Consider the following 55,943-nt stretch of genomic DNA (forward strand, 5'->3'; position numbering starts at 1 on the left):
CCACGGGGACGCCCAGCCCGCGCAGCAGGCGGACGAGCAGCGCCGCCGAGGTCGCGCCGTCGACGTCATAATCGCCGAAGATCGTCACCGCCTCCTTCGCCTCGACCGCATCGGCGAGCCGCGCCGCGGCGGCGTCCATGTCGCGAAAGATCGACGGATCGGGCATGAAGCCGCGCAGGGTCGGCGCGCGGTGGCGGTCGAGGTCGGCGCGCTCGACCCCGCGCGCGAGCAGCAGCTGGGTGACGAGATCGTCGGGGGCGAGCGTGTCGCCGCCCATCGCCGCGCTCGTCGCGCGCCAGCGCCACGGCTGGCCGGCGATCGAGCAGGTGATGCCGAGCGCGGCGTCGCTCATGCCCGGCCCCCCGCAGCGAGGATGCGCGCGCGCAGCGCCTGCGCGGTTTCGGCGGGGATCGCGGGAATTTCGTGCGCCGACAGCGCACTGCCGCCGGGGACGCCGAACGCGAGGCTCGCGAGGCCGAGTGGGCGCTGGACGAAATCGGTGCGCAGGTCGACGCTCTGGATCGACGCGAACGGGAGCAAGGTCACGCGCGGTTTCCAGATGCCGCGGCGGATCGCAAGCTGGTCGCCAAGGTCGGTCCAGCGGTGTGTGCGCGCGCCGACGATCGCGCCCGCGGCGATCAACGGGACGGCTGCGAATGCCAGCCATCCGAGCGGTTGGCCGAGCGCGAGCGCGATGATGCCGCCGACTGCCGCAAAGACCGCGCCCGCAAGCCCGCCCAATGCGATGATTCCGTGGCTGCGCTGCCATTCGGCCTGTTCGCCGGGTCGGCGGATCGCGATTTCGGCAAGCACCGGGTCGATTTCGTCATATTGTCCAAATGGCACAACCTGATGATCGGCTTCCTTTCCGCCATCGCTCGCAAGGCTTTGCAGACGCAGCTCGTGCCAGCCGAAGCGGCGGCGGAACCAGCCGGTCATGACTATCGCTGCCTGCACGCGGCGCACCGGGATGGCGACGTCGGTTCGCGTCGTCAGCCCGCGCGTGCGGCGCAGCGCGCGCGGCTCGCGCGTCAGACGGAAACCCCAATTGGCAAAGACCATCGTCACGACGCCGCTCGCAAAGCCGATGAAGATCAGCGACAGCGCCGCGCCCATGCCCGCAACCCAGCGGTGCGCGGCGACCCACGCGTCGAGGCCATAATCCTCGGCAATATCGATCCAGTCGCGCGGGTCAAAGATGTTGAAGTCGAAGGGCAGAAGATCGTCGAAAAACTGCATCGCCGCGCCGAAGACCGCGAGCGCGGCGAGCGAGAAGTTGAACAGCCCCGCGACGAAAAGCCGGCGCGGCCCCATCGCGAAGAGCAGCCGGTCTTCGGTCGCCTCCACGGGGGCGTCTGGCGCGCTGCCGGATACGGTCGGAACAGCGGGCACACTGCGATGCGTGCGGATCGTCGTGCGCAGCGCCTGCGCGGCGTCGAGCGCGATCGAATCGAGGCTGGCGTCATTCTCCTTGCCGCCCGCGCCCGTCTCGAACCCGACCTTGGCGATGCCGAGCGCGCGCGCGACGAGGCCCTGTTCGATGCTGACGTCCTGGATGCGGTCGAAGGGGATGGTGCGGTGTTGGCGCGCAAACACACCGCTTTCGATCACCACCTCGTCGGTGCCGACGTGGAAGCGAAAGCGCAGCCACGCCGCCCAGGCAAAGACGAGCGAGACGAGGAGGAAGACCAGCAACGCCGGAACGACATAGGCCCAGCGCCCCGCGATACCGATGGCGGCGAGTGCGGGAAGGAAGTTGAGCGAGCGCGGCCCGAGCTTGACCACCGCGAGCGCGAGCGTCGCGGCGTGCAGCCGCTGCCACGCCGGCTCGTCGGCGCCCGCATCGACGACGGGCAGCGGAACCGCGCCGTCGGTCATGCGAAATCGGTCTGGATATGCCGCCGAATCGTCTCGCGCATCGCGGCGGCGAGGTCGGCGGGAAGGCCGGGCAAGGTCACCGTGCTGTTGTGCGTCCCCGACGTGTGGACGATCAGGTGCGACAGGCCGAACCAGCGCTCGATCGGCCCCTGCCCGACATCGATGTGCTGGACGCGCACAAAGGGGACGATCGTATCGGTGCGAAACAGCCAGCCGCGCGCGACGCGGAGCTGCCCCTCGCCGATCTTGAACCCCCAGCGCTGCGCGCGCCGCGACGGAAAGACGAGCACTACCGCTGCGGCGACGAGCCAGGCGAGTGTCGTCACCAGCCCATAAGGACCGTCGATGGCGGGCATCAGCAGCCGGTCGGCGACGCTGAGTCCGATAGCAAGCGGCACCATGTTGAGAAGCGCGGTGACGCGCAGGACATGGGTGAAAGCGGGATCGACCGGATCGAGCCCTTCTGCCGCATTGATGGCGGCAGGGTCGAACGGGTCGGTCGGGTGCGCTGCGGCGATGTCGGTCATGGATCTCCGATTACGGGACAGCCTCCTAGGGCACAACAATATTGAAGGCGGGATCGGCGGTCGGGTGGAGTGCGAACCACGTCAGAAAGGCCATGCGGTCGCCGTCGATCCGTATCTTGCCCGCCTGCATCAGCGCAGGGAATTGCGCCGCGCCGAGCATGATGTCGTCGAGCGTCGCGCGGTCGATCGTCACCGTGGCGGTCGGCGCGGCGTCGGTGACGCCAAAGCGCGGAAACTCGACCCCGCCGCCGACGACCACCGCGACTGCCTCCTTGCTGTCGGGCAGGATGAACTGGAAGGTGCCGGTCAGCGCTGCGCCCTTTTCGGCGTCGAAGCGCGTCGCGAGCGCGTCGAAGAAGACCTCGGTCGGGATCGCGCGGACGAAGCTTCGGCTGCGGCCATTGTCGGTGCCTGCGGCGACCGCATTGCCGCGCAGCGTCGCGGCGGCGGCGAGATAATAGTTGCGCCACGCCCCCGATTCGGCCTGATAGCCGATCTGGTCATAGGCCGAGGCGAGCGCGTCGCGTGCCGCCGTGTTATCCGGCTCGGCGAACACCAGCTTGCCCAGAAGTTCGGCGGCCCAGCGATAGTCGCCTGCGGCAATCGCCGCCCTGCCCGCCGCGAGCAGCTTGTCGGCCCCGCCCGCGAGCGCGACATATTTGGGCGCGCTTTTTTCGGGCGGAATGGGATTGAAAGTGGCGGGGTTGCCGTCCCACCAGCCGAAATAGCGCTGATACACCGCCTTCAGATCGTGATTGAGCGTCCCATAATAGCCGCGCGTCGAAAAATCGCGGCTTTGCACCGGCGCTTCGGCTGTCGCCTCGGCGATCTCGTGCAAGGTCGCGCCGCGATTGGCGTGGAACAGTGCGCGGTCGTGGACATAGCGATAGGCGTCGCGCTGGTTCGCGAGCAGTTCGGACACCTCGTCCGCGCCCCAGGTCGGCCAATGGTGCGACGCGAGCGCGACTTCGGCCTTGCCGCCCCATTTGAGCAGCGCGGCGTCGATGACCTTCGACCAGCGCAGCGCGTCGCGGACCTGCGCGCCGCGCAAGGTGAGGACATTGTGGAGGTTGCGCGTCACGACCTCGGTCGTGTGGAGCGCCTTGAAGGCGGGCACGTAAAAGACGAATTCCGACGGCGCTTCGGTCCCGCCCGCGTCGAGAAATTCGAACGCCAGCCCGTCGATGCTCAACGTCGCGTCGGTGGCGGGCACGGTCTCGGTCGGCTCCATATAGCCGATCGTGCCCGCCGACAGCCGCGGCCCCAGCCCCGTATCGACCTGCCCCTGCGGCCCCGGCGGCAGGATCGACCCGAACATATAAAGCGCGCGGCGGCTCATCGCATTGCCCGCGAGGATATTCTCCGACGTTGCTTCCTCCGAAAAGCCGTGCGGCGCGATGATGCGGATCTTTTCGCGCGCAACCTGTTCGGGGGTGACGATGCCGCCCACGCCGCCGAAATGATCGCTGTGACTGTGCGAAAAGAGGATCGCCTTGATCGGGCGTTTGCCATCCTTCACCTCGACGGTGTCGCTGAACAGCTTCCAGCTTGCCGCCGCGGCCTCTTCGGACAGCAGGGGGTCGACGATGATCCAGCCCGACCTGCCGCGGATCACCGTCATCACCGACAGGTCATAGCCGCGCAGCTGCCAGATATGCCCCGGCACCACCTCGAACAGCCCGTGGACGGCGTTGAGCCGCGCCTGCCGCCAGAGCGACGGGTTGACGGTATCGGGCGCCGTTGCGGAATTCAGGAAGGCATAGGGGCGCCGGTCCCAAATGACGCGCCCGTCCCTTGCGACGATGACCCCGTCCGCGATCTCGGCAATCTTGCCGCGCGTCGCGTTCGCCATGTCGCGCGGGTCGTCGAGCGCGAGCCGCGCGGCAATGTCGGCTTGCGCGGCGCGCGTCGCCTCACTGGCGGCGTCCTGCGCGGCGGCGGTGCTGGCAATGCTGGCTGCGAGCAGCAGCGCGGTCAGTCGGTGCATGTCATCCTCCCCGTTTTGCGCGCAGCTTGCGCCGCGCACCCGCGCTTGGCAAGCAGGGGTGATGGAGGACGCGCCGCACCTGTTGATCGTCTGGCACAGCCGCACCGGCGGCAGCCGCGCGCTCGCCGAAGCCGCGGCGGAAGGCGCGGGCGACGCGGGGGGGCTGGTGCCCGCCGACGATGTGACGCCCGGTCTGATGTGCGCAGCGGGTGGCTATCTGTTCGTCGGCCCCGAAAATCTCGCCGCGCTTTCGGGCGCGATGAAGGAGATGTTCGACCGCTGCTATTATCCCTGCCTCGGCCGGATCGAGGGGCGCGCCTATGCGACGATCATCTGCGCGGGCTCCGACGGCGAAAATGCCCAGCGCCAGCTCGACCGCATCGCGACCGGCTGGCGGCTGCGGCGCGTCGCCGATCCGGTGATCGTCAATGTCGCGGCGCAAACGCCCGAGGCGATCCTCGCGCCCAAGACGATTGCGGCGGACCGTCTGGCCGAGGCGCGCGACCTGGGGGCGGCGCTGGCCGAAGGGCTCTCGGCGGGGATTTTCTAGGGGGCTGGGTTCGGACTGGTTGGAAACGATTCCATCTGGCCGCGACCGACTCCGAATTGCCCTTCATTCGGTGGCGGTAGGGCAGCCCTGCCAATGCTCGGCCAGCCGCGCATGCCAGCTCGCCGCGCCGCGCGTGGTGCGGACGAGCGTCAGGTGGAAATCGCGATACTCGCTGTGGTTGGGCAGCGGCAGCTTCGCCTCGACCAGCACCCCCGACCGCGCATCGAACCACATATAGCCCTTGGCATCGCCAAAGGCGGGGCCGGCCGCGCGATAGCGCAGCGCGCGGCGACCCGCGCGCACGACCTCGACCGGCCGGCTGAGCTCAAGCCGCCCGCGATTGGAGAGCGTCGGCTTGCCGTCCGCCATCAGGATCAGCGGCAGGTCGAACGAAAAGGGCGCGCGCTTCGCGATCTCGGCGAGCGGGTGCGCGATCAGGTCGGCGAAGTCGAAATCATAGATATGCCAGGGGCTGTCCACCGCCACCGCGGCCGAGGGCGGCGCGTCGGCCGTGCCCTCGTGAATCGCGATCCGGCCGCCGCCCTCGACGGGGCGCAGCCACAGAAAGGGCGCCTGTTCGGCCTGCGGGGTCAGCCGCCCGCCGACGAGCTCGATCGGCGCGCCGGTATCGGGGTCGAGCCGGCCGGTGACATAGGCGGCGGGCGTGCAGCGGTCGCGCGCCTTCATCACCGACAGCCGCCCTTCGCCCTCGACAAAGACGACGACATCCTCGCCCATCGTGCCGTCGCTGTTGGTGCGCTCATAATGATAGACGGGGCGCGCGTCGGGGGGCGGCGCGGCCGCGATCGCGGCGGCGAGAATCAGGCTGAGCATGGCATCCTCTTGCTGTATTGCCGATATAATACGACAATACAGCAAGACGTCAAGTCGCGCGCGTCAGCCGATGCGGTGCTCGCCCTTCACCCAGCGCACCGTGCCCGACGAGGCGCGCATCACAACGCTTTCGGTGGTCAGCACGCCGCCGCGGCGATGCTTGACGCCGCGCAGCAGCGAGCCGTCGGTGACCCCGGTCGCGGCGAAGATCACGTCGCCCTTGGCCAGGTCCTGAAGGTCATAGATGCGGTCGAGATCGTCGATCCCCCACTTCTTCGCGCGCAGCCGTTCGTCGTCGTTGCGGAAGAGCAGCCGTCCCTTGAACTGCCCGCCGACGCAGCGCAGCGCCGCGGCGGCGAGCACACCCTCGGGTGCGCCGCCCGAACCCATATAGATGTCGATATTGGTTTCGGGGTTGGTCGTTGCGATGACGCCGGCGACGTCGCCGTCGGGGATCAGCGCGACGCCGCAGCCGATCGCGCGCAGTTCGGCAATCTTGGCTTCGTGTCGCGGCCGGTCGAGGACGCAGACGATGATGTCGGAGGGCGCACACCCCTTTTCGCGCGCTACCGCTTCGACATTCTCGCGCACGCTCTTGTCGAATCCGATGACGTCGGGCGAATATCCAGGGCCGACAGCTAGCTTGTCCATATAGACGTCGGGGGCGTTGAGGAGGCAGCCTTCCTCGGCGATCGCCAACACGGCGAGCGCGTTGGGCCCCGCTTTCGCCGTGATCGTCGTTCCTTCGAGGGGATCGACCGCAATGTCGATCTTCGGGCCCTTGCCGGGCGCATTGCCGACCTTTTCGCCGATATAGAGCATCGGCGCCTCGTCGCGCTCGCCCTCGCCGATCACGATGGTGCCGTCCATATATAGGGTGTTGAAGGCGTTGCGCATCGCCTCGACCGCGGCGGCGTCGGCGGCCTTTTCGTCGCCGCGCCCGATCAGCTTGGCTGCGGCAATCGCTGCCGCTTCGGTCACGCGCACCATTTCGAGCACGAGGACCCGGTCGAGGTTGCTGCCGCTCGTCATCATTCCCTTATCCTTCCGCCCTTTACTTATATCGCCTTCCCGGCATGGTGGGCGCCATATGGCGCGCCGCACCGCTTGTCGAGGATACATCGCCCGATTCGCGGGCGCTTTCGGCGCTGGCTGTGTCATGGCGATGACCGCGGCGACCGCGCAGGTTCAGGGGCCGCCCGCGCCCGACGCCGACAGCGCGATAGAGACCGCGAAGGAACTCGTCGATCCGGTCCGCCGCTGCCGCCCCGCCGACGACGGGTCGATCACCGTCTGCGGCAGCGACACCGACCGCCACCGCCTGTCGCCCGAACTGCGGGCGATAGCCAATGAGGATCGCGTGGCACCCCCCAAGTTGCCGCGCGCCGAGGCAAAGGCGATGAGCCTCGACCGCTTGCCCTATAATTGGGTGTCGATGGGCGGACGCTATCCGCCCGGCCCCGAATATAATCCGCTCTATGAAATGGCGAAGCGCGCGACCGATCCCGATACGGGCGTACCGCCGCCGCCCGAGCCCGAGGATTAAAGTGCGAGAATCGGCATCAGCATCGGCTTTCCGACCAGATGGTCGGATGCCGAAAGCGCATCGAGCGCGGCGCCGATTGCGCGCGCCGGGCATTCGTGGGTGACGAGCGCGATAACGACATCGTCGCCCTCGTCATTGCCGCGCTGGATGAAACTTTCGATCGACACCGAGGCATCGCGCATCGCGGTCGCGATTTCGGCGAGCACGCCGACGCGGTCTTCGACGACGAGCCGCACATAATATTTGCCGATGCGCGCGCCCGCGTCGGCCGCGGGGGCGGCGTCGAGCGAATCGACCGGCATGGCAAAGGCCGGGCCATATTCGTCGCGGGCGATGTCGATGATGTCGGCGACGATCGCCGACGCGGTCGGCCCCGCGCCCGCGCCCGCGCCCTCAAAGAACAGGCGTCCGACGAAATTGCCCTCGGCAACGACGGCGTTGAGCGCGCCCGGAACATAAGCGAGCGGATGGTCGGCGGGGACGAGGCAGGGCTGCACATGCTGGTACAGCGCCTCTCCGCTACGCTCGGCCATGCCGATCAGACGGACGCGGTGGCCCAGCGCCTCGGCCTCGCGAATGTCGGCAGCGATAAGGTCGCGGATGCCGCTCGCCGTCACTGCGCCGATGTCGAGCCGCGTGCCGAAACAGAGTGCCGCGAGAATTGCCAGCTTGTGCGCCGCGTCGACGCCGTCGACGTCGAAACTCGGGTCGGCCTCGGCATAGCCTTCGGCCTGCGCCGAGGCGAGCGCGGCGGCGAAGCTCGCGCCTTCGCGCTCCATCAGCGTCAGGATATAATTGCAGGTGCCGTTGAGGATGCCATAGACGCGCGCGATCTCGTTCGCCGATGCGCCCTCGCGAATTGCCTTGATGACGGGAATCCCACCGGCGACTGCCGCTTCATATTTCAGCGGCGTGTCCTTCTCCTCGGCAATGCGCGCAAGGTCGAGGCCGTGGTGCGCGATCATCGCCTTGTTGGCGGTGACCAGCGCCTTCCCCGCGCTGAGCGCCTGGCGCGCGAGGGTCAGCGCGGGACCGTCGGCGCCGCCGACCATCTCGACGACGACATCGATGTCGTCGGCCGCGACCAGTGCGCCCATATCGTCTTCCCAGCGATAGGCGCCGAGGTCCACGCCGCGGTCCTTGTGCCGGTCGCGCGCTGACACCGCGACGATTTCGATCGCGCGGCCCGCACGGCGCGCGATCAGATCGCGGTTCGCCTCGAGCAGCCGGACAACACCGCCGCCGACAACGCCAATACCCGCGAGCGCAACGCGAAGCGGTGGGCGGGGAGTGGACGGCGAAGGATGGGGCGACATGCGGCTACTTTCGTCATGGACGCGGGCAGGCGCCCGCCGATGGCGGTGCCCCTATCGCCTTTTTGTCCGGAAACAAAGCCGCCGCGGCGATATTGCCGACCTATTCAGCGCCAGGTGGCGGCGTCCGCGTCCGCGCGCATTCGCCGATCGCGCCGAGCACGACGGCATAGTCAGACGCTGCCTTGCGCCGGTCGGCGGCCGTCGTGCCCTTGAGCCGATCAAGCGGCAGGGTGCGTGGCAGTCCGCACGCCAGCCGGTACCAAGCGAGCGTGTTTCGCGCCGGAATGGCGGCCGATTCGTCGACGATCTCGCCAAAGGCGGCCGCCCAGCGGCGCGTGCCGTCGGCGGCAGTCAGGATTGTGAGCGAAACGGGCTCGCCGGTCGCGGTATCGAAGAACAATTGCGTCTCGCCCTCGCCGGGCAAGGTGCCGGGTACATGGAATCCATTTGCGATCCCGGTGATCGCGGGCGGCGCGCCTGGTTTGACGAGTTCGGTCAATATCGCCCGGATGCGCGATTCGGTCTGCGGATCCCAGTCGATCTGCGCGTCGGGTGCGACGAGTCGGACGCTGCCGGTGTCGGTCGTTCCGGCAGCCGCGCCGGACACCGGACGCGCGAAGAGCAGCACCGGCTGCTTCTTCTTGAGCTTCGGCGCCTTGCCATTTGCGTTGAGCGGCAGGTCGACCAGATAGCTTATCCGCGACGCGAGGGGCCCGCCGCCGCGAATCAGGCTGACGACATCGGCCTCGACATAGAATCGGGCATGACCCGCCGCGAGTCCCGGTGCGCGTTCGGGCTTGAGCACCGCCGACGAAGATATTCGTGCATGGATCGTCATCGGCGCCGTCGTCGCCAGATCGGCAAGGTCGGCATAGCTAAAGCGATCGGCCATTGCCACCGGTGTCGCGGGCTGCATTGCGAAAACGCCGCTATTCCCGATAGTTGCTATCGCCATTGCGGCACAAAGGGCGGGGAAGAGCACGCGCATGTTTGTTCCTCATCATGTTATCAAAGCGCCATACAGGCTGCCAAAGTCCCATCATGGCGCGGGGCACATTAACCGCTGATAAAGGGTTTGCGAACTTGCCGCCACCGCGATAGACGGGCGTGCAAGCGTCCGGCAAAAACAGAACAGGCCGGCTGCAAGGCCGCCGGGTCTCCTCGTCGCATCGGAAAACATCCGGGCACAAGGCAACCAACCTGTCGGTTCGGAATTGGTGTCAGGATGATCTAGCAAGGAGCGTCGTCCCTGAATGGCTTATGGTGATAATGTCGACCCTAAAAACAGGGTAGTGGCAATTGTCTTGGTTGGTCTGTTTACAGCGGTTCTGGGTTACGGCCTGGTCAACGGCTTGAACATCAGCATCGTCAAGAAGATTGCCGAAAAACTGGACGTCGTGGACGTCGAAGAACCGCCGCCGCCCGAGGAGCCGCCGCCGCCGCCGCCGCCGGACAATGTCCTGCCGCCGCCGCCGCCGGTCGTGACGCCGCCGTCGCCGATCCCGCCGCCGGTGACGACGAACACGGTGCAGTCGGTGCCGAAGGCGCCGCCGACGCCGCCGCCGCCGGTCTATATCCCGCCTGCGCCGCCGGCCCCGCCGCCGACGCCTGACCTCAGCGAGGAAGGTTCGCCGCGCGGCAACCCTGGGCGTTGGGCGACGAACGACGATTATCCGGCACGCGCCATGCGCGAGGATCGTGAAGGTACGACCGGTTTCCGCGTCACCTATGGTGCCGATGGCAGGGTCACGTCGTGCGACATCACGTCGTCGAGCGGTCACGCCGACCTTGATGCCGAAACGTGCAAGCTCATTTCGCGCCGTGCACGCTTCAACCCGGGCAAGGACCGGGCGGGCAATCCAAAGGGCGGAAGCTACAGCAATCGTATCCGCTGGCAGATCCCGCGCTGATCGGCGCGACGATTTCCATGCGGCCCAATGATCTGAATTTTTGATTTCGATTATTTTGAGAGGGAATAACCAACATGTTTAATCTGATCGCAACTGCCGCTGCCGGCGGCGCCAACTCTTGGCATGGCATGATGCCCCCGGGCATGTGCGTGATGGAAGAAGGGACGAACCCCTATGGTCTCGTTCCCGCGCTGTGCGAAGGCGGCATTGTGTCGCAGATGACCTTCCTGGTCCTGCTGATCATGTTCGTCGGCACGCTCTACATCCTTTTCACCAAATTGTTCGAGCAGAACAAGGTCATCAATCAAGGCAAGGCCGTCGACGCCAATTTCTGGCGCGCGCCGACGCTGGCTGACGGCATGAACAAGCTCGAGAAGAACAGCGCCTATCGTCAGGTTGTCGAAGACGGCCTGCGCGCGAACGAAGAGCACACCAAGCTCACCGACCCCGTCGAAGCCCATGACTGGATGCACGGCACGCTCGAGCGTTCGCAGAACCACATCAACTCGAAGCTCAACAGCGGCCTCGCCTTCCTCGCGACCGTCGGTTCGACTGCACCGTTCGTCGGCCTGTTCGGTACCGTCATCGGTATTCTTCGCGCCCTCGTGAAGATCGGTGCGTCGGGCCAGGCCTCGATCGACACCGTCGCCGGTCCGGTCGGTGAAGCGCTGATCATGACCGCCATTGGTCTGATCGTCGCGGTTCCCGCGGTGCTTGCGTTCAACTGGCTGCAGAGCCGCAACAAGGCGATCGCCCGCAGCCTGTCGACCTTTGCCAATGACGTTCTCGGTGCGATGATGTCGGGCGGCCAGGTCAAGCCGACCATCCCGTCGGCTCCGGCGAAAGCCGCTGCTCCGGCCGCGGCGCCGAAGAAGGCCTGATTGGTCTGTGGATTCCCGCTCGCCGCGCTACGGCAGCGAGCGGGGTCCGCTGGACTGGGTGGAACGCCTCCGGCGAACCTCTCCAAGTTCATGACAGAAATTTTGTGACAGGATGCTAATCCGATGGCGATGAGTGTAGGGGATAAGGGCGGCGAAGAAGCCCCAATGTCCGACATCAACACGACCCCGCTCGTGGACATCATGCTCGTGCTTTTGATCATCTTCCTCATCACGGTCCCCGTGGTGCTGGAAACGGTCGATCTCGAGCTTCCCGACGTGGTCTTCGAGCCGACGACGACAAAGCCCGAAAATGTGCTTCTGTCGGTGCGTTCGGCCGATACCGATGGTGACGGCCGGCCCAACGCCGACAGCACCGCATGCGAAGTTTATTGGGGCCAGACCCCCGTCGATTCGCGCGAGCTGCTGACGATGGGCCAGGACAAGCTCGAGAAATTGCTCGAAGATATTGGCGGCCCGGAAAATATCACCGAGGAAAATTTCCCCGAAGTGCACATTCGCGGCGACGTCAACACGCCGTACCAGTGCATCGGCGGCGTGATCTATACGATGCAATTTGCCGGTTTCCAGAAGATCGGGTTCATTTCCGAACCTGCTGCGGGATCGGGCACGCTGGGACGTCTGTAAGGACCGCGCCCACATGAGAGTGAAGGAATAATCCTATGTCGATGGCCGTTGGCGATCGGGACGAAAATGAACCGATGATGGACATGAACACGACGCCGTTGATCGACGTCATGCTCGTGCTCCTCATCATGTTCATCATCACCATCCCGGTGCAAACCCACGCAGTGAAGATCGATTTGCCGGTTCCGAGCGACAATGAAAGCAATGTCGATCCGGAAAAGAACAAGGTGATGATCGACCAGGCCGGTACGATCAGCTGGAACGGCACGCCGGTCGATCTTGCGCAGCTCGCGGTTTACCTCGAGCAGACGAAGGCACTGCCCGTCGAGCCCGAACTGCAGGTCCAGCCGGACCCGTTCGCGCGTTATATCGTCGTCGATAATGTGATGGCGGTGGTCAAGCGCAGTGGCGTCGGCAAGCTCGGCTTTGTCGGAAACGAACAATATGCCCGCGTGTTCTGATCGCTGATCGAACCGCAGGACAAGAGGAGGCCGCGAAGCGATTCGCGGCCTCTTTGTTTGCGCGCCGCATGGGCGGGACAATTATCGGGCTTGGATCGCGAAAAACGGTTCGGCAAGGTAGGATGTTGGATCGAAAAGCGACTTTGCGGCGTTCGGTCGGCAGAGCGACGACGAAACAGGGCGAAAGGAATCAACTGCATGACGAAGACATTGCACTTCGGGCGCGTGGCTTTGCCGATTGCGACCGGCGCGGCGCTGCTTGCGATCGGCGGCTGCGCCAATATGGGCGGCAAGCCCGTATCGACGCTGCCCCCCGCCGACGCGCACGCGCAGCTCTATGACGCGCGCGGCGCCGACCGCGGACGCGCCGACATTTATCGCGAGGCGAACGGCCTGCGAATCGAACTCGTCGCGCGCGGCTTCGCTCCCGGCACCTATGGTATGCACGTCCACGCTGTCGGTCAGTGCACTCCGCCCGACTTCGCGAGCGCAGGTCCCCACTGGAACCCGACCGATGCGCAGCATGGCCGCGAAAATCCGATGGGCGCGCACCACGGCGATTTGCCGAACCTCGTAATCGAAGCCGAACAGATCGGCCGCGCTACGGTGACGATGGTCGGGTCGCGCTTCGAGGGCGCGGGCGCGCTGCTCGATGCCGACGGCGCGGCTTTCGTCATTCATGCCGGCCCCGACGACATGCGCACCGATCCCAGCGGCAACAGCGGCGCGCGCGTCGCCTGCGGCGTGGTCGTCAAAGGCAGCGGTGGGGACTGAGGCGGCTGAGGTCGCAAGGCCCTTTAAAAGTAACGCCGCGTCGAATCATGCGCCTTCGCGCGCGGCCCGCGCGCGTTCGACGAGCGTCGCTTCGGCGTGCGGCAGGGCGCGGTAAGCGTAGAACAACAGGATCAGCGCGATCGGCGCGACACCGATGAGCGACAAAATTCCGATGCGCAGATTGCCGACATAGGCTCCGTCGACCATTGTGCCGGTCAGGTCGGAAATCTGTCCGACCATATAGGGGCCGAAGGACAGGCCGACGAGCGTGGTCCCAAGGAAGAAGGCGGCGGTCGCGGTGCCGCGCATTTCGGGGAGCACCAGATCCTGCGTCGTCGCAGCGGCCGCGCCGAGGGCGGCCGCGCCGAAGAGCCCCGCCAGAAAGTTCATGGTATAGAATAGAACGGCGTTTTCGGTCGTGTATCCGATCCAGATCGGAATGATTGGGGCAACGACGCCAAAGATGATCATCCAGATGCGCCCCGCCGGATTGCGCGCGCGCAGGGCGTCGGCGACGCGGCCGCCGATAATCACGCCGACAAAGCCGCTGAGCGCACCGTTGGCGCCGAGGATCGAGGCGAGTTCCTGCTTTGGCAGGCCAAGCACGACTTCGGCATAGGGCGCCGACCAAAAGGCGAGCGCATAGGCCGCAAGGCTGACCAGACCATAGCCGAGCGTCGTGCAGATGAAAGCGGGCGTCCCCCAGATCAGGCGGAAGGTCGCGGGGTCGTTGGCCCGCAAGGTGCTCGCCCAGGAAAAAACCGCATAATAGCCGAAAGCGACCGCCGACCATTGTGGGATGTTCCCGGTCAATTCGATCATCCACCAGGCGAATCCGGCGAATCCGGCGGCAGCGCCGATGTTGATTGCCAGCGCAGCCGGTCCGCGCTTCCATGCGCCATAAAGGGTGAAGGGGGGGACAATCATCGACAGGTCGCGGCCGAACTCGCGGAACGGGGTGGGCGAGCTTTTGGCGGGGGTTCCGTCCATCGCCCCGCGCACCGGCTCACGCAGCGATGCGACCCATAGCGCGAGAAGAATGCCGGGCACGCCGACCGCAAGGAACGCCGCCTGCCAGCCGACCAGCCCGAGCGGGCCGCCGCCCGGATAGGCGGCGTTCCATGTTTCGACAATCAACGCGCCGATGAACAGCGAGACACCGCCGCCGAGGTAGAGACCCGATGAATAGATGGCGAGCGCGGTCGCTTTCTGCCGTTTCGGAAAATAGTCGGAGATGAGCGAATAGGCGGTCGGACTCGCCGTCGCCTCGCCGACGCCGACTCCCATGCGCGCAAGCGTCAGGGTCAGCCGGTCATAGGCGAGCCCGGAAAAGGCCGTCATCGCCGACCACAGGGTAAGGCCGATCGACAGCAGCTTCACGCGGCTCCAATTGTCGGCCAGTCGTCCGAGCGGGATTCCGAAAAGCGCATAAAAAACCGCGAACGCAGCGCCGCCGAGGAATCCCATCTGCGAATCGGTGAGGCCGAGATCGGCCTTGATGTCGACTGCAAGGATGCTGATGATCTGACGGTCGATGAAATTCAGGATATAGACGATGACGAGCACGGAGAGGACGTACCAGCTGTACCCCGTCGCTTTCGGTTCCGCTGCCGATGCGCCACTCACATCCTTCTCGGTCATCTGGCAACCCTCTCCCGAACCCGTTATTCATTGGCGGACATGGCTAGCAGAGCGGCAAAGAGGTGCAAGTTGAAAGTCGGTTCAACTTTGAACGGTACGAGGGCCGCATGAGGGACGACGCTACGGAAACACCCTCGATCCTGTTCCTCTGCCTTGGAAATATCTGTCGTTCTCCATTGGCCGAAGGGGCAGCGCGCGCGGCGTTCGACGCCCGTGGCGTCGCGGCACGGCTTGATTCGGCGGGGACCGGCGACTGGCATGTCGGACGCCCGCCCGACGCACGCGCGCAGGCCGAGGCGCGGCGGCGCGGGATCGACATTTCGGATCTGCGCGCGCGGCAGCTTGTTCCCGAGGATTTCCGCCGTTTCGACCTGATCCTTGCGGCCGACGCGCAGAATTTGCGCGACGCGCGCCGGATCGCGCCGCCCGATGCGACCGCGCGGCTCGCGTTGATGCTCGACATGGTGCCCGGGCGCGCTGGCGAAAGCGTCGCCGATCCCTATTATGGTGAGGAAGATGGTTTCGCGGCGACCTGGTCCGATGTGCGTGCGGTTGCCGAGGCGCTCGTGTCGGACGCGAGCGGATAGCGCGCGACCGGATGGTAGCGCGACCCGCCGTGCGCAAGCTCGCTTTCGTACAGCGTGACATGGTCGAATGTGAATGCCTCGCTCGCGAGGTCGCTGTGCAGCGCGACAAAGGGTGCGACCGGCCCCGACGAGCGGTTGAGCCGCGCGAGCGTGATATGCGGCACGAAGGCCCGCGTTTCGCCCGCGACACCGACCCGCGCGAGCAGCTGATCGACCTTGTGATGGAGAGCAGCAAGCGGCTCGGCGGGCGCGACCCCCGCCCACACCGTGTGCGGCTGCCCGCGCCGCTCGAACATCCCCACCCCGGCAATCCGCGCCGCGACCGACGGCGCATGGAGTGCACCGAGCGCAGCGGCGACATCCTCGGCGCGATGATGGTCGACCTCGCCGATAAAACGGAGCGTGAGATGGAGTTGATCGTCGCTCTGCCAGCGCGCGCCCGAAATCCCGTGCATCGCGGCCGTAAGCTGGGCGCGGATCGGACGCGGTGGCCGCAAAGCGACAAAGAGGCGGTGCGCGGACATGGTACGAAGAACATAGGGCGACCGTGCCCGCGCGCAACAATTTCGCCCCTGTCCGGTTTCGCTTGAATCTATACGGGAAAGACCCGATATTATGGTCACGGCCGGTATGGGCTGGCCGGTGATGGAGAATGACAATGGCGAATTGGAACGACCCCAATATGGCGGCTTCCGGTTTTGGCGCCGGCACGCGTGCAACGGACCAGGCCGTCGATGCCGGCCTGCGGTCGTACATGCTGTCGGTTTACAACTATATGGGCTCGGGCGTGCTGCTTACCGGCATCGTCGCGATGCTCGCCTTTCAGTCGGGCTTCACCGCCTCGATGATCGGCAGCCCGCTGATGTGGGTGGTGATGCTGGCCCCGCTGGCTTTCGTGATGGTGCTGAGCTTTGGCATCAACAAGCTGTCGACGGTCGCGGCGCAGACGATCTTCTGGGTCTATGCCGCCGTGATGGGCCTGTCGATGTCGACGATCTTTCTGGCGTTCACCAGCACGTCGATCGCACAGACCTTTTTCGCGACGGCCGCAGCCTTCCTCGGCCTCAGCCTCTATGGCTACACGACCAAAAAGGATCTGTCGGGTTTCGGCACTTTCCTGATCATGGGCGTCGTCGGCCTGCTCGTCGCGATGCTGCTTAACGCTTTCGTGTTCCAGTCGGGCGCGATGGCGCTGGCGATCAGCGTGATCGGCGTGCTGGTTTTCGCGGGTCTCACCGCCTATGACACGCAGAAGATCAAGAGCATGTATTTCTATGTTCGCGGCACCGATTTCGTCGGCAAGGCCGTGATCATGGGAGCGCTGAACCTCTATCTCGACTTCGTGAACATGTTCACCTTCCTGCTCCACCTGCTTGGAAGCCGCGAATAAGCGAGCGTAACAGGCACAGGTAAAAGGAAGGCCCGGCGGAGCGATTCGCCGGGCCTTCGCTTTAATCTTTACGCGGCAGGCGCCTGCATTTCGGCGATCAACGCATTGTCGATTTGCTTCGCGCGCTGGTAGGCTGCGCGTTCGCGCAGCGGCGCGACATAAGCTTCGAATGCGGGACGCGACGGGATCGACCCGAATTGCAGGCCCCAATCGATATGGCTCCCGACATAGACATCGGCAGCGCTGAAACGCTCGCCCGCGACAAAATTCTTGCCCGCAACCGCTGTTTCGAGCGTGTCGAGCGTTTGGTCGAGCGTTCCGAACCCCGCCATGCGCCGCTGCTCGCCCTCGGGTTCGAGGCCGAGATGCTTCGATACGACGGCTTGCTCGACAGGTCCCGCGGCGAAAAAGAGCCAGCGATAATAATCGGCGCGGTCGGCGGGCGCGGGAGCCAATCCGGCGCCGGCGAAGGCATCGGCGAGATAGGCGCAGATCGCGGCGCATTCGGTGACGACCCGCCCATTGTGGACGATCGCGGGAACCTTGCCCATCGGGTTGATCGCGAGATAATCGGGCGCCTTCATCGCCGTGTCATAGTCAAGAATGTGCGTTTCATAGGGGGCGCCAACCTCTTCGAGCATCCAGCGAACCATCTGTCCGCGCGACATCGGGTTGGTGTAAAAGATAAGATCGTCGGCCACGGTCATGCTCCCTTCGGCTTGAGTCGTCATCGAACATATCAGGAACACGCATCGCCGGCCAGCAGGCTTGTTTTGTCACCACAGGCAGGTAAGGCAGGGGAATGAGCGACGAACGCATCTGGACCGCCGCCGTGCTGGTGATCGGCGACGAAATCCTCTCGGGCCGCACGCAGGACAAGAATGTCGCGCAGATCGCGACCTGGCTCGACGTGCAGGGCATCCGACTGCGCGAGGTGCGGATCGTTCCCGATGTCGAGGAAGAGATTGTCGCGGCGCTGGTCGCACTGCGCGCGCGCTACGATTATCTGTTCACCACCGGTGGCATCGGTCCGACGCACGACGATATCACCGTCGATGCGGTCGCCAAGGCGCTGGGAGTCGATGTCGTCATCCACCCCACGGCGCGCGCAATCCTTGAGCGCTATTACGAAAGCCGCGGCGGACTGACCGAGGCGCGATTGCGCATGGCGCGCGTGCCCGAAGGCGCCGAGCTCATCCCCAACCGCATGTCGGGCGCGCCGGGAATCCGTATCGGCAATCTCTTCGTGATGGCCGGGGTGCCGCACATCACCGCCGGCATGCTCGATGCTCTCACCGGCGAACTCGAGGGCGGGGCGCCGCTCGTCGCGCACACAATCGGCGCATGGGCGGCCGAGAGCGAGGTCGCTGATCTCCTCCGCCAGGGCGAAAAGGATCATCCCGGCGTCGCGATCGGCAGTTATCCCTTTTTCCGCGAGGGCCGCGTCGGCGCCAATTTCGTCGTCCGCTCGACCGACGGCGCGTGCGTCGCCGCGTGCGTCGCCGCGCTTCGCGCTTCGATCGAGGCCGCGGGCTATGCGGTCACCGACGGCGGTATCTGATCGACGCCCTCGTCGTCGCTTCCGCGCGTGACGCGCGGAAGGCGGCGCAGCATCGCCATCGCCGCGAGGCCAAAGGCGGCCGCGACGATGAAGGCTGCGCCGGGAAAACGCGCTGGCGCGTCGTCTGCGGTGAAATAAGCCATCGTCCCGGTGAGCAGGATCGGCGCGGCGAGCGAGCCGAGTCCCATTGCCATCGCCGAAATCCCCTGCACCTCGCCCTGCGATTCGGCGGTCGCACGCCGTGACATCAGCGCCATCAGCGACGGCTGCACCGGCGCCTGGAGTGCGATCGGGACAAGCAGCAGGAAGGCGCCCCAGGTCGTCTCGACAAAGGCATAGCCGATGAAGATCGCGACCGCGACCGCGAGCCCCAGCGTCGCGGCATCGCGTTCTCCGAATCGCCTGACCGCGGGGCCGACAACGAACGTCTGCCCGATCGCGATCATCACGCCGACCGCGGCGAGGCTGGCGCCGATCATCGACGGCGTCCAGCCGAGCTGCGCGATGCAATAGAAGCTCCACGTCAGCGGATAGACGAGGCTCGCAATCTGCCACAGCACGATCACCGTCGCGACGCCGCCCATTCCGGGGAGCGCGCGCATCGCATTGAGCGCGCCGAGCGGGTTCGCGCGGCGCCAATCGAAGGCGCGCCGCCGCTCGGGTGCCAGCGTTTCGGGAAAGATAATCAGGCCATAGAACATGTTCGCCGCCGATAGCAGCGCCGCGGCGACAAAGGGCGCGCGCGGGCCGACCTCGCCCAGGAAACCGCCGATCGCAGGGCCCGCGACAAAGCCGACGCCAAATGCCGCGCCGACGAGGCCGAAGTTGCGCGCGCGCTCTTCGGGCTTCGTCACATCGGCGATCGCCGCCTGCGCTGCGGCATAGCTGCCGCCAAAAATGCCCGACAGCGCGCGGGCGATGAACAGCCATGGCAGCGTATCGACAAAGGTAAGCAGCAGATAGTCGAGCGTCAGCCCGCCGAGCGAAAGCAACAGCACGCGGCGGCGCCCATAGCGATCCGACAGATTGCCGAGCAGCGGCGAGGCAAAGAAGGTCGCCACCGCCATGACGAGTCCGATCCACGCGCCGATCTCGATCGCCTTGGGCAGGTCGACGCGGCCGATCTCCATCACCAGCTGCGGCAGCACCGGCATGATGATGCCGAACCCGACCGCGTCGATGAAGATGGTGACGACGATGAAGGGAATGGTCCGCGCGCGCGTCATGGCCGGTCTTGCGCCTGCAAAGCGCCGTACAGGCTTGGGGCGGCTGCAATCACGGTCGGTCCTTTCCGGTAAACGCCGATAGCCAATATCGATTCGTCGCGCGACGAGACAGTTTCCGTCACCACATAAGGCGGCGCCGTCGGGGCGACGACGTCATCGACGGCTCAGCAGTGTGGGGCTGGAGCGGGTGAAGGGAATCGAACCCTCGTCGTAAGCTTGGGAAGCTTCTGCTCTACCATTGAGCTACACCCGCACGGATTGCGCGATTGGCACAGCCGTGCGGGCGGGTCAATTGCCTTCGCCATCAGGCTCCGGGTACGCCGAGCAACTGCGCCTGCGCGCGGAGCCTTTCCGCCGAGCCCGGGTTCGCGGCGATCGCGTCTTTGAGCGCCTTTGCCGCCTTGGCGGTTTCTCCCAGCGTCATGCGGCTGCGCATCAGCATGATCCAGCGGTCGACATCGGACGGGTTCGCTTTCAGCTTCGCTTCCAGTCCGTCGACCATGCCGGCGATCATCGCGTCCTGTTGACCCTTTGGAAGCTGCGATGCCGCCTCCATGTCGGCGCGGCTCGGGCCGGGAATTGCGCGCGCTGCGACGGGCATTTCCGCGCCCGTCGGCGCGCGCGCCTGTGTTTGCGCCAGGCGCGGCGCGACGTCGATCGAATGGATCTTGCCCACCTGTTCGATCGTGCGCCGCAAATCGGCCTCCCACGGCGCGCCCCGCGGTGTGTCGGCGAGCAGTGCGAACCAGTCGTCGATGGCGCCGCGATGGTCGCCCGCCAGATCCTTTTCGACCGCCTTGAAATAGCGCGCTGGCGGGTCGCGCGGGTCGAGCGCGATCGCGCGATCGAATGCTTCGCGCGCGGCGGGGGGCAGAGGGTCGCGATCGCTGACATAGACGCGTGCCTCGCCGAGCGCCGACCAGAGCGCGGCGGTTTCGCCGTCGAGTGCGACCGCCTTTTCATACGCTGCAATCGCACCCCGATAGTCTTCGAGGTCGAAACGCGCGGCGCCGAGCGCGCGCCAGGCGTCGACGCTGTTCGGCTCGCGCTTCGTTCGCGCTTCGAGGTCGGCGATCTGGTCCGACGGTGCGAACGACTGTTGCATGCCGCCGTCGTTTCCCGCTGACGATGAGTCGCGCCACACCGTGTACCCGATCGCGGCGGCCAACAGGGCGCCTGCGGCGATCAGGACCGCGAGGTTCGTCCGCGTCATGCCGCGTTGCCGCTCGTCCACTATGTCCTTGGTCTCGCTCATCATTGCCCCTTTGTGCGCTCGCAATAAATTCGGTGCGCGCGGCGCGCTGCCCCATTGCCTTTGCCCCGCGATGGTGTAGCCTCGGTGGGGCAAGGTCGGTCAACGATTAATTCGTCAATGGGGTCGCACCGGCTTTCCCGCTATTCCAGGGGAGGGGTGCATGGCAGTATCGGACCACGTCGATTTTCCGACGTTCATGGAGGGCGTGAAGAAGCGCAATCCGGGGCAGGACGAATTTGTTCAGGCGGTGCAGGAAGTCGCCGAGGACATTTTCGACTTCATCGCCGACAAGGAAGAATATCATGCGCAGCAGATATTGCGGCGCATCGCCGAACCCGACCGCGTGGTGTCATTCCGCGTCTGCTGGGAGGACGACAACGGCAATATCCGCGTTCAGCGCGGCTGGCGCGTTCAGAACAACAATGCCATCGGCCCCTATAAGGGCGGCATCCGCTTTCACCCCAGCGTTACCGAAAGCGTGCTCAAATTCCTGGCGTTCGAACAGACGTTCAAGAACGCGCTGACCGGCCTGCCGATGGGCGGCGGCAAGGGCGGGTCGAATTTCAACCCCAAGGGCAAGAGCGTGCGCGAAATCATGCGCTTCTGCCAAAGCTTCATGACCGAGCTTTACCGTCACATCGGCGCCGACGTCGACGTGCCCGCGGGCGACATCGGCGTGGGCGGGCGCGAGATCGGCTTCATGTTCGGCCAGTACAAGCGCATCACCAACGAATTCACCGGCGTGCTCACGGGCAAGGGGCTCGAATGGGGCGGGTCGCTCATCCGTACCGAGGCGACGGGCTATGGCGCGGTCTATTTCCTTCAGAACATGCTTGCGGCCAAGGACATGGACCTTGTGGGGAAGACCGCGGTCATCTCCGGCTCGGGCAATGTCGCGACGCACGCGGCCGAAAAGATCGTCCAGCTCGGCGGCAAGGTGCTCACGCTTTCCGATTCGGGTGGCTTTGTTCACGACCCTGACGGCATCACCCAGGAAAAGATCGATTGGGTGAAGGCGCACAAGACGCACCGCCGCGGGCGAATTGAAGAATATTGCGAGGAGTTCAAATCGGCGACCTTCACCGCGGGCAAAACGCCTTGGGGCGTAAAATGCGACGTCGCGCTGCCCTGCGCGACGCAGAACGAGCTGCTCGGGGCCGATGCGAAGATGCTTGTGAGCAACGGCTGCATCGCGGTCAGCGAGGGCGCGAACATGCCCACCAATCTCGAAGGCGTGCACGTCTTCAAGGATGCCAAGATCATGTTCGCGCCGGGCAAGGCGGCCAATGCGGGCGGCGTCGCGGTTTCGGGGCTCGAAATGAGCCAGAACAGCGAGCGGCGCAGCTGGACCGAGGGTGAATTGCAACAGATGCTGAAGGACATCATGGCGGGTATCCACCAGCGCTGCCTGACCTATGGCGACCAGGGCGGCGGTTATGTCGACTATGTCAAGGGTGCCAATATCGCCGGATTCAAGAAAGTGGCCGACGCAATGCTGGCATTCGGGGTGGTTTAGGCGCTAAGGCGACGAGCGATTCTAAGGGGGTAGTCGGATGACCCACGCGGTATATCGGCGCGGCGGGCGGCTTTGGGCGGTTTTTGTTGCCTTTGTCGTGACGCTTGGCACGCTTGCCATCGCCGCACTGCTTGTCGCTCAACCCGCACGGTCGCAGGGCGAGACAGGCGCGCGCTATACCGGCGTCGCCTCTTGCGCGGGATCGACATGCCACGGCCGGATGGAGGGCGACGGCACCGTCGTCCGCCAGGACGAGCTGATGAAATGGCAGGAACCTTCGACCCCCGGCGGCGCGCACAGCCGCGCCTGGGCGGTGCTTTCGAACAATCGCAGCCGCTTCATTGCGAAAAATCTGGGTATCGGCGATCCGGCGACGGCGCCGATGTGCCTTGGCTGTCATAGCACCGCGGGTGCAGTCGCCGCGCGCGGAGCGATGCGCGGGACGGTGCCGCTTGAGGATGGCGTCGGCTGCGAATCGTGTCACGGCCCTGCGGGAAGCTGGATCGCGAGCCATTATGCGGGCGTCGGCACCAATGCCGACCCGGACGCCGAAATGCGCGAAAAGCATCTGTCGAACCTGCGCGCTGGCGTGTGGAAATTGGAAGATCCGGTGGTGCGCGCGGGCGTCTGCGTCGACTGCCATTTCGGCGCGGCGGGCGAAGGACAATTCGTCACGCACCGCATCATGGCCGCGGGGCATCCGCGCATAGCGTTCGAACTCGATCTTTTCTCCTCGCTCCAGGCGCATCATCAGGAGGATGCCGATTACGGCTGGCGCAAATTCGGCGCCGGACAAGCGCGCACCGACCATGTCCAGATGTGGGCGGTCGGGCAGGCGGCGGCGATTGAGCGCAGCCTGACGCTCTTCCAGTCGCGGCGCGGGACCGACGGAATGTTTCCCGAATTCTATTTCCTCGACTGCCACAGCTGCCACCGCCGCATCTATGACCAGGCACAGGCGGTGCGCACCGGGGTCGACAATCCGGGCCGGTCGGTCGGGGGTGGCCAAGGCTGGCCCGAAGGCTTGCCGCCCTATAATGACGAGAATTTGATCATGCTGGCGGCGGCGGCGCGCCTCGCCTCGCCCGCGCTCGCCGATCAGCTCGCCGCGCGCACCGCCGCATTCCACAAGGCGATGGTGACCGACCGCGCCGCCGCGACCGCCGCCGCCGCGCAACTGGCGCAGACGGTGGCGGCGCTCAAGGCGGCCTTTGCCTCGCGCCGCTTTTCGGGTGCCGACGCTTTCGCGATGGTCGATGCGATCGCGGCCAAGGCGATCAACGATCGCTTCACCGACTATTCGGGCTCGCAGCAGGCGGTGATGGGTGTCGACACGCTGCTCGGCGCGATGGTCTCGTCGGGGCGCGTGACCGTTGGCGCGGCAGCGGGCATCCGCGCCGACATCGACCGCGCCTATGCCGCGGTCCAAGACCCCAATGCATACAAGCCCGCCGAATTCCAGGCGTCGCTCGGCCGGGCAGTGCGCGCGATCGGAGCGCTGCGATAGGCGCCATGCAGAAACGGTCCCATCTTTTCCGTTCGTCGGTCTGCGTCGCCATCGGCGCTCTGCTCCTCGCCTCGTGCGGCGGCGGGGGCGGTGGCGGAACGCCGACGCCTTCGCCCACCCCGACGCCGGCCCCGCCGCCGCCGGGCGGGCTCTATGCGCCGCCCGCGGCCGAGGCGCTCAGCGTCGCCGATGTGCAAACGATCCTCGCCAACGCAATCGCCGAGGCGCAGGCGCGCAATCTGCCGTCGGTGATTGCGGTGACCGACCGTGTCGGAAACGTGCTCGCCGTCTTTCGCATGACCGGCGCGCGCGCGACCGCAACGACGTCGGCGGCGCCGAACGGCAACAGTATCGACGCGCAGAACGTCACTTTTCCTGCGGAGGGCGGAGCGATCGCGAAGGCGATTACCGGCGCCTATCTGTCGAGCGGCGGCAACGCTTTTTCGACGCGCACGGCGAGCCAGATTGTCCAGGAACATTTCCCGCCCGCGCCGACAACTGTTGGTCTTGAAAGCGGGCCGTTGTTCGGGGTGCAGTTCAGCCAGCTTCCGTGCAGCGACCTTGTGTCGCGTTTCGGCGCTGGTGGCGCGGCGGCACTGATCGGACCGAAGCGCTCGCCGCTCGGCCTCGCGGCCGATCCCGGCGGGCTGCCGCTCTACAAAAATGGCGTGATCGTTGGCGGCATCGGGGTAATGGGCGACGGCGTCTATGGCAGCGACCCCAATATCCTCGACATCGACAACGATCCCGAGGAATTTATCGCGCTCGCCGGGACGCGTGGGTTCGAGCCGCCCTCGACGATCGTTGCCGACCGGATTGCGGTCGACGGCACGACCTTGCGCTTTTCCGACGCGACCTTCGCGGGGGTCATGTCGCCGGGCGGCGCAAGCTTTGCGAGCCTCAACGGCAGCGCGGGCAATCTGGTCGCGGTGACGGGCTATGCTGCCGCAACGGTCATTGCGGGCACTGCCTATGGCAGCGAAGCTTCGGGGATCCGCGCCTCGACCGCCGCTGAATTTTCGAACCGCGATGCTTTCGTGCTCTCCGACGGCAGCGGAGCGAACCGTTTTCCGATCCGTGCCGGAACCGATGGGGCGTCGAACAGCGCGCCGCTCACCGCTGCAGAGGCGCGCGCGGTGCTCGAGGAAGCTTTTGCGGTGATGAGCCGCGCGCGCGCGCAAATCCGCCGCCCGCTCGACAGCCGCGCGCAGGTGACGATCAGCCTCGTCGATACGCACGGGTCGGTGCTCGGCATCGTGCGCTCGCCCGACGCGCCGATTTTCGGTACCGACGTCAGCCTGCAAAAGGCGCGCACCGCCGCCTTTTTCTCGCACCCGCAGGCCGGGGCAGAGCTGTCGGCGAACGCCAGCGCCGACGTCCGCCAATTCGTTCCGGCGACGCGAGCCTTCCTGAACGATCCGGCGGCGCTCACCGGCACCATCGCCTTCGCCGACCGTTCGGGCGGCAATCTCTCGCGCCCCTATTTTCCCGACGGCGAGGTCGGGCGGCCGCACGGCCCGCTGTCGCGTCCGATCGCGCAGTTCAATCCCTTCTCGACCGGGCTCCAGTCAGCGCTGATTATCGGCAATCTCGGCGCGCATCTGGGGTTCGTTTCGGGCGCAAGTCCGACCGACACGCCCGCGCGCTGCACGACCTTGCCCGACGTCGCGCCGGGGCAGAACCGGCTGCAGAACGGTATTCAGATCTTCCCCGGCTCGGTCCCCATCTATCGCGGCAATACGCTCGTCGGCGCGATCGGCGTGTCGGGCGACGGCATCGATCAGGACGATATGATCAGTTTCCTTGGGCTCCATAATGCCGGTGCGCGCGTCGGCGGGATCGGAAATGCGCCGCCCGCGATCCGTGCAGACACCATCGTCGTCACGCTCGCCGACAACCGCACGGTCCGCCTGCGCTATATCAGCTGCCCCTTTGCGCCGTTCCTCGACACGGCGCAGCAGAATGTCTGTCAGGGGCTCTAGGCGATGAGTCTCGTGGGAAGCAGCCTTTTACCGATCGTCGCAAGCCTTGCGGCGCAGGGGGCGCCGGGCAGCGAAGCGCCGCCGCCCACGCCTTCGCCCGAACCCGCGGCAGCCGACCCCCATGCCGAAGCGGCCGCGCCGACCGACGAACTCACCCCACCGCCGCCGCCGGTCGACTGGCAGGATTCGGTTGGCGACGACCTGGTGACGCAGATCATCGAGGGCCGCCGCCGTCCGGGCTATCGCCCCGACCTTCCCGATGCGCTGAGCCAGGACAATGAAGGCGCGCTGCGCCCGCCGCCGCCCCAAGCCTTTCCGGGGATCGAGGACCAGCTTCCCGTTCCCGACCGCTGGCGACTGATTGAAACGCTGGGCGTGGTCAAGGAACGCTGGTTCGACCCTTATCACCAGAACACGCTCAAGGGTGATCGCGCGATCGACCGCAGCAAGGTGAAATGGCTGCCGATCAAGGGCGACGACTGGTTCTTCGTCGCCAATGCGGTGTCCGACACGGTGTTCGAGCCGCGCACCTTTCCGATTCCGGTCGGCGTCCAGACCACCGAGCGGCCGGGCAGCCTCGACGTGTTCGGCAAGAACCGCAGCTTCGTTGCTGCGCAGACCTTCATCGGCGGCGTCGCGCTGATCAAGGGATCGACCGCGTTCAAGCCACCCGATGTCGAATATCGCCTCACCCTCGCCTGGCAGGCCAATTATGTCGACGTGCCCGAGCGCCGCATCCTCGACGTGCGCCCGTCGAAGGCGAGCCATCGCTACGACAGCTTTCTCGGCGTGCAGGAATTGTTCGTCGACAAGCATCTTGGCAACACGTCGGACCGCTACGACTTCTATTCGGTCCGCGCTGGTATCCAGCCGTTCCAGAGCGATTTTCGCGGTTTCCTGTTCAACGACAGCCAGCTCGGCATCCGGCTGTTCGGCAACCGCGACAACAACCGATTCCAATATAATCTCGCGGCCTTCTGGCGGCTCGAAAAGGACACCAACAGCGGCCTCAACGACATCACGCAGACGCCGCGCAGCGACTTCATCTTCACCGGCAACCTTTATCGCCAGGATTTCCCCGTTGTCGGGCTGACCAGCCAGGTCAGTGTGACCTACAATATGAATCGCGAGAAGAACGACGTCCAGATCGACCATAATGGCTTTCCGGTGCGCCCTGCGCTGCTCGGCGATCTGCGTGGACGCGAATATGACGTCGTCTATCTGGGTTACAGCGCCGACGGGCGCATTGGGCGAATCAACCTGACCGCGAGCTTCTATGCCGCGCTCGGAGAGGACCGGAACAGCTTTTTCACCAGCAAGCCCGCGGAAATCCGCGCAGGGTTCGGCGCGGTAGAACTCAGCTACGACTATGACTGGATGCGCTTTCGCCTGTCGGGGCTTTATGCGACCGGCGACGGCGACCCCTATAACAAGACCGAGGGCGGCTTCGACGCGATCTTCGAAAACCCGATCTTCGGCGGCGCCGACACGAGCTACTGGATTCGCCAGACGATCCCCTTTGCCGGCGGCGGGCGCGTCATTTCGGTCAACGGCCGCAACGGCATTCTGAATTCGCTGCGCTCGTCGAAGGAAGAGGGGCAGTCGAATTTCAACAACCCCGGCACCGTCTTCATTGGTGCAGGCGCCGATTTCGACCTGTCGCCGCAGACGCGCGTCAGCGTCAACGCCAACCATCTGTGGTTCGAAAATACCTCGTCGCTGCAGGCATTGCGGGTCGAAGGCTCGATTCCCAAGGACATCGGCTTCGATTTGTCGATCGCGGCAATCTGGCGGCCCAAGGCAACGCAGAATATCGTCGGGCGATTGAGCGCCGCAGTGCTGCTCCCCGGCAAAGGGTTCAAGGATTTGTTCGAGAACAGACAGCGCGAAAACGCCTATGCCTCGATCCTCGCCAATGTGATTTTGAGCTTCTGATGCAGTGGACCCTTTGCCCTCTCGAAACCCGTTCGCTCGACGCGAACGGATTGTCTGCCGATGCCGGGGGGCGAACGATGACCCGTAACCTCCTCGCCCTTCTTGCCCTGCTGCTGATGAGCGTCGGCGTCGGCGTGAGCGTGACGCGCGCCGCCGAAGAGGAAAAGCCGCTCAAGATCGAATATCGCTTCACCCCCCCTGCGCCGCGCGAGCAGAGCGAGGCCGAGGTCGCCGAGAAATCGAAGGGGTGCTACAGCTGCCACACGCGGACCGACCAGCCGTCGATGCACAAGACGCCCGCGGTGCGGCTCGGCTGCACCGACTGCCACGGCGGCGATTCAACCTCGCCCGCGGCGTTCGGCAAGCCCGAGCTCGGCTATAAGGACCCCTACAACATCGCCGCGATGAAGGTCGCGCACCCGCAGCCGACGCTGCCCGGCGCATGGCACGACAGCTCGGCGAATCCCGTGCGCAGCTATACTTTGCTCAACAAGGAAGCCCCCGAATTCATCCGCTTCGTCAACCCCAGCGACTATCGCGTCGCGCGCGAGGCGTGCGGGGCGTGCCATATGGAGGTGATCGAGGCGACCGAGCGTTCGCTGATGTCGACCGGCGCGATGCTGTGGGGCGGCGCGGCGTATAACAACGGCATCGTCCCCTATAAGAACTACATCTTCGGCGAGGCTTATACGCGCACCGGCGACCCCGCCTGCATCCTCTCGCCCTCGTCGAAGCTGACGCGCGAGGAATATGCCGAGGCGTGCAAGCCGCGTTTCGCGTCCGAAAAAATCCTGACCGACGACGAACGCAAGCGCGGTGCGCTCGCGAAGATGTACCCGCTCCCGCGCTGGAGCGTGATCCCGCCGGGCGACGTGTTCCGCGTGTTCGAACGCGGCGGGCGCAACATCAACACGCAATTCCCCGAAATCGGCCTGCCCAACCCGACGGGGCAGATCCAGCGGCTCGAGGAACCCGGCCGCCCAGACCTCAAACAGTCGAACCGCGGCCCCGGCACCGGCCTTCGCGTCGCGATCCCCGTCCTCAACATCCACAAGACGCGCCTCAACGACCCTTTCATGTGGTTCATGGGGACGAACGACCAGCCGGGCGATTACCGCCATTCGGGCTGCGCGGGCTGCCATGTCATCTATGCCAACGACCGCGAACCGCGCCACAGCCTGACCTATGCCCAATATGGCCGCGACGGCGAGACCGCGACGGTCGACCCGACGATCGCGGAAAAGAAATGGAAGCCCGCGGGCTATGGCGACACGCATGGCGAGGGTCATGCCGGCAAGCCCGACGACGGTCACGGTGCGGGCGGCGGGCATGGTGCGCTGATCGACCCCGAGCATGGCAAGGAAGGCAAGGACGGCAAACCGCGCCGCGAGGCGGGGCATCCGATCAGCCACGCCTTCACGCGCGCGATCCCGACGTCGCAGTGCATGACCTGTCACATGCACCAGCCCAATATCTTCCTGAACAGTTACCTCGGCTACACGATGTGGGATTATGAATCGGACGCGCCGCAGATGTGGCCCGGACCCGAAAACACCGCGCCGCGCCCGCCGGGGATGAGCGACGCGGATTACCAGAAACTTTTCAAGCAGCAGCGCTATCCGACAGCCGCCGAGGTGCACCAGGTGCTCGAACGCAATCCCGAGGCCGCCGCGCCGCGCGGCCTTTGGGCCGATGTCGAATTCCTGCGCGACGTCTATGATGTCAACGACAGCAACAAGGACACGCAGTTCGCCGACTATCACGGCCACGGCTGGAACTTCCGCGGCATTTTCAAGCGCGACCGCAACGGCAACCTTCTCACCGCCGACGGCAATATGGCGACCTGGGGGACCGACACCGCGCATATGGTCGACCCCGCCGACCCCGAAAAATGGCGTAAAAGCTGCTCGAGCTACAGCGACCCCAAGGAACGCGACCTCTGCCTGACGAGCGCGACCGCCGACGGGCGCGAGGGCAAGTTCGTCCCTGCGGGGATCAACCCCGGCAAGACCGTCCATATGATGGACATCCACGCCGAAAAGGGGATGCAGTGCGCCGACTGCCACTTCGCGCAGGACGCGCATGGCAATGGCTATATCCAGGGCGAAGTCGCGAATGCCGTCGAGATTTCGTGCAAGGATTGCCACGGCACCGCCGACGCGCTGCCCAACCTCTTGACCTCGAACGTCGCCGCGCGGCCGCAGGGCACCAATCTCGCGCTGCTCCGCAACCCCGACGGACGCCGCCGCTTCGAATTCCAGTATAACGACAATGCCGAGGTGATCGGCCTCATCCAGCGCTCGATCGTCGATCCGAAGCTCGAATGGCAGGTCAGCCTCGTCAAACAGGCGGTGACGCCGGGCGAGCATTTCAACGCCAAGGCGGCGCGCGCCAAGCTGATGGCGCGTTCGGGCTCGGACAGCGGGACCTATGAATGGGGGCAGGGCATCGTAAAGGAGGACCGCGCGCACGGCGACGACAAGATGACCTGTTTCACCTGTCACCTGTCGTGGACGACGAGCTGCGGCGGCTGCCATTTGCCGATCGAGGCGAACTGGAAGACCAAGATGCACCATTTTGAGGGGGAGGAGACGCGCAACTTCGCGACCTACAACCCCCAGGTCGCGCGCGACGAAATGTTCCAGCTCGGCCGCCACCAGCTTACCAAGCCCGGCGAACCCGACGCCGACGGCAACCCGCGCGGCATCATCACTCCGGTGCGTTCGACCTCGGCGCTGATCCTCTCGTCGACCAATATCAACCGCGAGCGCATCTATATCCAGCAACCGCCGATCTCGTCGGCGGGCTATTCGAGCCAGGCCTTCGCGCCGCATTTCCCGCACACGGTCCGCAAACAGGAAACCAAGCAGTGCACCGACTGCCACCTGTCGGCCGCCGACGACAATAATGCGATCATGTCGCAGCTGCTGCTGCTCGGCACCAATTTCGTCAATTTCGTCGGGCTCAATGTCTGGTCGGGAATGGAGGACGGGTTTCAGGCGACGCGCGTCACCGAATGGGACGAGCCGCAGGCGGTGATCGGCTCATACCTCCACCGCTATTCCTACCCCGACTATTGGAAGCTCCACGTCGAACAAAATGGCCGTGAGCTCAAGAATTGGGTGCGCGGCAAGACCTTCGACGCAAAGGGATCGGGCGAGACCAGGGCGCTCGAGGAATTTGCCAATATCGTTCAGGACACCAGCGGCCGGGTGAACTGCCTGCAACAGCGCGGCGAATATATGTTCGTGGCGGAAGGGCGGGGCGGCTTCCGCGTCTATGACGTCGCGTCGATCGGCAACAAGGGCTTTTCCGAACGCATCGTCCGCGCGCCCTTCTCGCCGCTCGGCCATGACACGCATGTGCGGACGAAGAATGCGACCTGCATGGCGCTCGCGACGACGCAGCCGATCAGCGTCAGCCGCAACGAGAATATCGTCAAGAATTTCCCCGAAAATCTCGAACAGGAAATGCATCCCATCTATCGCTATGCGGTGATCACCGACAGCGTCGAGGGTCTGGTGCTCGTCGATGTCGACACGATGGCCGACGGCGAATTTCGCAACAACAAGCTTAAACGCGCGCTGACGTGGAACGAGGGCAATGTGCTGGCGGGCGCGCGGCATGTGACGCTCGCGGGCAGCTTTGCCTATATCACCACCGACGCGGGGCTCGTCGTGCTCGACCTGTCGACGCCGCTCGAACCGAAAGTCACAGCGCAAATCCCGCTCAGCGACGCGCGAGCAAGCGCGGTGCAGTTCCGCTACCTGTGGGTGACCGATGCCGAAGGCGTGAAGCTGTTCGACGTCACCGATATGGCGCACCCGGTCGCGGTGCCGTCGGGCACCGTGCGGCTCGCCGATGCGCGCAAAATCTACCTCGCGCGAACCTATATGTATGTCGCAGCGAAGCAGGACGGGCTCGTCATCGTCGATGTCACGCGCCCCGCCGCGCCGGTCGCATGGCCGGCGCTCACCTTCGACGGCGCGATGCGCGATGCCGAGGATGTGATCGTCGCGTCGACCAACGCGTCGCTCTTTGCCTATGTCGCCGACGGGCGCGGCGGCATCAAGGTGATCCAGCTCACCAGCCCCGACAACCCCGGCCTTTATGGCTTCTCTCCGAAGCCGACGCCGCAGCTTATCGCCTGGGCCAAAACCCCGTCGCCCGCGCTCGCGCTGTCAAAGGGCCTCGACCGCGACCGCGCGGTCGACGAGAGCGGCGGGCAGATGGCGGTCTTCGGCCGCCTCGGATCGCGCCCCTTCACGCGCGCGGAAATGGAGAAGCTGTTCCTGAACGGCAAGGGATTCGTCTACAAGGTGCGCGACGAGGTCGATCAGGCCGCATGGCGCCCGCCGCTGACCTTTGCGAACTGAGGGTAGCGGCGGGTTGCGACCGATTGCGAACATGATTTCCTCCCTGTGCCGGAGGCATGGGGAGGGGGACCGCCGCCGCAGGCGGTGGTGGAGGGGCCGTCACGCTGCACCATAGCCCCTCCGTCAGCGCTTCGCGCTGCCACCTCCCCATCGCTTCGCGACAGGGAGGATTCGAACGGCCGTTCCCCACCCCACAACAGACATCGCGAACCTAAAGCCGCTCTGCCTGCACCACGCTGTCGGACGCGCGCAGCGCCGACAGGATGCGCATCACATGGTGGACGTCGCGCACCTCGACGACGATGTCGTAGGTGTGAAAATCGCCCTCGCGGTTCGACAGCCGCAAATTGGTGATGTTCGCCATATTGGCGGCGAGGATGCCCGACATTTCGGCGAGCGTGCCGGGTTCGTTGAGGATGACGACGCACAGCCGCGCGTTGCCGCCCTCGCTATCCTCCTGCCATCGCAGATCGATCCAGTCGGCATCGACCCCGTTGGCAAGGCTCGGGCAGTCGATGACATGCACCTCTATCCCCTCGCCCTCGCGCGCAAGGCCGACGATGCGGTCGCCGGGGACGGGGTGGCAGCAATCGGCGAGCTTGTAGGCGACGCCGGGGGTCAGCCCCTCGATCGACACCGCCGCGCCTTGGCGCAGCTTGCCCGGTTTTGATTTCATCTCGGCGGTGATGCCGGGGACGAGCGCCTCGAGTAGCTGGTTGTCCGACAGCTGGCGTTTCCCGATCGCTACATAAAGCGCGGCATCGTCATCGAATTTCAGCCGTTCGCGCGCCGCGGCGCGTGCCTTGTCGCCGACCTTGTTCGGCAGCCGCTCGACGATTTCGTCGTACATCTTGCGCCCGAGCGCGGCGAGCTCGACCTTTTCCTTCGACCGCACATGACGCCGGATCGCCGCGCGCGCCTTGCCGGTGACGGCAAAGCCCAGCCACGCGGGCTGCGGCGTCTGTTTGTCCGACGACAAGATCTCGACCGTATCGCCATTGGCGAGCTGCGTGCGGAGCGGGACGAGCCGGCCATTGACCTTCGCGCCTACCGTCCGGTCGCCGAGCCCGGTGTGAACAGCATAGGCGAAATCGATCGGCGTCGCGCCCTTCGGCAGCTGGAACAGGCTGCCCTTTGGCGTAAAGGCAAAGATGCGATCCTGATACATCGCGATGCGCGTGTTTTCGAGCAGCTCGTCGGGATCGTGCGTCTGTTCGAGGATTTCGATGAGGTCGCGGATCCACCCCGCCTGTCCGTCGGGGCCGCTGCCGCCCTGCTTATAGGCCCAGTGCGCGGCGAAGCCGAATTCGGACTGCTGGTGCATCGCCTCGCTGCGGATCTGGATTTCGATCCGCATATTCTGCTGGTGCATGATTGTCGTGTGGAGCGAGCGATATCCGTTGCGCTTGGGCGTCGAGATATAGTCCTTGAACCGACCCGGCACCATTTTCCACTTGCGGTGGATCAGGCCGAGCGCGGCATAGCAATCGGCGTCGGTGGGGGTGACGATGCGAAAGGCGATGATGTCGGTCACCTGCTCGAAGCTGACGTGCCGTTCCTGCATCTTGCGCCAGATCGAATAGGGGTGCTTCTCGCGCCCCGACACGTCGGCCTCGATCCCGCTCTTGGCGAGCAGTTCCTTGAACTCGCGGCTGATCGCGGTGACCTTGTCCTTGCCGCCGGCGGTCAGTTTGGCGAGCCGTCCGGTGATCGTCGCATAGGCCTCGGGCTCAAGCTCGCGAAAGGCGAGCAGCTGCATTTCGCGCATATATTCGTACATGCCGATCCGCTCAGCAAGCGGGGCATAGATTTCCATCGTCTCCTTGGCGATGCGGCGGCGCTTGTCGGGATTCTGGATGAAATGCAGCGTGCGCATGTTGTGCAGCCGGTCGGCGAGCTTGACGAGCAGCACGCGGATATCGTCCGACATGGCGAGCAGGAATTTGCGCAGATTTTCGGCGGCGCGCTCATTTTCCGTCTGCGCCTCGATCTTCGAAAGCTTGGTCACCCCGTCGACGAGCCGTCCGACGTCGCTGCCGAACAGCCGCTCGATCTCTTCGGGGGTCGTCAGCGTATCCTCGAGCGTGTCGTGGAGCAGTGCGGTGACGATGGTTTCGCTGTCGAGGTGCAGGTCGGTCAGGATTCCCGCGACTTCGACCGGATGGCTGAAATAGGGGTCGCCCGATGCGCGCTTCTGGCTGCCGTGCTTCTGGACCGTGAAGACATAGGCGCGATTGAGCAACGCCTCGTCGACGTCGGGATCATAAGCGCGCACGCGCTCGACAAGTTCATATTGCCGCAGCATCGGTCCAATGTCGCCCTTGGCGTCATAATTGCAATGCGAAATTTGTGTGCGTGACCATCCAGACGTCAGCAACAATGGTAAAGCCGATTGGAAGCATTTGTTCGCGCACAGTAGGGGCCATGGTCGATGGGGACCGAAGCGCCTGATTCGATGCCGCCGCGCGTATCGGATGCCGCCGCGCGTATCGATGGTGATGCCCGTGCACAATGGTGCGCGCTGGCTGGAAGAGGCGATCGATTCCGTCCTCGGACAGGACTTTGCCGATTTCGAGCTGATCCTCGTCGACGACGCCTCGACCGATGCCTCGACGGCGATCATGGCGGCCGCGGCGGCGCGCGATCCGCGCGTGCCGCTTCACCGGTTCGATACCAATACGGGGCTTCCGGCCGCGCTTAACCACGGCTTTGCCCACGCGCGGGGGGAGTTTCACAGCTGGACGTCGGACGACAATCTGCTGCGCCCTGCGATGCTATCGCGGCTTGTCGCGACGCTCGATGCCGATCCTTCCGCCGATATTGCCCACGCCGACTTCATGCTGGTCGACGAGCAGGGGCGAAATCTCGGCGTATCGCGCGTTGGGCCGACCGACCGGCTGCTCTATGGCAACAATGTCGGCGCCTGCTTCCTCTATCGCGCGCAGGTGACCGCGGCGCTCGGCGGCTATGATCCGCGCTATTTCGGGGTCGAGGATTACGACTTCTGATTGCGCGCGGCCGGGCGGTTCAATTTCGTCACCGTGCGCGAAGATCTCTACTGCTATCGCAAGCATGGGGACAGCCTGACGAGCAGGCGTGCGCGGCGGATCCAGGCGCTCACCGCCGAGGTCGTCGAACGCGCCCTCCCCGCCGGGGCGCCGGCACGTCTGCGCGCCGAGATACTGCTCGGGCTGGCGCTCAAGAGCCAGTTCGACTGGCGATCCGACCTCGTTCTGCGCGCGGCGCGCGCCGATTCGGCCTATGTCGCCGCGCATCTGCCCGCGCTGGCGCGCTGGTCGCTGGTCGTCGCGCGGAACCGCCTTGCCGGGTGAGGCCGGCTAGGTTGCGAAATGCAACGCAGCCTCTATATTTTTTTGGCGCCGACCTGGATTTTACGTTAGGGATTCGCCCATGGGAAAATTACGCGAAAAACTGAACGATCTCGATGGGGGGCAGTGTGCGCTGCCGAACGCGCTCGAGGCGATGGGCGAACGCTGGTCGTTCATGATCCTGCGTGCAGCCTTCAACGGCGTCCATCATTTCGAGGAATTCCAGCAGGAACTCAGCATCGCGCGCAATATATTGTCGAACCGGCTGTCGAAACTCGTCGATCATGGCATCATGGCGCGCGAGGTGATGGCCGAGGACCGGCGCAAGGTGCGCTACCAGCTCACCGACAAGGGCGTCGCGTTGCTCCCCGTGATGATCGCGCTGCGCCAATGGGGCGAAAAATGGGGCGCGGGCGTTCCCTCGACCCCGGTCCTCGTCGATACGCGCGACGAACAGCCGATCGGCCCGGTCGTCATCACCGCGCACGACGGTCGCCCGCTGAGCTACAAGGAACTGGTCTGGAAACATCGCTCCGAATTGCAGCCGCTCGGCCAGGCGCGCGTCCGGTTGGACACGGTCGCCGCCGAATGACCGGCATCGCCGGCGCCCGTCGGCGCATGCTTTGATTATCGCGACGATCTGACCGTACATGCAGCTGTTCGGAATCTCTTCGCCGGGACCATTTTTCAGCAACAAGGTCCGTGCCTTCTGGAATCTGCAGATCTTGGGATGGCTTGCCTGGTTCGGGCTGCGCGCGGTGTCGGGGCTCGCCAACGGGCAACCCTTCACCTTTCTGGTCCCCGTCGTCGTTCAGGCGATTACCGGCTTCTCGCTCTCGCTGATCCTGTCGGTCTGCTATCGCGCGCTGATCAACCGCCGCCCGCTGTTGATGTGGGGCGTCAGTTTCGGCCTCGCCGGTCTCGCGACCGCGCTCTGGGCGTTTATCGATGCCTGGGTGACGCAGATCCTCAATCCGAACAGCGAAGCGAGTTTTTCGAGCCTGCTCCTCGGCGCCATGTATATCGACGCGACTTCGCTCGGTGCCTGGTCGGCGCTCTATTTCGCGATCAACTATTTTCTTCAGCTCGAGGAGCAGAATGACCGCGTGTTGCGGCTCGAGGCGCAGGCCGCGTCGGCGCAGCTTGCGATGCTGCGCTATCAGCTCAACCCGCATTTCCTGTTCAACACGCTGAACAGCATCTCGACGCTCGTGCTCTTGAAACAGACCGAGCCTGCGAACGCGATGCTGTCGCGGCTGTCGGCCTTTTTGCGCTACACGCTTGCCAACGAGCCGACCGCGCAGGTCACGCTGGCGCAGGAGATCGAGACGCTGAAGCTCTATCTCGACATCGAAAAGATGCGTTTCGAGGACCGGCTGCGCCCGCATTTCGCGATTGACCCTGCGGTTGCGCGCGCGCGACTGCCCTCGCTTTTGCTCCAGCCGCTTATCGAAAATGCCATCAAATATGCGGTGACGCCGCAGGAGGAAGGCGCCGACATCACCCTCTCGGCTCAGCTTGCCGGTCAAAATGTTCGGATTACCGTGTCGGACACGGGCGCAGGATTGTCACCCGACGGCGGCGCCCCCACCACAAGGCCTGCAACGGAATCGACGGGCGTGGGTTTAGCCAATATAAGGGACCGCCTCGCGCAGGCCTTTGGCGACCAACACCGGTTCGATGCCCACCGCGGCGCCGATGGCGGCTTCACGGTGGTAATCGAGTTTCCGTTCCAGCCCGACGGGCAAGCAAGAATTGGAACCGACAGCAGATGACGATCAGAACCATCCTCGTGGATGACGAAAAATTGGCGACCCAGGGGCTGCAACTGCGGCTCGAGGCGCACAGCGATGTCGAGGTTGTCGACACCGCCCAGAACGGTCGCGAGGCCATCCGAAAGATCAAGACGCACAAGCCCGACCTTGTTTTCCTCGATATCCAGATGCCGGGATTCGACGGCTTTTCTGTGATCCAGGGGCTGATGGAGGTCGAGCCGCCGCTCGTCGTCTTCGTCACCGCCTATTCGGATCACGCGATCCGCGCGTTCGAGGCGCAGGCGGTCGACTATCTGGTAAAGCCGGTCGAACCCGAGCGGCTCGCCGACGCGCTCGACCGGGTGCGCCAGCGGCTTGCCGAAAAGCGCGGTGTCGCCGAGGTCGAGCGGCTGAAGACGGTGCTCGCCGAAGTCGCCCCCGAAGCGGTCGAGGAGCTCGAAAGCGAAACCGCGGCCGAGGCACCCGCCGCCGACCGCTATGAAAAGATGATCAACATCAAGGATCGTGGCCAGATTTTCCGCGTCGACGTCGACAGCATCGAACGCATCGACGCGGCGGGCGACTATATGTGCATCTATACCGCCGACAACAGCCTGATCCTGCGCGAAACGATGAAGGATCTGGAAAAGCGGCTCGATCCGCGCAATTTCCAGCGCGTCCACCGTTCGACCATCGTCAACCTGTCGCAGGTGAAGCAGGTCAAACCGCACACCAACGGCGAATGCTTCCTCGTGCTCGGCTCGGGCGCGCAGGTGAAGGTCAGCCGCAGCTACCGCGACGTGGTGGCAAGGTTCGTGCACTAAATCCCATAGGGAAAACCGTCGCCCCGCGAAAGCGGGGGCGCTATCGAAGTAGCTCCAGGCTGCCAGCGGCTCCCGCCTTCGCGGGGCGACGCATCTTTAAAGCTGATGCCCCGTCCGGTCGCGCTTCGTCGCGAGATACTGCGCGTTGTGCGGGTTGGTCGGCAGCGCCAGCGGCAGGCGCTCGACAACCTCGACGCCTTCCTTCTCGAGCCGCGCGACCTTTTCGGGATTGTTGGTCATCAGCCGGATGCGCGGAACGCCGAGCAGGTCCAGCATGCGCGCCGCGATCGCAAAATCGCGCGCCTCGACCGGAAAGCCGAGCCGCAGGTTGGCGTCGACGGTGTCATAGCCCTGGTCCTGCAGCGCATAGGCGCGCAACTTGTTGACGAGTCCGATTCCGCGTCCCTCCTGCCGCAGATAGAGGAGCACCCCCCACGGGGCATCGGCCATCGCGTGGAGCGCGGCGTGGAGTTGCGGCCCGCAATCGCATTTGAGGCTGCCGAGCACGTCGCCAGTCAGGCATTCGCTGTGCAACCGCACGACTGGCGGTCCCGCATCGCGCTTGCCGATGACCAGCGCAACATGGTCCGACGCCTCCTCGGGCGTGCGAAAAGCGACGATTTCGGCGGTTTCGCTCGCCGCGACGGGAAGCCGCGCGCGCGCCGCGATCGCGAGGCGCGCCGGGTCGAGCAGTGCCGCGACATCGTCCGCCGAACATTCGGTCTCTGCCTCGCCCGCCGCCGCGCGCACGAAAAAGGCCGGGAGCAGCCCCGCGTGGCGCGCCATCGTCATCGCCGCCGCCGCCGCGTCCCCGGCGCCGGTCGCCACGGTGCGAAACGGCCCTTTGAGCGGATTGGCAAGGTCGAGCGCCGGATCGGCGATCGCCAGCGCCGCCGCTACGCTGTCCGCTGCCGCCTCGATCCGCACGGGTCCCGGCGTCGTCGCCGCGCGCTGGTTGGTGAGCTTGAGCGTCACCGCGCGCTCGCCCGAGATCAATATGTCGCCGCCGCCGAACGCCGCCAGCGCCGCGTCGCTGGCGCTTTCGACCGCGAGCAGGTCGAGCGCTCCGCCCGCGCCCGCAATCCGCAGCGGCCAGCCGCGCCGCAGCGCGTCGATCGCGCGCGCTGCATTGCGTGCGCCCCGACCGGCGGGCGCGTCGCTCAAAAGGCGAACTCCGTGACCAGCGGGATATGGTCCGACGGACGCTCCCAACTGCGCGCGGGCTGGACGACGCGGTGCGCCTTCGCGCTCTCCTTGATGTCGGGCGTCACCCACATATGGTCGAGACGGCGGCCGCGGTTCGATGCTTCCCAATCCTTCGCGCGATAGCTCCACCAGGTGTAGAGCGGCGTCGGCTCAGGCGTGAATTGGCGCCCGAGGTCGATCCAGTCGGACGCCGCCTGCAACCGCGCCAGCGTTTCGACCTCGACCGGCGTATGGCTGACGACGTCGAGCAGCGCCTTGTGGTTCCACACATCGCTTTCGAGCGGCGCGACGTTGAAATCGCCCGTGAGCACGGTCGCGTCGCGAAGCTCGGCCGACCAGTCGGTCATCCGTCCGAAGAAATCGAGCTTCTGCCCGAATTTGGGATTGAGATCGCGGTCGGGAACGTCGCCGCCTGCGGGAATATAGACATTGTCGAGCCGCACCCCCGATGGCAGCGTCACGCCGATATGACGCGCCTCGCCGTTCGCCTGCCAGTCATATTTGCGCACATCGGCGAGCGGCAGCTTGCTGACGATCGCAACACCGTGGTGCATCCGCTGGCCGTGGGTGACGATATGTTTGTAACCGAGCGCCTCGAACATCGCCTTCGGGAACAGGCCGCATTCGACCTTGATCTCCTGCAGGCACAAAATGTCCGGCGCCTCTTCGCGCAGGAATTTCTCGACGATGCCGATACGGGCGCGGACGCTGTTGATGTTCCACGAAGCAATGCTGGTGCTTGTCATGCCGGAGGCTCTATCGGGGCGCGTCAACGCGTGCAACGGCATGAAGCCGGTTCACATGCGCAAAATACACTAAACCCCCGTCCCAGGGGCGGTGGAACGGGGGTTCAAGGTCAGCGTTCGTCACGCTCTTGAAAGAAGGTGCCTGGCGGTCCGGATGGGGCAACAGGGGGAAACCCAAGTCCGGATGCCTTGGTGGCGCCTTCGAGGGTTGAAATAGCCCTTTTTCCCTGTCGCCAAGCTGAACGAGAAGGGGCTTCTTCGGGGGCCTCCTGTCGTTCGTCGACGTTGGTTGTCGGTTCGCCGGAAAAAGGGTGGCGGCTCCGGCTGTTGCCGAGCCGCCACCCTTTGCGCGACGAAGGAAATGTCGGTGTGTCAGCGGCGCTTGCGCGGGCGCGGATCGGTCCAGCGGAACGTCGAATCGGCGACCGCGACGTTGAACTTCTGGTTCGACAGGTCGATTCGCGTGCGATTATTCTGCGAATCGAGCGCGACCCAGCCGCGCAGTCGCAGCCCGCCCGGCGCGCCGCCATCGCGGACGAAAACCATCGTGATTGTCCCATATTCGGGGCGCTTCGCGTCCTTCACCTCGACGCTCAACACATCCTTGTTCCCGGTCGGGACGAGCTTTGCATATTTGGACAGATCGCGGTCGGGGTCGAGCAACGCGCCGAGCGGCGAATTCTTCACCGGCCAGCTTTGCACCTGCTTGACCTCATAATCGATCATCGTCAGGCGGCTGCCGTCGCCGACGATCAGCAACGGGACATCCTTCTGATATTGGAAGCGAATCTTGCCCGGCCGCTTGAGCGTCAGCTTCCCGGACAGGCGCTGGCCATTGCGATCGGTCTGCACGAAATCGGCGACCATCGAGTTCGTCGATTTAAGGTGCTGCTGGACGGCGGATAGCGTGCCCGAGGTTTGCGCAATTGCCGGGACCGCCAGCGCAAGGCCGCCGGCCGCGACGGGCGCAAGCGCCCAAGCTGCGGCGCGAAGGGGGAATCGAAAGCGTTTCGGTTTCATCAAATTCTCGTTCTGCATGGGGCGGAAATGCCATGTGGCGATTGAATAGGCGGTGAACCCGCCGGTTCGCCAGCGTTCAACTTCCGGGACAGCGCCGGGGTTGCATCAACGCGGCTGGCCATATTGGTCGGTCAGCACGTCGCGCCGCCCGACATGGTTGGGCGGACTCACCAGCCCTTCCTCCTCCATCCGCTCGATCAGCCGCGCCGCGCTGTTGTACCCGATGCGCAATTGGCGCTGGAGCCAGCTCGTTGACGCCTTCTGGCTTTCGACGACGATCTGGCACGCCTTGGCATACATGCGGTCCTCGGCGCTGTCGCCGCCGGCCGGCGCGCCCTCCATCGCAAAGCCGCCGTCCTCGGGGTCTTCGGTGACGCTTTCGACATAGTCGGGGCGCCCCTGCCCGCGCCAATGATCGGCGACCTTGCGCACCTCGTCGTCCGACACGAACGGTCCGTGGATACGCGTGATCTGCTTGCCGCCGGGGACATAGAGCATGTCACCCTTGCCGAGCAGTTGTTCGGCGCCCGCCTCGCCCAAAATTGTGCGGCTGTCGATTTTCGACGTGACGTTGAAGCTGATGCGCGTCGGGAGGTTCGCCTTGATGACGCCGGTGATGACATCGACCGACGGCCGCTGCGTCGCAAGGATCAGGTGGATGCCCGCGGCGCGCGCCTTTTGCGCGAGCCGCTGGATCAGGAACTCGACTTCCTTGCCCGCGGTCATCATCAGATCGGCGAGCTCGTCGACGACGATCACGATCTGCGGCAGCGGCGCATAGTCGAGCGTCTCTTCCTCATAGACCGGCTGGCCGGTCTCGGGGTCGTATCCGGTCTGGACGCGGCGGCCCAAGGATTTGCCCTTGGCGAGCGCCGCGCGCACCTTGTCGTTGTAGGACGCAAGGTTGCGCACCGACAGCGACGACATCATGCGATAGCGATCCTCCATCTGCTCGACCGCCCATTTGAGCGCGCGGATCGCCTTTTTCGGCTCGGTCACCACCGGTGCGAGCAGGTGAGGGATGTCGTCATAGACGCTGAGCTCGAGCATCTTCGGGTCGATCATGATCAGCTTTACCTGATCGGGACCGAGCCGATAGAGCAGCGACAGGATCATCGCGTTGAGACCCACCGACTTGCCCGACCCGGTCGTGCCCGCGATCAGCAGGTGCGGCATCGGCGCGAGATCGGCGATTACCGCGTCGCCGCTGATATTCTTGCCGAGTATGATCGGCAGCGCACCGCTTTGATCGTGGAACAGGCTGCTGCCGATAATCTCGTGCAGCACCACCGCTTCGCGCTTCGCATTGGGCAGCTCGATGCCGATGACCGTGCGTCCGGGGATCGGCGCGATACGCGCCGACAGCGCCGACATGTTGCGCGCGATGTCGTCGGCCAGGTTCGACACGCGGCTCGCTTTGGTGCCCGGCGCGGGCTCGAGCTCGTACATGGTGACGACGGGACCGGGGCGCACCGCGGTGATCACGCCCTTGACCTGAAAATCCTCGAGCACCGATTCGAGCAGCCGCGCATTGCGTTCGAGCGCCGCCTTGTCGATCTGCCCCGCCGGGCGCTCGGGCGCGGGGGCGAGCAGGTCGATCGACGGCAGCTGGTAATTGGCGAACAATTCGCTTTGCGGTTTGGACTTGGGCTTCGACGGCGCCGAGCGTTCGACGGGGTCGGCGATCTCGGGCGGTGCGCGGTCGCTCGGTTCGGCGCGCGGGCGCGGGCGGATGACGCGCTCCATCAAATTGGGCGCGCGCGGCGTATCATCGGCGGCTGCGGGCGCGGCCGGTTCGACGACGCGGCTGGCCCCGGCGGCGGGCAGGCGGAGCCGCTGCGCCCACCCTTTTTCGAGGCGCAATGCGCGCCACGCGAGCCAGAATCCGATACCGGCCAGTGCGAGAATCGTGCCGATGCGGATCAACGCCGCCGCCGGATCGCCTGCACGTTCGAACAAGGGAGTGATCGCGCCGCCGACGATCAGCGCGATGATGCCGCCCCATCCCGCAGGCATCGCGGCGGTACTCGCCGGCGCCCACAGTTCGGCGCCGAGCCCGATGAGCAAGATGCCGGCGAGGCTATAGGCAAGCTGACGCTTCCAATAGGGCTGCGGATCGCCTTTCCAAAGTCGCCACGCGAGGATGCCGAGCAGCGGCAGAAGCAGCACGACCGGCGCCCCTGCGATCGACAGGCCAAGGTCGGCGAACCACGCCCCCGCGCGCCCCATCCAATTGGCGGCATCGCCGCCCGCTGCGGTGTTGAGCGCCGAATCGGTGCTGTCATAGGTGACGAGGGCGAGTGTCAGGAACAGCGTGAAGGCGCCGAGAAGGGCGGCAGCCGCGATCACCAGCGACCGGGCGATGCTCGCCTTGAAAACGGAGCGCCAATCGGCCTTGGTCGAAGCGGCCCTGCGGCTAGCCATGCGTATTGCGGTCCCGAAAAAGAAGAGGTGCGACGATATGCGCACGCGGCGGAGTCGCCGTCAAGCACGCGCCCAAGAACGTCGCTGCGACTTTCCAATCACGCCGCCGCGGTCTAGGGCAAGGCCATGAGCGAAACCTTGCGCAGCGATGTCCTGATTTCGGGCGGCGGACTTGTCGGCCAGACGCTCGCGCTTGCGCTTGCGCATCATGGGCTGACCTCGCGCATTGTCGACCCCGCCGATCCGCTCGCGACGATCGCGCCCGGCTTCGATGGCCGCGCTTCGGCAATCGCCAGCGCCACATGGCAGATGTTCGGCGTGCTCGGTCTCGCCGACCGGCTCGCGGGGCATGGCTGCCCGATCCACGCGATCAAGGTCAGCGATGGTGGACAGAAGGGCGAGCTCGACTTCGTGACCGCGCCGGAGGATCGCGCGCTCGGGACGATGATCGAGAATCGCCAGCTTCGGCTTGCGCTCGCCGATGCCATCGCCGACGCGTCGCTCGTCTCGCGCCACATGCCGGCAAAGGTGACGCGGCGCGACATCGACGGTCATGGCGTCACGCTCACGCTTGCCGACGGCACGCGGCTCGCCGCGCCGCTGTTGATTGTTGCCGAGGGACGACGCTCGCCGACGCGCGACGCGACGGGCTTCAGCATCGCCAACTGGTCCTACCACCATCATGCGATGATCGGCGCGGTCGCGCACGAAAAGCCGCATGGCGGCGTCGCGCACGAAATCTTCTTCCCGTCGGGGCCGTTCGCGCTGTTGCCGCTCGTCGACGACGCCGAAGGGCGCCACCGCTCTGCCTTCGTCTGGACCGTGGCGGAAAAGGATGGCCCCGGTTTCGCCAAGCTCGGCGACCGCGGTTTTACCGCCGAACTCGAAAAGCGCGCAGGGGGGCTGCTCGGGTCGATGGAGCTTGTCGCGCCGCGCATGACCTATCCGCTCGGTTTCCACCACAGCGCCCGGATTGTCGGCGATCGCGTGGTGCTCGTCGGCGATGCCGCTCACGGTATTCATCCGATCGCGGGGCAGGGGCTCAACCTCGGCCTGCGCGACGCTGCGGCGCTTGCCGAAGTGCTCGTCGATGGCGCACGCCTGGGCCTCGACCTTGGCGATGCAGCGCTGCTCGCGCGCTACCAGCGCTGGCGCGGGCTCGACAGCCTGATGGTCAGCCTCGCGACCGACGGGCTGACGCGGCTGTTCGGTATTCCGGGACGCACCGCATCGGCCGTCCGGCGGGCCGGCCTCGGCGCTGTGCAGCGGCTGCCCGCGCTCAAGCGTTTCTTTATGGACGAGGCGCGCGGCGAGGCCGGCGATCTGCCGCGCCTGCTCGCCGGGACCGAAATCTAGGTATTTCTACGTAAGCGCCGCGAAAGCTGGCGCCAAGCATCCTTGCCTATCCCTGTCCGCGCGGCACCGACGCCGCGAAGCGATGGGGACCGAAGCCATGCCCTCCAAGAACGAAGCTCTCGAGAACGCTGTGAACGAACTGCTACAGGCGCGCACCGCGATCGACGCCGCGCCCGGACTGCGCGCGCAGGTCCGTGCCGACCGCTGTTTCGCGCGGCTCGCTGCACTGCTCGCCCCGCGCGTCCGTTATTTCACGCGGCGCTATGGTCTGTCCGATGTCGCCGAAGATGCCGAACAGGCGTGCGCGATCGCGCTCCACCGCGCCGTCGGCCAATATGATCCGTGCCGCGCGCGCTTTACCACCTTCATCGACTGGCAGATTCGCGCCGAGCTTCAGGCCTTGCGCACGCGGCTCTACGGCGACAGGCGGTCGGCGGGGCGCCGTCGTGTCGGCGCCTGGCTCTCGCTCGATGCATTGCGCGCCGACGGCGCCGACGACTGGCTGGCCGATGAAGAGGCCGAGGACGCCACCGAGGCCGCGGCGAGCGACTGCCTGGCGCAATGCGTGACCGATCGCCTCGTCGACGATTGGGCGCGCCGCCGCCATGCTGCCCTTTCGCGCGGAACGGGGCGCGGGGCTGTGCAGGTCGAGGCGCGCGTCGCTGCCGAACGCGCGCTGGTGCTACGCCGCCTGAGTGACAGCGAGGCCGCAAGCGAGCGCCTGCGCGAAAGCGACCGCCATATCGTCCGCCGCGCGGTCGCCGACATCATTCGGCATACACGGTCGAAGCCGCACTGAAGGAATTTACTGGAGCGTTGCGCGTCCGTCGTCGCCGTCGAAGCGTCCGAAAAACTGCATCATCTGCACGACCAGTTCGGCGCGGGCGTCGATCGAGGCGGTTTCGAGCAGCGCCTGTTTCGCCGCCGCGTCGAAGGGTGCGACCTGCGCGATGCCGTTGACCAATGTCGCATCGTCGAGCTGGCCGACCGAATCCCAGTCGACGACATAGCCTTGCCGCGCCGCGAAGCGTTTGGCTTCGCGCTCGAGGCTCGCGCGCTCGATGCTCGACAGTACCGCGCCGTCTTCGGCCTCGATCTCGAGCTCGGCCTCGACCTGGCGAAAGGGCGTCGTGACGTCGAGTTCGCGGCGCACGCGGAACCGCGCGACGCCTTCGAGGACGAGGTTGAAGCGCCCTTCGTCGAGCGCCTCGACATCGACGACACGCCCGACGCAGCCGACGTCATAGAGCGCCGGCGGCTCGCGATCCTCCTCGCCGGGCAATTGGCGCGGCTGGATCATCCCGATCTGACGGTCGCGTGCGAGCACTTCGTGCACCATCGCCTTGTAGCGCGGTTCGAAGATATGGAGCGGCAGGTGCAGCCCCGGAAACAGCACCGCGCCGGGAAGCGGAAAGATTGCGATCCGCTGGATGGTCAAGGGCGCTGCTTCGGACATCAGCCGAACAGGATCAGCGAGAGGCGGCGGCGCTGCGCCGATACCCACGGATCTTCGAGGCCGACGGCTTCGAACAGTTCGAGCAGTTTGGCGCGCGCCGCACCCTCGTTCCATTCGCGGTCGGCCTCGACGATGTGGAGCAGATTGTCGGCAGCGGCGTCGCGCTGGCCCGCGCCGATCTGCGCGGTGGCCAGGTCGAAGCGCACCTGATGATCGTCGGGGTTCGCCGCAACTGCATCCTCGAACGCCTTGAGCTCGCCCGCGTCGGGGGCGTCCGCAGCGAGCGCGAGCGCGCTTTTGGCCTGCGCAATCGCCGCGTCATTCGCAATGTCGGCAGGTACTGCGTCGAGCGCCGCCTGCGCGGCTTCGGTGTCGCCGACCAAAATGAGCGCGCGGACAAGGCCGCCGTGCGCGGCGGCGCTGTCGGGTGCCATTTCGACGATCTGGCCGAAAATCCCGGCAGCGCGTGCTCCGTCGCCCTCGGCGAGCACCGATTCGCCCATTTCGATGAGCGGCGCGATCTCGACCGCGCGGTCCTTCGCCTCGCTTTCGATGGGAAGCTGACCGAGCAGCTGGTCGAGAATCGCCTTGAGCTGGCTTTCGCTACGCGCGTTGGTCAGGTTGGCGACCGGCTGGCCCTGGAAAATCGCATAGACGGTCGGGATCGACTGCACCTGGAACTGCGACGCGATGAACTTGTTCGCATCGACATCGACCTTGGCGAGCACCACGCCCTTGTCGGCATAATCGGCCGCGACCTTTTCGAGCACGGGGGTAAGCTGCTTGCACGGGCCGCACCATTCGGCCCAGAAATCGAGGATGACGAGTTTCGACATCGACGGTTCGACGACGTCACGGCGGAAATCCTCGACGGCTTGCTTGTCGGCGGGGTTCAGTCCCAGGGTGGCCACGGGCGATTGCTCCTTCAATTGTCGCTGTTGCGCCGGACGGCGGCGCAAGCCGGAACCGCTTCCGCGCCGGCGGGACAGACTCATCGGACGCTTATGTGGGAATTGACGGCGATATGCCAACCCTTCGGGATGCTTCGACAGGAAAAGCACAAACAGGGCTTGCCGACTCCAAAAGCCGGTGCTAATCGCGCGCCTCACCCGCTGGCACCACCCGGTCGCCAGCCGCCAGAGCGGGCGTAGCTCAGGGGTAGAGCACAACCTTGCCAAGGTTGGGGTCGAGGGTTCGAATCCCTTCGCCCGCTCCAGTTTTTCCAACATTCTCGTGGTCTAGGGTCGCAGTCAGCGACCCTTCAGGTTACCGGCTAGGTTACCTAACCTTTGGCTTCGGTATCCGCAGGAAATTGATATTTCGGATTGCAGCCGCTGAGCCACAACGCGCTTCAAAGCAGCGTGGGGCTATTGCTGTCGCCATCCTTATCGGACTTAGCGTTCTCTTCTGCGGTAGCATTTGAGTCATCGGTGTCAGTCGCCGACACGGGCGACTGAGAGCCTTGGGGGGCCTTTGCTTGAATTTTGCCAGATGGTGATGGTGACGCGGTGAGCGAGGCAGGGGCCGCCGTTACGAACTCCTCACTCAACAGCGCGGTCCGCTTGGCTCCAACGAAATCGGCGAAGACTCCGATAATGGACTTCGCCTCGATACTGAGCCCAATAAGACCTTCCCGTGCCCGAGCGTGCGCCCGGCTTTCCAACTCTCGAGCTATCGGAAAGAGAAGTGCCGAGTTTTGCTCCTTTGCGAAAAATTCGGCGATGATCTCAGCCCGAACCTCGGCGAACATTTCCTCCAGCGCATCGCTTGTCTGCCGAGCTAGTGCGCGACCGTTTTTCACTCCTCTGGAGATTACTGAGAGTACCGTGTCGATGCTGCCCTGCACCCGATTGTCGCCCGAATCCCCATAGGTTACGCCAGCGTACAAGAGCCTGTAGCGCGCCTTCGGTTCCTCGAAGGTCAAGCGCTCAAGTGCAGCGTCCAAAGCCATGCAAGCCAGTGCTGCGGATAGGAATGCGCCTCGGAGGGCTTGCTCGCGGTGTTGAGGGCGGGTGGCGGCGCGCTCGGCGAAGAAGCGGAAGGATGCAATCGCCCTGTTGAACGCAGGGTAGGGGGCGAGGCTAACTACGCCGGACTTTGCGGCTGCAATCTGCTTGAGCCAATCGCCATCTTGCTTGTGCCCTCCGTAAGACTGGATGCTCGCCGTCAGTTCTTCGAGGCTCAACCGCTCCTTTAAAATGTCGTCGTCGCCCGCCCAATGACGGAGGTAAGCCGCCGTTAGCAACGCAACCTTTTGGTGCTGCGCGAAGCGCGTAACCTTAGCATTAGTGTCGGTGGTGGTTACCACCGCCCGGTCGCAGGAGAGTGCAAGTTGCATCCCCCGAGCCCACATTATTCGCTCGAAGGCCTTGGGCGACTTCTTGTCCTTCACATCCACTAAAGCCCGGGTTCGAATTCCGCCGCCTTGTCGGCCGTAGAGCCAAACATCGACGTCGGTAACCTCCTCTTCTTCGAACTGGATTGAGACGCTGCGGAGCGCGACGAAGCCCTGTCGCGCGAAATACGCCCGCGCCAACTCCTCAAGACCCGCACCCTTCGCCAATGTCATCAACCCCCGCTCCTGAGGCGGTCAAGTGCGTCGTGCACGAACCGCTTATCTCCAATGTCGTTCTTAGCCCGTACCTCGTTTCGAGTCGCGTGGGGACCCTTGAAAGCACGGGCCGGGGAGCCATCCATGAGGACAGCTTCCTGCGCCGCTGCGCCACCCCGGACAATGGTGAGGGCGAGCTCTCCTACATCCTTCTTGAGAAGGCGCATCGTGAAGCGGCCGTAGCTTTTCTCCGTGACCTCGACAACTTGTCGGGCTTCCAGTTCTCGATAATCCTCGCCGATAGCGCGAACGCCCCCTGCCTTCGCAGCCAACTCGTCTCCGCGAACCAATGCCCGAATGAGGGCATCGGGCATCGTGATTTGCCCGCGAGTGTGATGGCTCCGGGTCTGACCGTAGGTCAACGATGCGATAAGCGCCTTGGCGTCGTCAATAGGGTCCTCCTCAAAGGGGCGCCCGTACTTCTGGAAGTCATTTGGCGAGGCTACGTACCCGACCGACTCGGTACTATTGCTAACCTCCATCCGGTCGAAGAGGCCAACGCTGACCAACCGCTTGTAGAGGTCTGCGCCAAGCATTTTCTGGACGTCGGCGTCATATAGCGCGCCGTGGCGCCGCAACTTGTCTTGCACCTCCGATAAGCGTGTCCGCTCGTCGGCCTTGAGTTGTTCTAACACACGGTGCGCTTTCTCGGCGTATTTGCCGTCGCGGAACGTGTGCGAGTTAAACAGGATGCCATTGCCCCGTTCACCCTCTTCGTCGACGAGTGCGGTCTTCTTCGAAAGGTCGACTAGCGTTGTCGCGTCGGCCTTCTTTAGCTTGTGCGTGTCTGAGATGTACTCCTCGGCCTCGGCGCGCTTCATCGGCTTGCCGGAGATGCATTCCGAGAGGTCGATTATTGCCTGCTCGTCCGCACTCGGCCCTTGATCGTCGAAAATCTCGACGGTGGCTTCCAATACCGCCTGCGTCGTCGCCCCCAAGACGGCGATGGAGCCATCCTTCGCGACGTCAACGCGGCCTGCATCCTTGAGAATTTGCAGTCCGTCGCGTCGGGCTGATTTGTCGATGCCATTCAGTTGGCAAGCGTTGTCGACGACCTGCTTCGAGATGGTAAAGGTGCTGGCCTCATCGGAGTGCCGACGGAGCAAGTTGTACAGGCGACCGACTTTCCCCGAGTACGTGATGTTCTCAAGTCGAGCGGCACCTGCCCCGGAATATCCGTCTAAACTCTTGGACTGAGCGAGAAGCCACGCCCCTTTGGTCTTGGTATCCATCTTGATCGGGGAGCTTCCCCCTCCTTGTTGAGCGGGAGAAGTAGTGACGTAATCAAGGATTTACCAGAGGCGTATTTAGATTGCGTAGGGGCTGACCGCCTCCGCCTTGTTCACGCACGGCAGGCAGAGCCGATGGTGCGCACCCTCGCTCTCGAAGGGCTTACGGCATCGGAGGCAAGGCCGGGTCTCGGTCGGCATGGGTTCGCCATGCACGTCCCGGCGCTTACGCCCCATATGCGTCAGGCCCGCGTTGCTCACGAGACTTCGAGCATCGCCAGCATCGTGCCATAGGCCCGGCGCTCGTCCGCGCTCATCGTATCGCGGACGAGTTGCTGGTTGTCGGGCGACCGGAACACATCCACCCAGACCTCCCGCTCACCGGGCTGGCGGATAAGCCCGAAGTAGGCCCCGAGCTCCTCAACCGCCACACCGTAGATGGCCGAGACGCGCCGGACGAGCTCGAGGGTGGGCCAACGGTCCTTCACGGTGGCAATGGCGGCGGAGAGCGCCACCGTGTGCGCCCTCCGGGTCCGCTCGTCGAAGCGGGCCATATAGTGGTCCAGGACCGCCTCTTCGTTCAGTTCCATTGTTCGCTCTTCCCGAACACGGCGGACTGCTTCGAGCGCATCGCCGCCATCTCGGCCGCCCGCTCGCCCTTCGCCAGCTCGATTATCACCGGGTCAGTGCCGGAGTGGTCGAGGAGGGCCTTGCTCACGGTCACGCCGGTCTGCTGCGCGATCTCGCCCGCGCGGACCATGATCGCATCGGCATATTCGGCAGCCTTGTATAGCGGCTCCGCTTCGCCCGCGACAATGTCAGCAGCGTTCTTACGAATGGCGACCGAGCTGCTCTTCATAATCACGGCGGTTGCACCCTTCACGGCTGGAACGTCCACCGAGGACACCTCGGTCACGGTCATATCCCGGATAATCATCTTCTTCATGCTACGGTCTCCTGTCGCGGAGCTAGATCGGCGAGGTTGTTCGCGGAGGTTCGCTGCACTGCATCGCGTATTGAGCCCTGTGCTCGGGCAGGTAGGAATGGAATGCCGAGGTGCCGGACGAATTTCGGTGCCGCGATTTGCATCTGGCCCATCAGCAGAGTTCGAAGCACTCGTCGAAGATGCCCGCCGGTTCCATGATCCGATGCGCCGGAAGAACGTACTTCGGCAAAGAAGGCGTCGTCAGCAGCTAGCAGTTCCTCGATTGCCGCCTCGATCTCGACAATGGCATCATCGACGCGCTTGGCCGCCTCTACCCTTTCTTGCGCGAGTTCGCCAAGCCGCTCGAGCAATCCGACCGGCTTTGCTTCCTCATGCTGCTTCTGAAATAGTCCCATTGTCGGCTCCTTCGGTTTCTGTGTGGTTGCTCAAGGCCACGCGGACCGACGCGATCACGTCCCGTGCCTCGTTCGGCTCGAAGCCCGCGCCCTCGAGGTCGCTGCGGCGCAGTCGCCAGAATGGTTCGTCGAATGCGGGCCGCTCGGCCTCGTCCCGGGCCTTCATCAGCACCCAGCGGTCATAGACGCTGGCCGGTTCGCGTTCCCCGCGTATCAAGCGGTCCTCGTCCCACAGGACTGCAAGCTCGGGGCTGGCAGGGGCTTTCTCGCCCAGCTCAAACAGCGCAGATATGCGCAGCGCGCGGCGCTCGTCCGGGGTCATCAACCGATAGCCCACGGCGAAAGCGAGGAGGTCGAGGGCGCTGTCCCTATTCATTGTCGATCACCTGGGCCGGAGCCGGAAGTTGTGGGCGGAGATTGCTGGCCATCTGGAGGGCGACCTTCGCCACGGCATCGCCCAGCAGCCCGGCCTCGAGCTCATGGGTCACGCGCTTCGTGACAGCGATGCTCTGCGTCTCCCGATAGGCGGGCAGCATCGCCCGGGCGCGAAGCTCGAGTAGGCGGTCCGAATACTTGCGGACGGTGCCGACAATGCGCTCCTTGTGGCGGCCCCCGAATATCGGCTCGTCCCACCCCTCTTGCGCGCGGCGGTAGAGCTCATGCTCGATGCTGGCCTCTGCGGCCTCAACCGCTTCCTGCCACTGGCGGGCAAACTCTTCATCACGCTCCCGCTCGTCCTTGAACGTGCGGACAGCGCCGTACTGGCCGGATGCGCGCGGGCTGGCAGCACGGGCGGCCCGGACGATGATTCCATGCCGGGCGAGCTCGGCCAGAAAGACCTTCTTGCGACGATCGGTCAGCTTCGTTTGCATAACCGGAAAGGTAGCTGGGGCCCGCTGGAAACCGAACGGGTTAGCATTGATGAGAAGGCAGAAACCGGGCCGGCAACCTCGCGCCAGAGAAGTGACTGCCGGGGCCATCGAATCATGGGCGAAGGCCCCGGCCGCCCGAACCTAGAGAGGGTTAGGCGCTTCACGCAGCCGGGCGAGGGTCCCCGGGGTGATGGCCCTCGAGGCCGTGATCGTGCTGCACGGGCCGCGCCGCGTGTTGGATGATCGAGAGGGCGCAAACAGCGGTGGCGTGGACTGGATCGCAATCCCCCGGCGTCACCGGCGCATTCTCATTGCCCCAATATGTCGAGTCCAGCGCGTAGGCGGCAAGAGCGCCCATCCATGCTACCGCCAACTCGTTCGCCATCGGCGTGTCGCCATGCGTGACGAAGGCCCCCGCGATGCTGAGGGCGGTGTATGCGCCCCAATAACCATCGAAGCGATCTGTCGCGTCACGGCCCATCCCGCGCCCGAGCTCGTGGATCAGGTAAGCGATCTCGTCCTCGGTCCAGTCATCGAAGCGGCCGAGCCGCGTCGCAGCTAATGTTTGGTCTTTCATGTGTCTTCTCCTTCTGCGAATCACAGGAGAAGGAGGCCACAGCGCCGGGGCTAGGCCCATGACGACAATTTTGTACGAACGGGGGAAGAGCTTGCGCCATCAACTGACCGGAAACTCAGGGCTGTACCACGTCGCACGGGAGCTATCCCGGCGCGGCTGGCACGTCATGCCCACGGTTCGTAACGCACGGGGCGCGGACCTCTATGCCGCCAGCGATGACGAGGCCACCGTCCTGCCCATACAGTCGAAGGCACTGTCGAAGCGCTCAGCCGTCCCGCTGGGCAGCACGCTCGACAACCTCCGCTCCCCTTGGTGGATCATCACCCTGAATGCCAACTCGGCCTCGCCCGTCTGCTATGTCCTGACCCTCGAAGAAGTTCGGCAACTGGCAGCCCGGAACGTCAATTCGAGCGGACAAGTGTCGCACTGGTTGGAGCCGAAGGTTTATGCGGTGCCCGAATTCGAAGAGGCGTGGCACCGGCTAGGGGACCCGAACCTAACAGTGTTTTCGATAGAGCCTGTCGAAGTCGACTGAATCAACTACACCCATGTCGCCAAATATTTCTCTCGCGGCGGGCGATAGCGCTTCGCCCGGGTCGAGCTGCGCCTCCCTACTGCTAAGTGTGACATAGAAGCGTTTGTTGCCGACATACCCGCCAAATCGATTTTTTGAGTTCACGTGACCGCAGACCACATCAGGATTGCGCTCGCTTCGGGCAACATTCTCAAACTGTGCGGATTCAGGGTCGGTCAACGTGGCACGAACAATCTCTTCAGCTTCGGATCGCCCGCTGTCAGCGCACCCACCCACGGCTGCTACAACGAGTATCGCGGGGCCGAGTTTCACGATGCCCGCCTCTCATAAGCAAGTTCCATCAATTCCTTGAGTGTAGCGGCCGTACCTTTGACCTGCTCCTTCGACAGCCGAAGGCGATAGAGGCCCCACCGCTTGTTATATTCAAGTGCCTCGATGCCTGCGTCTTCGATTTTGGCGTCGAGCTCCTCTGTTTCGGGCAACTTCACTTCGAAATTGATGTGATTTTTCTTGGGCCGAAAGCTGACAAAGTTGAAGGGTTGGCCGTCGCGAGACAGACCAATATAGAATTTATTGAACTTCAGTTCCAAAGATGGATCGAACTGCCGGACCATCGCCAGCAGGTCGTCGGCCAAGGCGACCGTAGCCTTTGTCGCCCGCTTTTCCCAGTATGCCCGGTCGGTAGGTGCAGCCTCGGCATCTTCGTCCTCATCGACAAGACCGCGTGACATTTCATCCATGACCGTCGTGAAAACCAGTGTCACGTTCTCGCCAATCCGCAAGGCCTGCATCTGGATGGCTATCAGGGGGATCGTGCCATTAAACAGCGATATGACGTTCAAGAAGCGGCTTGTTATGTCTTCCGCTACGATAACGGCGCAGTGGTCGTATTGGGGATATCGCTTTCGCTCGATGTCCCAATATTCGATAGTGCGAATGATGTGGGCCTCGTCGGTCGCCCCAAGCTGCAACTCAACCTCGTAGCGGCGCTTCGTGTCTGCATCTTGAAGTAGCAGGTCGAGCCGTCCCGCTCGCGGGTGAATTCGTTCCTGATCTCGAAGCACGAGGTCGCCAAGGCCCAATATCGAAGGGTCGTCTGCGATCAGTTGTTGAACCCACTTCTCTGAAAACTCGGGATGGGTTCGCATCAGCAAGCGTTCTGGTTTTACATATCCCTTGCTCATTGAATCCCCCCTTGGTGCTTCTAGTTGTCCTAATGCGAATCTTTGCGGACGCCAAACGTATGCGAACAGCATATCTTTGGTCGACATGACGAGCTAAGTCCGAGGCTATGGTCGACCACGTTTCTCCAGACCGACGAAGCCGCATTATGGCACGTGTGGGGCAAAGGGACACCAAGCCCGAAATGATCCTGCGAAGGGCGCTTTTCTCACTCGGGTATCGCTACCGACTGCACTCGCGTCGCCTGCCGGGGCGACCCGACCTCGTATTCCCGGCTCGGAAAAAAGTGATCTTCGTTCATGGTTGTTTTTGGCATGGTCACGGGTGTCGCTGGGGAAAGCTGCCCAAGACGAGGCTCGATTACTGGGAGCCCAAGATTCGTGCGAACATCGAACGAGACCGTCGGGCATTGTCCACGCTGGCAGAGCAAGGGTGGACTTCTTATGTCGTGTGGCAATGCGAACTGCGACAACCGGAGCTCGTTATCGAACGTGTGGAGGAGTTTCTTCGCGGTCCCTGACCGGCTTTGCTTTCACGTTTCGTTCCGTTAAGACCCGGGGAGGATACCCGGCAAATAGGACTTCTCATGCGGCGACCAATCGGAATTGACCTTTTTGCTGGCGCAGGCGGTATGAGTTTGGGTTTCGAGCAGGCTGGTTTCGACGTAGTTGCTGCTGTCGAGATAGACCCGATTCATTGCGCCACCCATAAGTTCAACTTTCCCGACTGCACGGTTATCCCGAAATCAGTGACGGACGTTACCGGCGCAGAAATCCGCGAAAAGGCGAAACTGGGCGACAAGAAGGTCGATGTAGTTTTCGGCGGTGCGCCCTGCCAAGGCTTCTCGCTCATCGGCCAGCGCGCGCTCGACGATCCGCGCAACTCCCTCGTCCGCGACTTCGTGCGCATCGTCCATGAACTCGAAGCGCGTTACTTCGTGTTCGAGAACGTCAAAGGGCTGACGCTAGGGAAGCATCGGAAGTTTCTCGAAGAAGTCATCGAGGCATTCGAGAACGGTGGCGAATATCGCGTTGTGCTGAAGGAGCAGGTTCTGAACGCGGCGGACTACGGCGTTCCGCAAAATCGCCATCGCTTGTTCTTGATGGGCGCGCGCAAGGGATGCGCACTGCCGCAGTATCCCGAACGCTTAAGCCATGCCGCGGGCACAACGAACTGTGGCTCGCCGGATGGCCCAA

At 64.7% G+C, this 55,943-nt stretch carries 55 protein-coding genes and 2 tRNA genes (2 of these 57 running past the window's edge); 26 read left to right on the forward strand and 31 right to left on the reverse strand.

Translation table 11 applies throughout. The annotated features are described in order from the left end of the window. The 4 genes in view from recJ to H7692_RS10130 are tightly spaced (at most 25 nt apart) and all read right to left on the reverse strand, a layout consistent with a single transcriptional unit that may run on beyond the window. Positions 1-352, reverse strand: partial view of a single-stranded-DNA-specific exonuclease RecJ gene (recJ, locus tag H7692_RS10115; protein WP_201928394.1) — the beginning only. The gene continues 1,418 nt to the left of window position 1, outside the view; 352 of the gene's 1,770 nt are visible here — the first part of the coding sequence; its start codon is at positions 350-352; its stop codon lies off the left edge, out of view. Next, a complete protein-coding gene (locus H7692_RS10120; RefSeq protein WP_227340112.1) occupies positions 349-1,878 on the reverse strand; it encodes a PH domain-containing protein in 1,530 nt (509 codons plus the stop codon). Before H7692_RS10120 ends, recJ begins: the two co-directional genes overlap by 4 nt. Then, on the reverse strand, positions 1,875-2,405 hold the full coding sequence (locus H7692_RS10125; RefSeq protein ID WP_227340113.1) for a PH domain-containing protein: 531 nt from the start codon (positions 2,403-2,405) through the stop codon (positions 1,875-1,877). Before H7692_RS10125 ends, H7692_RS10120 begins: the two co-directional genes overlap by 4 nt. Before the next feature lie 25 nt (positions 2,406-2,430). Next, positions 2,431-4,392 carry an alkyl/aryl-sulfatase gene (locus H7692_RS10130; RefSeq protein ID WP_201928393.1) on the reverse strand — a complete coding sequence of 654 codons (1,962 nt, stop codon included), beginning with the start codon at positions 4,390-4,392 and terminating at the stop codon, positions 2,431-2,433. Between the two features lie 61 nt (positions 4,393-4,453). On the opposite strand from H7692_RS10130, the gene H7692_RS10135 reads away from it, so the two are divergent. Next, positions 4,454-4,942, forward strand: a complete 489-nt coding sequence (locus H7692_RS10135; protein WP_201928392.1) for a flavodoxin family protein — start codon at positions 4,454-4,456, stop codon at positions 4,940-4,942. A gap of 63 nt (positions 4,943-5,005) precedes the next feature. Here H7692_RS10135 and H7692_RS10140 read toward each other — a convergent pair whose 3' ends face one another. Further along, complete coding sequence (locus tag H7692_RS10140) at positions 5,006-5,776, reverse strand: hypothetical protein (RefSeq protein ID WP_222136755.1); 771 nt, start codon at positions 5,774-5,776, stop codon at positions 5,006-5,008. 63 nt (positions 5,777-5,839) lie between these two features. Beyond that, positions 5,840-6,811, reverse strand: a complete 972-nt coding sequence (glpX, locus tag H7692_RS10145) for a class II fructose-bisphosphatase (RefSeq protein WP_201928390.1) — start codon at positions 6,809-6,811, stop codon at positions 5,840-5,842. Positions 6,812-6,941: 130 nt separating this feature from the next. Between glpX and H7692_RS10150 the strand changes: the two genes are divergently transcribed. Beyond that, entirely contained in the window at positions 6,942-7,322 is a 381-nt protein-coding gene (locus H7692_RS10150; protein ID WP_227340114.1) for a hypothetical protein, read from the forward strand. Here the strand turns inward: H7692_RS10150 and H7692_RS10155 are convergent. Together H7692_RS10155 and H7692_RS10160 are read right to left on the reverse strand one after the other, a co-directional pair. After that, the gene (locus H7692_RS10155; protein ID WP_222136757.1) at positions 7,319-8,638 is read right to left on the reverse strand and encodes a homoserine dehydrogenase; all 1,320 of its coding nucleotides are present in this window, start codon (positions 8,636-8,638) and stop codon (positions 7,319-7,321) included. The two genes, H7692_RS10150 and H7692_RS10155, sit on opposite strands and share 4 nt — an antisense overlap. A gap of 100 nt (positions 8,639-8,738) precedes the next feature. Continuing rightward, positions 8,739-9,530 carry a hypothetical protein gene (locus tag H7692_RS10160; protein ID WP_227340115.1) on the reverse strand — a complete coding sequence of 264 codons (792 nt, stop codon included), beginning with the start codon at positions 9,528-9,530 and terminating at the stop codon, positions 8,739-8,741. A 361-nt stretch (positions 9,531-9,891) separates the two neighbouring features. Between H7692_RS10160 and H7692_RS10165 the strand changes: the two genes are divergently transcribed. The 5 genes from H7692_RS10165 to H7692_RS10185 all read left to right on the forward strand — a co-directional run bounded on the left by H7692_RS10165 (position 9,892) and on the right by H7692_RS10185 (position 13,309). Continuing rightward, positions 9,892-10,548, forward strand: coding sequence for an energy transducer TonB (locus H7692_RS10165; protein ID WP_222136761.1), 657 nt, complete (start codon positions 9,892-9,894; stop codon positions 10,546-10,548). Positions 10,549-10,679: 131 nt separating this feature from the next. Continuing rightward, the gene (locus H7692_RS10170; RefSeq protein ID WP_227340466.1) at positions 10,680-11,429 is read left to right on the forward strand and encodes a MotA/TolQ/ExbB proton channel family protein; all 750 of its coding nucleotides are present in this window, start codon (positions 10,680-10,682) and stop codon (positions 11,427-11,429) included. A 123-nt stretch (positions 11,430-11,552) separates the two neighbouring features. Continuing rightward, positions 11,553-12,074 (forward strand): ExbD/TolR family protein, encoded by a 522-nt coding sequence (locus H7692_RS10175; RefSeq protein WP_201928384.1) that lies wholly within the window; start codon positions 11,553-11,555, stop codon positions 12,072-12,074. Between the two features lie 35 nt (positions 12,075-12,109). After that, on the forward strand, positions 12,110-12,535 hold the full coding sequence (locus H7692_RS10180; RefSeq protein WP_201928383.1) for an ExbD/TolR family protein: 426 nt from the start codon (positions 12,110-12,112) through the stop codon (positions 12,533-12,535). Between the two features lie 198 nt (positions 12,536-12,733). Continuing rightward, positions 12,734-13,309: a superoxide dismutase family protein gene (locus H7692_RS10185; RefSeq protein ID WP_222136763.1), complete on the forward strand. Its 576-nt coding sequence runs from the start codon at positions 12,734-12,736 to the stop codon at positions 13,307-13,309. 45 nt (positions 13,310-13,354) lie between these two features. On the opposite strand, the gene H7692_RS10190 is transcribed toward H7692_RS10185, so the two are convergent. Next, positions 13,355-14,950 (reverse strand): spinster family MFS transporter, encoded by a 1,596-nt coding sequence (locus tag H7692_RS10190; protein ID WP_222136765.1) that lies wholly within the window; start codon positions 14,948-14,950, stop codon positions 13,355-13,357. Between the two features lie 107 nt (positions 14,951-15,057). Between H7692_RS10190 and H7692_RS10195 the strand changes: the two genes are divergently transcribed. After that, entirely contained in the window at positions 15,058-15,537 is a 480-nt protein-coding gene (locus tag H7692_RS10195) for a low molecular weight protein-tyrosine-phosphatase (protein WP_227340116.1), read from the forward strand. Here the strand turns inward: H7692_RS10195 and thpR are convergent. Continuing rightward, positions 15,453-16,061 (reverse strand): RNA 2',3'-cyclic phosphodiesterase, encoded by a 609-nt coding sequence (gene thpR / locus H7692_RS10200; protein WP_201928379.1) that lies wholly within the window; start codon positions 16,059-16,061, stop codon positions 15,453-15,455. The two genes, H7692_RS10195 and thpR, sit on opposite strands and share 85 nt — an antisense overlap. 134 nt (positions 16,062-16,195) lie before the next feature. Between thpR and H7692_RS10205 the strand changes: the two genes are divergently transcribed. Further along, a complete protein-coding gene (locus H7692_RS10205; RefSeq protein ID WP_201928378.1) occupies positions 16,196-16,927 on the forward strand; it encodes a Bax inhibitor-1/YccA family protein in 732 nt (243 codons plus the stop codon). A gap of 68 nt (positions 16,928-16,995) precedes the next feature. On the opposite strand, the gene H7692_RS10210 is transcribed toward H7692_RS10205, so the two are convergent. Then, on the reverse strand, positions 16,996-17,634 hold the full coding sequence (locus H7692_RS10210) for a glutathione S-transferase family protein (RefSeq protein ID WP_236659969.1): 639 nt from the start codon (positions 17,632-17,634) through the stop codon (positions 16,996-16,998). 95 nt (positions 17,635-17,729) lie between these two features. Here H7692_RS10210 and H7692_RS10215 point away from each other — a divergent pair, with 95 nt between their 5' ends. Continuing rightward, positions 17,730-18,488: a competence/damage-inducible protein A gene (locus H7692_RS10215; protein ID WP_201928376.1), complete on the forward strand. Its 759-nt coding sequence runs from the start codon at positions 17,730-17,732 to the stop codon at positions 18,486-18,488. Here H7692_RS10215 and H7692_RS10220 read toward each other — a convergent pair. From H7692_RS10220 to H7692_RS10230, 3 genes are all read right to left on the reverse strand, one after another. After that, positions 18,461-19,714, reverse strand: a complete 1,254-nt coding sequence (locus tag H7692_RS10220) for an MFS transporter (protein WP_201928375.1) — start codon at positions 19,712-19,714, stop codon at positions 18,461-18,463. The genes H7692_RS10215 and H7692_RS10220 overlap by 28 nt on opposite strands. 179 nt (positions 19,715-19,893) lie before the next feature. After that, a tRNA-Gly gene (locus H7692_RS10225) sits at positions 19,894-19,967 on the reverse strand. 51 nt (positions 19,968-20,018) lie between these two features. Next, complete coding sequence (locus H7692_RS10230) at positions 20,019-20,969, reverse strand: tetratricopeptide repeat protein (protein ID WP_201928374.1); 951 nt, start codon at positions 20,967-20,969, stop codon at positions 20,019-20,021. A 160-nt stretch (positions 20,970-21,129) separates the two neighbouring features. Here H7692_RS10230 and gdhA point away from each other — a divergent pair, with 160 nt between their 5' ends. From gdhA to H7692_RS10255, 5 genes are all read left to right on the forward strand, one after another. Continuing rightward, positions 21,130-22,485: an NADP-specific glutamate dehydrogenase gene (gene gdhA / locus H7692_RS10235; RefSeq protein ID WP_201928373.1), complete on the forward strand. Its 1,356-nt coding sequence runs from the start codon at positions 21,130-21,132 to the stop codon at positions 22,483-22,485. Between the two features lie 37 nt (positions 22,486-22,522). Beyond that, entirely contained in the window at positions 22,523-23,992 is a 1,470-nt protein-coding gene (locus H7692_RS10240; protein ID WP_222136767.1) for a cytochrome c family protein, read from the forward strand. A gap of 5 nt (positions 23,993-23,997) precedes the next feature. Continuing rightward, positions 23,998-25,974, forward strand: coding sequence for a heme-binding protein (locus H7692_RS10245; RefSeq protein WP_222136769.1), 1,977 nt, complete (start codon positions 23,998-24,000; stop codon positions 25,972-25,974). 3 nt (positions 25,975-25,977) lie between these two features. Continuing rightward, entirely contained in the window at positions 25,978-27,909 is a 1,932-nt protein-coding gene (locus H7692_RS10250; RefSeq protein ID WP_222136770.1) for a hypothetical protein, read from the forward strand. 77 nt (positions 27,910-27,986) lie between these two features. Then, positions 27,987-32,285 (forward strand): hypothetical protein, encoded by a 4,299-nt coding sequence (locus H7692_RS10255; RefSeq protein WP_222136771.1) that lies wholly within the window; start codon positions 27,987-27,989, stop codon positions 32,283-32,285. 211 nt (positions 32,286-32,496) lie between these two features. On the opposite strand, the gene H7692_RS10260 is transcribed toward H7692_RS10255, so the two are convergent. Beyond that, positions 32,497-34,590 (reverse strand): RelA/SpoT family protein, encoded by a 2,094-nt coding sequence (locus H7692_RS10260; RefSeq protein WP_222136772.1) that lies wholly within the window; start codon positions 34,588-34,590, stop codon positions 32,497-32,499. Positions 34,591-34,777: 187 nt separating this feature from the next. Here H7692_RS10260 and H7692_RS10265 point away from each other — a divergent pair, with 187 nt between their 5' ends. From H7692_RS10265 to H7692_RS10285, 5 genes are all read left to right on the forward strand, one after another. After that, complete coding sequence (locus tag H7692_RS10265) at positions 34,778-35,293, forward strand: glycosyltransferase family 2 protein (RefSeq protein ID WP_222136773.1); 516 nt, start codon at positions 34,778-34,780, stop codon at positions 35,291-35,293. After that, the gene (locus tag H7692_RS10270; protein WP_222136774.1) at positions 35,294-35,617 is read left to right on the forward strand and encodes a hypothetical protein; all 324 of its coding nucleotides are present in this window, start codon (positions 35,294-35,296) and stop codon (positions 35,615-35,617) included. 79 nt (positions 35,618-35,696) lie between these two features. After that, positions 35,697-36,206 carry a winged helix-turn-helix transcriptional regulator gene (locus H7692_RS10275; protein ID WP_201928366.1) on the forward strand — a complete coding sequence of 170 codons (510 nt, stop codon included), beginning with the start codon at positions 35,697-35,699 and terminating at the stop codon, positions 36,204-36,206. Positions 36,207-36,264: 58 nt separating this feature from the next. Further along, a complete protein-coding gene (locus H7692_RS10280; protein ID WP_201928365.1) occupies positions 36,265-37,389 on the forward strand; it encodes a sensor histidine kinase in 1,125 nt (374 codons plus the stop codon). Next, a complete protein-coding gene (locus H7692_RS10285; RefSeq protein ID WP_201928364.1) occupies positions 37,386-38,192 on the forward strand; it encodes a LytR/AlgR family response regulator transcription factor in 807 nt (268 codons plus the stop codon). Before H7692_RS10280 ends, H7692_RS10285 begins: the two co-directional genes overlap by 4 nt. 96 nt (positions 38,193-38,288) lie before the next feature. Here H7692_RS10285 and ribA read toward each other — a convergent pair whose 3' ends face one another. The 4 genes from ribA to H7692_RS10305 all read right to left on the reverse strand — a co-directional run bounded on the left by ribA (position 38,289) and on the right by H7692_RS10305 (position 43,588). Beyond that, positions 38,289-39,356 (reverse strand): GTP cyclohydrolase II, encoded by a 1,068-nt coding sequence (gene ribA, locus H7692_RS10290; RefSeq protein WP_222136776.1) that lies wholly within the window; start codon positions 39,354-39,356, stop codon positions 38,289-38,291. Next, a complete protein-coding gene (locus H7692_RS10295; protein WP_201928362.1) occupies positions 39,353-40,144 on the reverse strand; it encodes an exodeoxyribonuclease III in 792 nt (263 codons plus the stop codon). Before H7692_RS10295 ends, ribA begins: the two co-directional genes overlap by 4 nt. Positions 40,145-40,516: 372 nt before the next feature. Beyond that, positions 40,517-41,164: a LolA family protein gene (locus tag H7692_RS10300; RefSeq protein ID WP_222136778.1), complete on the reverse strand. Its 648-nt coding sequence runs from the start codon at positions 41,162-41,164 to the stop codon at positions 40,517-40,519. Positions 41,165-41,269: 105 nt separating this feature from the next. Then, positions 41,270-43,588: an FtsK/SpoIIIE family DNA translocase gene (locus H7692_RS10305; protein ID WP_222136780.1), complete on the reverse strand. Its 2,319-nt coding sequence runs from the start codon at positions 43,586-43,588 to the stop codon at positions 41,270-41,272. 126 nt (positions 43,589-43,714) lie between these two features. Between H7692_RS10305 and H7692_RS10310 the strand changes: the two genes are divergently transcribed. Both H7692_RS10310 and H7692_RS10315 read left to right on the forward strand, forming a co-directional pair. Then, positions 43,715-44,944, forward strand: a complete 1,230-nt coding sequence (locus H7692_RS10310; RefSeq protein WP_222136782.1) for an FAD-dependent monooxygenase — start codon at positions 43,715-43,717, stop codon at positions 44,942-44,944. A gap of 97 nt (positions 44,945-45,041) precedes the next feature. Further along, on the forward strand, positions 45,042-45,743 hold the full coding sequence (locus tag H7692_RS10315; protein WP_222136785.1) for a sigma factor: 702 nt from the start codon (positions 45,042-45,044) through the stop codon (positions 45,741-45,743). A gap of 6 nt (positions 45,744-45,749) precedes the next feature. Here the strand turns inward: H7692_RS10315 and H7692_RS10320 are convergent, their stop codons facing one another. Both H7692_RS10320 and H7692_RS10325 read right to left on the reverse strand, forming a co-directional pair. Further along, a complete protein-coding gene (locus H7692_RS10320) occupies positions 45,750-46,400 on the reverse strand; it encodes an LON peptidase substrate-binding domain-containing protein (protein ID WP_201928357.1) in 651 nt (216 codons plus the stop codon). After that, the gene (locus tag H7692_RS10325) at positions 46,400-47,311 is read right to left on the reverse strand and encodes a tetratricopeptide repeat protein (protein ID WP_201928356.1); all 912 of its coding nucleotides are present in this window, start codon (positions 47,309-47,311) and stop codon (positions 46,400-46,402) included. Before H7692_RS10325 ends, H7692_RS10320 begins: the two co-directional genes overlap by 1 nt. 230 nt (positions 47,312-47,541) lie before the next feature. Between H7692_RS10325 and H7692_RS10330 the strand changes: the two genes are divergently transcribed. Next, positions 47,542-47,616, forward strand: a tRNA-Gly gene (locus tag H7692_RS10330). Positions 47,617-47,751: 135 nt separating this feature from the next. Here H7692_RS10330 and H7692_RS10335 read toward each other — a convergent pair. From H7692_RS10335 to H7692_RS10370, 8 genes are all read right to left on the reverse strand, one after another. Further along, positions 47,752-48,969 carry a hypothetical protein gene (locus H7692_RS10335; protein ID WP_227340117.1) on the reverse strand — a complete coding sequence of 406 codons (1,218 nt, stop codon included), beginning with the start codon at positions 48,967-48,969 and terminating at the stop codon, positions 47,752-47,754. Then, positions 48,969-50,243, reverse strand: coding sequence for a hypothetical protein (locus tag H7692_RS10340; RefSeq protein ID WP_227340118.1), 1,275 nt, complete (start codon positions 50,241-50,243; stop codon positions 48,969-48,971). Before H7692_RS10340 ends, H7692_RS10335 begins: the two co-directional genes overlap by 1 nt. 254 nt (positions 50,244-50,497) lie before the next feature. Next, complete coding sequence (locus tag H7692_RS10345) at positions 50,498-50,830, reverse strand: hypothetical protein (protein ID WP_227340119.1); 333 nt, start codon at positions 50,828-50,830, stop codon at positions 50,498-50,500. Beyond that, positions 50,821-51,186 (reverse strand): hypothetical protein, encoded by a 366-nt coding sequence (locus H7692_RS10350; RefSeq protein ID WP_227340120.1) that lies wholly within the window; start codon positions 51,184-51,186, stop codon positions 50,821-50,823. The genes H7692_RS10345 and H7692_RS10350 overlap by 10 nt, the downstream gene beginning before the upstream one ends. Next, the gene (locus H7692_RS10355; RefSeq protein ID WP_227340121.1) at positions 51,183-51,581 is read right to left on the reverse strand and encodes a hypothetical protein; all 399 of its coding nucleotides are present in this window, start codon (positions 51,579-51,581) and stop codon (positions 51,183-51,185) included. The genes H7692_RS10350 and H7692_RS10355 overlap by 4 nt, the downstream gene beginning before the upstream one ends. Continuing rightward, positions 51,556-51,957 (reverse strand): hypothetical protein, encoded by a 402-nt coding sequence (locus H7692_RS10360; protein ID WP_227340122.1) that lies wholly within the window; start codon positions 51,955-51,957, stop codon positions 51,556-51,558. The genes H7692_RS10355 and H7692_RS10360 overlap by 26 nt, the downstream gene beginning before the upstream one ends. Next, complete coding sequence (locus tag H7692_RS10365) at positions 51,950-52,453, reverse strand: hypothetical protein (RefSeq protein ID WP_227340123.1); 504 nt, start codon at positions 52,451-52,453, stop codon at positions 51,950-51,952. The genes H7692_RS10360 and H7692_RS10365 overlap by 8 nt, the downstream gene beginning before the upstream one ends. Positions 52,454-52,613: 160 nt before the next feature. Further along, on the reverse strand, positions 52,614-53,030 hold the full coding sequence (locus tag H7692_RS10370; protein WP_227340124.1) for a hypothetical protein: 417 nt from the start codon (positions 53,028-53,030) through the stop codon (positions 52,614-52,616). A 58-nt stretch (positions 53,031-53,088) separates the two neighbouring features. Between H7692_RS10370 and H7692_RS10375 the strand changes: the two genes are divergently transcribed. Continuing rightward, positions 53,089-53,565 (forward strand): hypothetical protein, encoded by a 477-nt coding sequence (locus H7692_RS10375; RefSeq protein ID WP_227340125.1) that lies wholly within the window; start codon positions 53,089-53,091, stop codon positions 53,563-53,565. Here H7692_RS10375 and H7692_RS10380 read toward each other — a convergent pair. Further along, complete coding sequence (locus H7692_RS10380) at positions 53,527-53,877, reverse strand: hypothetical protein (RefSeq protein ID WP_227340126.1); 351 nt, start codon at positions 53,875-53,877, stop codon at positions 53,527-53,529. The two genes, H7692_RS10375 and H7692_RS10380, sit on opposite strands and share 39 nt — an antisense overlap. After that, positions 53,874-54,749: a DUF5655 domain-containing protein gene (locus H7692_RS10385; RefSeq protein ID WP_227340127.1), complete on the reverse strand. Its 876-nt coding sequence runs from the start codon at positions 54,747-54,749 to the stop codon at positions 53,874-53,876. Before H7692_RS10385 ends, H7692_RS10380 begins: the two co-directional genes overlap by 4 nt. A 107-nt stretch (positions 54,750-54,856) precedes the next feature. Here H7692_RS10385 and H7692_RS10390 point away from each other — a divergent pair, with 107 nt between their 5' ends. Together H7692_RS10390 and H7692_RS10395 are read left to right on the forward strand one after the other, a co-directional pair. Continuing rightward, positions 54,857-55,267: a very short patch repair endonuclease gene (locus tag H7692_RS10390; protein ID WP_227340128.1), complete on the forward strand. Its 411-nt coding sequence runs from the start codon at positions 54,857-54,859 to the stop codon at positions 55,265-55,267. A gap of 66 nt (positions 55,268-55,333) precedes the next feature. Beyond that, positions 55,334-55,943, forward strand: partial view of a DNA cytosine methyltransferase gene (locus H7692_RS10395; RefSeq protein WP_227340129.1) — the 5' end (the start) only. It continues 713 nt past the right edge of the window; only the first 610 of its 1,323 coding nucleotides appear in the window; it begins with the start codon at positions 55,334-55,336; its stop codon lies off the right edge, out of view.

This window comes from Sphingopyxis sp. P8, assembly GCF_020622175.1.
GTDB lineage: Bacteria > Pseudomonadota > Alphaproteobacteria > Sphingomonadales > Sphingomonadaceae > Sphingopyxis > Sphingopyxis jiangsuensis.

Bases quoted from the DNA above. Each gene is read 5' to 3' on its own strand.
- H7692_RS10120 (WP_227340112.1), bottom strand. From the start codon at position 1,878: ATGACCGACGGCGCGGTTCCGCTGCCCGTCGTCGATGCGGGCGCCGAC.
- H7692_RS10125 (WP_227340113.1), bottom strand. From the start codon at position 2,405: ATGACCGACATCGCCGCAGCGCACCCGACCGACCCGTTCGACCCTGCC.
- H7692_RS10130 (WP_201928393.1), bottom strand. From the start codon at position 4,392: ATGCACCGACTGACCGCGCTGCTGCTCGCAGCCAGCATTGCCAGCACC.
- H7692_RS10135 (WP_201928392.1), top strand. From the start codon at position 4,454: ATGGAGGACGCGCCGCACCTGTTGATCGTCTGGCACAGCCGCACCGGC.
- H7692_RS10140 (WP_222136755.1), bottom strand. From the start codon at position 5,776: ATGCTCAGCCTGATTCTCGCCGCCGCGATCGCGGCCGCGCCGCCCCCC.
- glpX (WP_201928390.1), bottom strand. From the start codon at position 6,811: ATGATGACGAGCGGCAGCAACCTCGACCGGGTCCTCGTGCTCGAAATG.
- H7692_RS10150 (WP_227340114.1), top strand. From the start codon at position 6,942: ATGACCGCGGCGACCGCGCAGGTTCAGGGGCCGCCCGCGCCCGACGCC.
- H7692_RS10155 (WP_222136757.1), bottom strand. From the start codon at position 8,638: ATGTCGCCCCATCCTTCGCCGTCCACTCCCCGCCCACCGCTTCGCGTT.
- H7692_RS10160 (WP_227340115.1), bottom strand. From the start codon at position 9,530: ATGGCCGATCGCTTTAGCTATGCCGACCTTGCCGATCTGGCGACGACG.
- H7692_RS10165 (WP_222136761.1), top strand. From the start codon at position 9,892: ATGGCTTATGGTGATAATGTCGACCCTAAAAACAGGGTAGTGGCAATT.
- H7692_RS10170 (WP_227340466.1), top strand. From the start codon at position 10,680: ATGCCCCCGGGCATGTGCGTGATGGAAGAAGGGACGAACCCCTATGGT.
- H7692_RS10175 (WP_201928384.1), top strand. From the start codon at position 11,553: ATGGCGATGAGTGTAGGGGATAAGGGCGGCGAAGAAGCCCCAATGTCC.
- H7692_RS10180 (WP_201928383.1), top strand. From the start codon at position 12,110: ATGTCGATGGCCGTTGGCGATCGGGACGAAAATGAACCGATGATGGAC.
- H7692_RS10185 (WP_222136763.1), top strand. From the start codon at position 12,734: ATGACGAAGACATTGCACTTCGGGCGCGTGGCTTTGCCGATTGCGACC.
- H7692_RS10190 (WP_222136765.1), bottom strand. From the start codon at position 14,950: ATGACCGAGAAGGATGTGAGTGGCGCATCGGCAGCGGAACCGAAAGCG.
- H7692_RS10195 (WP_227340116.1), top strand. From the start codon at position 15,058: ATGAGGGACGACGCTACGGAAACACCCTCGATCCTGTTCCTCTGCCTT.
- thpR (WP_201928379.1), bottom strand. From the start codon at position 16,061: ATGTCCGCGCACCGCCTCTTTGTCGCTTTGCGGCCACCGCGTCCGATC.
- H7692_RS10205 (WP_201928378.1), top strand. From the start codon at position 16,196: ATGGCGAATTGGAACGACCCCAATATGGCGGCTTCCGGTTTTGGCGCC.
- H7692_RS10210 (WP_236659969.1), bottom strand. From the start codon at position 17,634: ATGACCGTGGCCGACGATCTTATCTTTTACACCAACCCGATGTCGCGC.
- H7692_RS10215 (WP_201928376.1), top strand. From the start codon at position 17,730: ATGAGCGACGAACGCATCTGGACCGCCGCCGTGCTGGTGATCGGCGAC.
- H7692_RS10220 (WP_201928375.1), bottom strand. From the start codon at position 19,714: ATGACGCGCGCGCGGACCATTCCCTTCATCGTCGTCACCATCTTCATC.
- H7692_RS10230 (WP_201928374.1), bottom strand. From the start codon at position 20,969: ATGAGCGAGACCAAGGACATAGTGGACGAGCGGCAACGCGGCATGACG.
- gdhA (WP_201928373.1), top strand. From the start codon at position 21,130: ATGGCAGTATCGGACCACGTCGATTTTCCGACGTTCATGGAGGGCGTG.
- H7692_RS10240 (WP_222136767.1), top strand. From the start codon at position 22,523: ATGACCCACGCGGTATATCGGCGCGGCGGGCGGCTTTGGGCGGTTTTT.
- H7692_RS10245 (WP_222136769.1), top strand. From the start codon at position 23,998: ATGCAGAAACGGTCCCATCTTTTCCGTTCGTCGGTCTGCGTCGCCATC.
- H7692_RS10250 (WP_222136770.1), top strand. From the start codon at position 25,978: ATGAGTCTCGTGGGAAGCAGCCTTTTACCGATCGTCGCAAGCCTTGCG.
- H7692_RS10255 (WP_222136771.1), top strand. From the start codon at position 27,987: ATGACCCGTAACCTCCTCGCCCTTCTTGCCCTGCTGCTGATGAGCGTC.
- H7692_RS10260 (WP_222136772.1), bottom strand. From the start codon at position 34,590: ATGCTGCGGCAATATGAACTTGTCGAGCGCGTGCGCGCTTATGATCCC.
- H7692_RS10265 (WP_222136773.1), top strand. From the start codon at position 34,778: ATGGTGATGCCCGTGCACAATGGTGCGCGCTGGCTGGAAGAGGCGATC.
- H7692_RS10275 (WP_201928366.1), top strand. From the start codon at position 35,697: ATGGGAAAATTACGCGAAAAACTGAACGATCTCGATGGGGGGCAGTGT.
- H7692_RS10280 (WP_201928365.1), top strand. From the start codon at position 36,265: ATGCAGCTGTTCGGAATCTCTTCGCCGGGACCATTTTTCAGCAACAAG.
- H7692_RS10285 (WP_201928364.1), top strand. From the start codon at position 37,386: ATGACGATCAGAACCATCCTCGTGGATGACGAAAAATTGGCGACCCAG.
- H7692_RS10295 (WP_201928362.1), bottom strand. From the start codon at position 40,144: ATGACAAGCACCAGCATTGCTTCGTGGAACATCAACAGCGTCCGCGCC.
- H7692_RS10300 (WP_222136778.1), bottom strand. From the start codon at position 41,164: ATGAAACCGAAACGCTTTCGATTCCCCCTTCGCGCCGCAGCTTGGGCG.
- H7692_RS10305 (WP_222136780.1), bottom strand. From the start codon at position 43,588: ATGGCTAGCCGCAGGGCCGCTTCGACCAAGGCCGATTGGCGCTCCGTT.
- H7692_RS10310 (WP_222136782.1), top strand. From the start codon at position 43,715: ATGAGCGAAACCTTGCGCAGCGATGTCCTGATTTCGGGCGGCGGACTT.
- H7692_RS10315 (WP_222136785.1), top strand. From the start codon at position 45,042: ATGCCCTCCAAGAACGAAGCTCTCGAGAACGCTGTGAACGAACTGCTA.
- H7692_RS10320 (WP_201928357.1), bottom strand. From the start codon at position 46,400: ATGTCCGAAGCAGCGCCCTTGACCATCCAGCGGATCGCAATCTTTCCG.
- H7692_RS10335 (WP_227340117.1), bottom strand. From the start codon at position 48,969: ATGACATTGGCGAAGGGTGCGGGTCTTGAGGAGTTGGCGCGGGCGTAT.
- H7692_RS10340 (WP_227340118.1), bottom strand. From the start codon at position 50,243: ATGGATACCAAGACCAAAGGGGCGTGGCTTCTCGCTCAGTCCAAGAGT.
- H7692_RS10345 (WP_227340119.1), bottom strand. From the start codon at position 50,830: ATGGAACTGAACGAAGAGGCGGTCCTGGACCACTATATGGCCCGCTTC.
- H7692_RS10350 (WP_227340120.1), bottom strand. From the start codon at position 51,186: ATGAAGAAGATGATTATCCGGGATATGACCGTGACCGAGGTGTCCTCG.
- H7692_RS10355 (WP_227340121.1), bottom strand. From the start codon at position 51,581: ATGGGACTATTTCAGAAGCAGCATGAGGAAGCAAAGCCGGTCGGATTG.
- H7692_RS10360 (WP_227340122.1), bottom strand. From the start codon at position 51,957: ATGAATAGGGACAGCGCCCTCGACCTCCTCGCTTTCGCCGTGGGCTAT.
- H7692_RS10365 (WP_227340123.1), bottom strand. From the start codon at position 52,453: ATGCAAACGAAGCTGACCGATCGTCGCAAGAAGGTCTTTCTGGCCGAG.
- H7692_RS10370 (WP_227340124.1), bottom strand. From the start codon at position 53,030: ATGAAAGACCAAACATTAGCTGCGACGCGGCTCGGCCGCTTCGATGAC.
- H7692_RS10375 (WP_227340125.1), top strand. From the start codon at position 53,089: ATGACGACAATTTTGTACGAACGGGGGAAGAGCTTGCGCCATCAACTG.
- H7692_RS10385 (WP_227340127.1), bottom strand. From the start codon at position 54,749: ATGAGCAAGGGATATGTAAAACCAGAACGCTTGCTGATGCGAACCCAT.
- H7692_RS10390 (WP_227340128.1), top strand. From the start codon at position 54,857: ATGGTCGACCACGTTTCTCCAGACCGACGAAGCCGCATTATGGCACGT.